Below are 57,671 nucleotides of genomic sequence, written 5' to 3' on the forward strand. Positions count from 1 at the left end.
GAAGAAAACTACGCCATATTTGATGCCATGGGTGTTCCCAGAACAACGGATGGCAAATTTGCAGAGGACTCCGAAGCCCCCTTCTCTTCTGAAGGTATGGTTACCTTTGGACAAGCTATTCGCTTAGGAAAAATGGATATATTTACGGACGACTTTAAGAAGCTGACGGGCCAAGATCCCGTAACAGTGAAATATATGTTTGAACATGCGAATGAGTACCAAGTGGGTGAACGACACTCCAAAGATAATTAATCCAAGTCATAATCATGTTACGGAGAGATCGGAAGCTGATTTACATCCGATTTCTCCAATTGCGCTTTTGCCTACTTTAGTATTCTCCTTTAATTACAAAAAACGAACCCCGAATTGTTCCAGCTAGTTTTGACTTCTGCCTAGCAAACTTAAACTTCCCTTCTAGCTCCTTTGGTACCTCCATCCCCTCAGAAAGCTTAAAACCAACGGCCCGCTTCTTAGGGTCATCAACCGTATACATAACGTTGACCTCAAGACCATCCTCATAAAAGACATAAGCAAATTTAATATTTTCCACTTGAAAACGTGACGTTTCTAAAGGTTTGGCCGCAAACTCAATATCACGCTCTTTCAGAATTCGGTTCACATAATCAAGGGTCTCCTGACTTTCACTAGCTGACACAACCGTAAATTCATGCTTGTATTTGTTCATAAAGTAACGGGCTTCATTAGCACGCAAACCAGCAAGCGCTTCTACTACAGGTGAAGACTCTAAACCAACCGTAGACACATTATTAAAATCAACGATATAGGACATTTCCACATCTCCTTTTATCTCATTATTCCCCAAAAAACTTGCCGCTATTTATGTTACGGTTCTGGCGCTCACAACTTACTGGTACACATAAATCGTCACCAATCCAAAGGAATATTCTCTCCAACTTCCTTCTGTCTGAGGGAACATGGGCGTTGGAAAGCATGTCAACTTGAACTCAGTTAGGGTATAATCGGCAGCAACAAATAAGAATCAAATTCATCCCCTGTATATAGGGTAATGTCTGCATCCCATACCCTGTCATCCCCCGTCTGAGTCAGCAGTGCGCAGCCACTTTGATTCTGACTTCCAATTTCCAGGAGCAATCGGTTCCCTTTAGCTACAACAATTGCACTATCCCATATCTCAATATCCAAGCAATAGACTTCTCCTGGAACCAGCTTTTGAAACTCATCGAAGGTGTAATAAGGCTTATACTCCGTAGATAATTCATCATCAGTTTTACGTAAGGAAGCGCGCAGCCAGCCCTGGCTAATTGGGAATTTCTCTGTTAGTGCTCCTGAGTTAACGACCTCATTGCCTAGTGAGTCAATATTTCGCAAAGATACGAAAATGTCCATATCATCTGTAGTTGACGATGCCCACAAACGGAGTTTGATAGGCCCGAGAATTTCTGTTTCGTTATCAAACGGATCGGTTTCAAACAGAACACGCTTTGAATTGTTTTCCTCTCTCGAGAATTCTTTCACCATAAAAGGCTTCGCCCAGTGCTTTGACTCGCACTCCTTATCGCCTTCATAGCAAAGCTGGGCCTTGGCTTGCGGAGGCTCTTGCGAAAGCAAATTCGAGCTTGCATCAAGGTAAAAGCGGGTCCATTGGGTGCGCTTAAGCGGATACTCGTTCTCGTAGCGCCATGTGTAGTTATTGCCTCCGCGAGGAATGGCAAGCTTCACTTTCGGTTCTCTCATTATGCCAGTATCGATTCCTTTAAGCCAATAATCCAGAAATTTTTTCTGCAGTTCCCGACCCTGAGCGGTGTAAAATGCACCAACATGGCTCCCGATATGTACTTCAAGCCACTTGTGCTCTGATACCGCATTCTGAAAACCCAGAAAATTTCCACGGGTATGCATTCCGGCGCTAAACCAGTTGCTTGCGGATAATAAAGGCACCTCTACTTTACTCAAATCAGAAAATCGATTCGTCCACGATTGATCACGTAATGGATTGTTTTTTACCATCTCCGGGAAATCAGTGCGATTGGCTTGCAATTGTTCTTCCGAGAATTTTCCATCGGGATTGTATTGATGCGCCAAAACTCCGTTCTTCCACCAGAATGAAAGAAAACCGTTCGCCTGGATTCCGCCCGGATAACAGAATTCTGCATAATAATCTACTGTACCTTCCCAAGGTATGATACAAGCTAAATGAGGAGGTTGTTCGGATGCCACGGCCCATTGACTCATAGCCAAATAGGAGATGCCCAGCAGTCCTATCTTTCCATTGCTCCATGGTTGCGTTCCAGCCCATTCGATTGCATCATAATAATCCTTCTTCAAAGAATTTGATAATATATCCAGCTTTCCTGGAGAATTACCGATACCACGTTCATCTACTCGCAAGACAGTATAGCCTTGCGGCACCCAAAATTCAGGATTTGGTGTTTCCCAACTAATTAAGGGCCCTTTATCCTGCGAGTGTGTATATTCTATTGCGATTGTTGGATTAGCAGGAGCAAATTGAGAGAAATGAAGATCCTTTCCATAAGGACACATCGTCATGATTACTGGAAAACTCCCATCCACATTAGGCTGATAAAGATTTGCGGCGAGATAATTCCCGTCTCTCATAGGAATCTGTACTTCTTTCCAAGTAAGTTCATAAAAGTGATTACTTCTTTCGTTAATGTCGATAGGTAATGGATTCATAGCTTGCCTCCATTTGATAGTTTTTCTTCAAACCAGTCAATCAATAAGCAGCGTGCTTCTGTATCCTGTTCAATCGCATTGTGAACTTTAGGTCTCTTTCTGATTTCTTGCAAGGGGTTCACTCCCTTCAATAATTATTCAGAAAAGTTTTAGTACACGTGTACTAAAATCAGTATATTCCTGCAAATACAGCAACTCAACTCTGGTCTTTATTGGGAATGGCACTCTTGGCTGAGGATTTTCGCAAATTATCTCTCGAATTCTTCCGTATTCTTAATCAAGCTACTTATTTCGGCTTGAAGGAACAATTTATGATATAATGCTTTTGATTTCAAGTGCATAGCACAAACGCTCTAAAGGAGATAGAAATGGATATTAATTTAAGGGATAAGATCCTTGAGACTGCAATTGAATTATTTAATAAAAAAGGATATGCATATGTAACATTGAGGGATATTTCCGATGCGTTAAATATAAGTCCTGGTAATTTGACATACTATTTCAAAAAAAAACATGATCTTATGATTGGTGTTATGGCAATGCAGTATGAAGAATACCAAAACTTAAATTTCTCAGCGGAGGTTTCTATCGAAGGGCTGAATCAGCAGTTTTTAATTCTTAATGCATTCCGTAAAAAATATTTCTTTTATTTCTCCAGTTTTACAGAATTGCCTAAGTTGTATCCGGAGATAGCTAAAATGCAAATTAAGGTTGTTAATGATTTCTATACGCTTTTTACCAACATATTTAAGGGGTTTGTTAATAAAGGAATTATGAAAGAAGAATTATATGCTGGGCAATATGAAGATTTGTCTATTTCTTTACTATCGATAAATATGTATGGTACACAGGAAATAATTCTTCTCCAAAAATTTCTTCCAAATCCAAAAAACATCTTGTCCATCCTATGGAGCCTTATACTGCCTCATCTAACCAAAGAAGGAATGGCCATGTATTGTCGGATAACGCAGGTTGATAAAACTATCCCCCCCAAGCTATGCTACAAGCCAGATCAATCGGATGGAAGCTTGGAAGGCTCAACATGAGGCCGCCAAGGCATCTACTTGTAGTGGCAAGTTTTTGAATAAGGACCATCCCGATAAAAGGATGGCCTTTAGGACCGCTAATCTACTATTTTAATTGCCTCGATATAAAGTTCGATTCTCACTTCATTCCCGACAACAATCCCGCCTTTTTCCAGATGCGAGTTGAATGTCAAGCCAAATTCATTGCGTTCGATACTGGCTGTTGAATGAAATCCTACACGTTCCCGGCCACGAGGGTCTTTATTTAGTCCTTCAAAAACGGTATGAAAAGTGATGGGTTTTGTTACTCCATGCAAAGTTAGATTGCCCGTAAGCTCATATTGCCTTTCGCCAGCAAGGACGCAGCTGGTGCTTTGAAACGTAATGGTTGGATACTTGGCTGCATGAAGGAAGTCGTCGCTCTTCAGGTGTTCATCTCGTTGCGATTGGCGAGTTGTGATACTATTTGCGTCTATGGAAGCTTGAATACCCATGGTTGTTAAATCATTGGGGTCAAAATTTAAGCTCGCTTGGAAATGCTCGAATACTCCTTTGATTCTATTAATCATTAAATGCGTTACCGAAAACTCAACGGAGCTGTGGTCCGCATCCACTTCCCAATTGATATTGCTCATAAATAAATTCCACCTCTATGATAAGATTTGAGAAAGGTCGCCCTATCTCCAAAACACTGCGCTATTCGCATGCTCCTAATATACAAAAACGCTACTGACAACGGGATGTCAGTAGCGTTTTAGCATTTTTTCGGCTTCCTCGTAAATCCGATTTCGGACTGTACAAGAAGCATGGGGCTGTCTCATAAGGGGCGGCCTTTTATTTCGTTGTATTTTAGAATCCCGACTATAACGAGAGCTGATTTCTGCCTAAAAGTTTATTTTCGAGAATCAAGAATAAACATAGATGCATCTTGTCCCATGAATATTTTACTTCCATTATAAAAAGTTTTGGATTGAATATCTCTATACCCTATTTTAGTCATAATGTCAGCCAGCTCTTCTTGATTAAATCCGTTATGAACTAAATCTGAAACTACTTTTTCATTTTTATTAAAGTCTACAATTAGTAAATGTCCTCCTTCATTTAGAACATCCAATAATCTGGATAAAACGAATTCAACATCATGAATATGGAGCAGAACCTGAGCCATAAAAATATAGTCAGCATGAAGATCCGATAGACCTTCCTTTTCAAAATCAAAGCATATTGTATCTGCATTATGAATATGAAGATCAGTAATTTTTTGTTTTATTTGATTAATCATGTTTTGTGAAGTATCCAGAAAAAGCATAGAATTAAAATCGTTTAACAAGTTCATTCCGACAAGACCCGTTCCACACCCAAAATCAATAGCATTCTTACTATTAGCGTCAACTACATATTCACGAATGGCATCAGATGATGCCTTTGCAATTTGAATTCTTTCCGAAGTGTCATATATATTCGCTATCATTTCAAACTTATCCGTATTTCCCATAATTACCTCCCCAATCCGCCTTAATAAAATCCTGAATACAACAATATAGAATGATATTCTATCAAGCATTAGCATTTAGTCCACATTCTTATTCATGCTTATGGAAAACAAAACCTCTGTATGAATGGAGGAGACAACCTTGGGGTGGTTCATGTACACCTTCTTCACGATTCGTCTTTGTCGAAATAATCATCTGGCAAATGCAGTTCTCGCAAACAACCGATAAATTTTTCTCTGAAATTCGGATTGCTTTTATATTGCGGCCATACCGCCTTATAGTAAGGCAGCAACTTCTCATGTGGGATAATGCCCCAGTATAAAATTAAGTTATTCAGAACCTGCGGGCCGCCCCCCATCAACATCTGTTCAATAATCTGCCAGCTTCCCTGCTTGTTTTCGCAGCTGCGCGCGGCATAGATGGCAGTGGTTTGCATTTTCGGGTCAGCGTGACACAAGAAAGGCGCAAAGTTCTGGAGAGTAATCGCACCGTAATCCTCCAAGATATACCCTGCATAACGCAACGTTTCCGGGTCGTGAATCCTGTCAAGCCTTTGCAAGATCACTGGAATAAACTCTGTTAAATTCACAGTTTTACTGGAAGCATGCAGAATCTGTAAAGCTTGCAGAAAATCCTCATGTTTATCCGATTGCAACAGCTCCAGAAGATATTTCCTACCCGTGTCAAAAGAAGTTTTGCAGATGAGCCAAATGGCTGTGGTCCGATTTTTTGGGCTTTGCTCCGCAATATTTTTCAAAAAAGCAAGGGTTGGCTGAGAGACTTTCTTAAACTTGAACATTCCATCAAGCGCTTTGGCTTGGATTTCTTCGTTTGGAGCGCTCTGATAAATCTGGATCAGCGCATTCTCATCACCCGGCATTCGACTACCAAACCACCCGATATCATAATCCAGAATAATTTCATCCAGCCAGCGCTCGTACCAGTCCAGAAAGCTGTCTTCATAGACAAAGAAAAAAGGATGATCGGGATGAAAATCGGAGGTGTACACAATTCTCCCCCTGTATTTCCCTTCAAGTACAAGATACATGTCGTATTCGCAGCCTTGGGTGCCTATGCACAACATGCCGCCCAGCACCTTATTACAGGCTTCGTCGTATTCCTCATCGGGAATGTCCTCATCCTTGGTCAGGGGCTCAATCAGATGGTTCCATTCCTCTTTCGTCATCCCGGGATGCAGAACGGATTTGGCAAGGAGTGCCTGGCGCTCGGTATAGGAAGCTGCCTTTTCAATTGAATAGATTCCATAGTAGGGGCCAGCGCCACCGTTGCCGATTTTCGTTAAAAATTGCGCGTAAGGCTCAGGAAGTGTGACCTGATTGTGGGCTTGCCAGTCCGCCAGCTCTTTTGCTGTAAGCTTCTCTTTAACCCTATATTGATGTGAGGATGCTCCAAACACCGAGAAATCGGCGTCTTTGCGCATGGCTTGACTCAGTTTGTTTTTTATCCGATCTAGTTGCGTTTCTTTCTTCCCAAACCACATATTTGAACCCTCCTGTTGACCATAGCCAGGTTTCCTTTGTTTGCTTATCCAGCAATTTTATTATTTTTTCTATGGGTCGTACCTCTTTAAAATGATATGTATCTTTAATTAATCTTTCATTGTAGCTTCTCTTAAGGTCCCCTGGACCACCTTAGATTACCATACAAAAAATGCATATGAAAGGAATCCATATGGGGCCAACACGAATTTTTTAGGATACGGAAACTTGGCAAATTTAATGACAAAGAACGTGATCATTTTTATTCTTGTTAGAAAGTGATGGTGTGGGCTAGCCCCCTTTGACCACTCAATGGGGGCTTAAAGTTCACAGGGACACGATTATTCGTTATCCGGCGTGGCCGGACTGGCCGGGGGCATCAAGCCTTTAACGGCGCCGAGAAACGGGCGAATGGATTTGATCATACCGTAGCCCATCTTCACGACCGGGACAAATTTCTGGATCATGCCGAACAGCCGCAGGCCGCCGCCGAGCATACTACCAAGCCCTCCTGCGCCTGCAGTGGAGCCGCCAAGGCCGCCTAACAGCGAGCCCATCATCGGCAGGAATGCCGACACCTTGGCGTCCGGCTTGCGGGATCGCGAACGGCCAGACGGCTTACGCGCGCCGCTTTTCCGGTTGCCGAGACGGACGCCCGGGGCATGCGCACCAGCTCTGCGTTTGAGAGATCGGGAGTCTTGCTTCCCGGAAGAAGCGCGTGGGGGGACTCCGGCGCTGGCAAGTACTAACCCGCCATAATTAGCGTCGGTGATGTAGCCGACGTAAGTCTCTCCGCTGTGCAGGGTGACACAGACCGGACGGCCCTGAAACTTCTTAGCCCGTGCACGCATCTCTTTCGATTGTGCCATGGAAGTTCACCTCGCTCACTGATTATAATTCAGTTTACGCCAGGGGCGGGCTGCGTGCTTGTGCGAATGGGACATACGCACGCCAAAAACCGCTTGATGATTAGGCATTTTACAACTCTCCCTCAAGAAACGCGAATGCCCTTACTCCGCCGCTTCTGCCAGCCATGCTTGCATAGCCGGAGACTCCACCCGATTCAAACGTAGGGCGATTTCCGTATTGATCTCATCCGGCGGCATAACCTCGACAAGGACACATACAGCCTCTCGCGGTTGATTCAAGGCAAACACGCCTTCATCATCGAGCATTTGCATCGCCAGCTCCATTGCCTTCAGCCTCGAATCAAACTCACGATTCCTTTCGTCAGCCTCAAGCTCCGCAATAGAAGGACGCTCCATAAACAATTGTTTAACCTCATCGAAGTTTTCATCCCTGAAACAACAATAGGGTGAATCGGCATAGGACCATTTGATGAGTTCCGCAATCGTTGATCCCGGCGTGTCGCTTTCGTCTCCTTGCCTGACCGCTTCCCTCTCCAAGGCCTCCCATGACCAGGCGGAGATGCTTGGCGCATGTCCCTCTCCAGTAGTAAATAGCGTGCAGTAATAGTAACGTTCACCATTTTCAAAAAGAGTACGAAAGGACGTCCTAGCCACATCGGCAATCTCTGCCGCCAGCGCCTCTATTCCTTGCGTGGGTTTCATGACATTCGCCCCTTAGTCCTATAAAATATACATCTTATTTCCATTATAAAGATTGTTCATCCTAAATTTACCTACTTTTCACCTAAATACTGGAAATATGGGCGATTAAGGTTCTAATTCAAGGTGCATCTTGGCTTCCGCCTCATCCCATGGCACCGAGTAACCCGCCCCCTTGGCGCAAAAGATGGAGGAGGATGTATACAGTGGGTCCGCCCCTTTGCGGTAGCCCCTCCGTTCTATGACCTGCTCCGTATTATGGCAGCGGTCGTAGCCGCTGAACACGCAGCGGATACTGCCTCGTCCATGCGTAAAGGATGCAAATTCGGCACTGTAGTTCATGAAAGTCGACACGGGCACCCTGCCCGTGACCACCGCTTGCGTTCCGGTTGTCTGCGGCGGATTAAAAATACCTGAAGCACGCTGAATATCGGACAGTACCCTGCCCATTTCATCGATAGCGACCTTGATTTTGAAATCGTAATAGGGCTCCAGCAGCACGTTGTCCGCCTTCTCCAGACCCTGCCGTAGTGCTCGAAAGGCAGCCTCACGAAAATCGCCGCCATGGGTATGTTCTTTATGCGCGCGGCCCCTCAGTAGCGTAATGTTCACGTCGGTGACCGGCATGCCGGTCAGCAGTCCGTGATGCTCCCGTTCATAGAGATGATTCCGAATCAGATTCTGATAGCTGACATTCAGATCATCGGCATGACATCTGCTATCGAACATGATGCCGTTGCCCCTTTCTCCCGGTTCAATCAGCAAATGCACTTCCGCATAATGCCTGAGCGGTTCAAAGTGGCCGTACCCTTTCACAGCCGATTGAATCGTTTCCTTATACAAGATTTCCGGTTGTCCAAAAGAGATAGCAAAGTTAAACCGTTCTCTAACAAGCTGCTCCAACACTTCCAGCTGAATCAATCCCATGACGCGGATAGAAATCTCCTGCAATTTCTCATCCCAAACGACGTTTAGAGACGGTTCCTCCGCCTCCAGCGTGCGAAAAGCACCGAGCACCTTCTGTACATGTATTGAATTGTCAAATAATACCTTCGACTGTAACGTCGGCTCCGAATCGTAAGTTAACTTGTCTGATATCGACCCAAGGCCTTGCCCAGCTTCGGCGGCGGACAAGCCGGCAACCGCAAACAAATCGCCGGCTTCCACTTGTTCCACCGGCTGCGATTTAAGGCCGTTAAACAAGAAGATCCGCGTAACTTTTTCGTCATATTGAACGCCGCCACTCTCGTAACTAAGCTGTTCCCTCACCTTCAGCCGACCACCCAGCGCCTTAATGAACGTGAGTCTCGCTCCGCCTGCATCGTGCCGAATTTTATAAACCCGCCCCTGGAACGAAGCATTCTCGTCATAAGTGGTTGTCGTCAGCAGATGCAGCTGATCCAGAAATTCAATGACGCCTGTATCCTGAAGCGCAGAGCCGTAAGCACAGGGGAAGAGGAGACCCGCCGCTATCATCCTCTGCAAGGCCTCCAGCCAGAAGCCGGAATCCTCTCTCCCCTCCAGGAATGCTTCCAGCAAAGCTTCGTCCCGCTCCGCCATGGCCTCCCGCAGCGGCTCACCGACTATGCCGTCAGCCAAGCTCTGTGTAATGCAGCATACTTCCCCCGTCAACTGCTGACGGATATCCGCCTCGGTTCTGCCTGCATCCGCACCGATTCGATCCGTCTTGTTGATAAAGAAGAACGTCGGAATTCGATGCTTGCGCAGCAGCTGCCAGACCGTCTCCGTATGACCCTGGACACCTTCAACTGCGCTTACAATCAGGATGGCATAATCAATGACCTGAATCGCCCGCTCCATCTCCGGGGAGAAATCGACGTGTCCGGGTGTGTCTATTAAATAATAGCTGTCTCCTTTATATTCTATTACCGCCTGATCTGCGAACACCGTAATACCCCTTGCCCGCTCGATGTCGTGGCTGTCCAGAAACGCATCCTGATGATCCACCCGCCCCCGCGACCGGATACTGTTCGTATGGTACAGCAGCTGTTCCGCAAAAGTTGTCTTACCTGCGTCCACATGGGCGAACAGGCCAATCGTTAGTCGCTTCATAGAATCCCACTTTCAACGCTTCTTGTTAATACTGCTCATTTTATTAAAGCATACAAATCGGGAGAGTGGGTAGGAGTTGGTTTTGAGAGAGGATCTTTTTTCATAGACAGAGGATAAAGGAAAAAACTTCCCTTTCGAATCCACACCATTTTAATCTGCATTAGTAATGTAAAAGAAAGACGGCAGTCCAACGAAAAAGTCGAAGACTGCCACTTTTTATAATCCTGATAAATTCGCAATTTCAAGTTTCGCCCTGCTTATGATACAGTCACCGTGCTAGAACATGTTTTCATCTCCTTAGTATTTGTAGATGAATACTTCCGAGTCTTCGCGCCTCGTTATTTCTTTTGAATAAAGGAAATAATATCAATATATAATGCGGTCATTTCTTGAGGGGTTTTATCTAAACCATTTTGAACCCATTGCTCTATTAATCCTAAAAAAGCAGACGTAATAAAGGATAAAAAGTATTCCATTGGCACCTTTAAATTTGCATTGAAGCTTTCATTTTTCTCTAAATTAAAACGCACTTTTTCTGAAAAGGCATCTCTAAATCGAAGGTGAAAACCAGTTCTGCCATGATCGCTTAAAAATATCTTTAATATTGGCGAATGCATTTTAATAGAGCTAAATAATGTAGCAGCTAATTGCTCTTGTCCTTTTTCAAACGTATGAGTAGATGAATAGCGAGATTGCAATTCATCAATATGATTTCCTAAATCCTCAAACAACTGCTGTTCTATTTGATCTAGCAAATCGAATTTATCTTTATAGTGCAAATAAAATGTGCCGCGATTAATTTGTGCTGTTTTCGTAATGTCCCCTACCGTAATCGATTCAAATGACTTATTTTCTAAAATTTGTATAAATGACGTTTGAATGAGCTGTTTTGTTTTTCGATTTTTCTCTGCATAAATGCTCACAACAAAATCACCCCCGCTTTAAAATTCAACGATCTGTTCAGTTTTGTTCATTGCTTATACACTCTTGAAAATTATAAGATAAATGCATGCCACTGAACAACATGTTGAAAATTGAGAAAGGGTGAAATCCATTGAGATTATTTAAAGAAAAATTAGCATGGGCTGCCCCCATCGCTGTTATATTAATTATTGCGCTATTCTCGTTGAACTTATTTGCTCAAGGAGATCCACAAGTAAAAAATCTACCAGTTGCACTTATTACGAGTGATGAGGGAGATCACGTTGACGCTGTAAAAGCAGCAATCGAACAAATGAGTAAAGGTATTGCCGGTGAAGAACCGATGTTAGCTTTTACAAATGAAAAAGAAGCAGATATTGAAAAATTATTTGCTGATAAAGAGTATTATGCAGCATTAGTTATTCCTGAGGGTTATAATGATGCCGTACAAAATGCCATGACGAGCAACACACCAGCAACCTTAAAAGTATATATTAACCAAGGCTTTAACATGACAGGTGCAAACTTTGCGAAAACTGCTTTAAATGGTTTAATTACGCAAATTAGCAACCAATATTCAACAAACTTTGTAGCACAAATGGGCGATCAACAAATCGATGCTAATCAAGCATCCGTGCTTGTACACCCAATTGTTTCTGAAGAAAAAGTATTCAATGCCATTACTACTGCTACAGCAAATGGTAGTGCACCAACATTAATGGCCGTACCTGCTTGGGTAGGTGCATTAATCGGTGGTTTCATTGTATTCCTAGCATCATCAAGCATTCTTAAAAAGGAAATGTTAACACGTAAACAAACATTACGCCTAATAGGTGGTCAAGTTTTATTCGGTCTTATTATTGCCCTATTCTCAGGCTTTACTGTTGCAACACTTGCACAGATGGCTGGTATTAACATGCCAAGCTACTTCTTAGTTGCTTTCTTTGTATCGTTTGCAGCATTCTGTTTCTTCTTATTAGTATCAGCTATTACTGCATGGATTGGCAAACCAGCCATTACATTATTCATGGTTGTTATGATGTTAGGTATGGGTGTTCTAATGACACCCCAAGAAATGCTTCCAAGTTTCTTCGTAAACTTCATTCGTCCATGGGTGCCGATTCGCTTTGCTTCTGAGGGTTTACGTGAAATTTTCTACTTCGGTAGTGGCTTTTACACTGGCCAGTCATTCAATACCATTTTAGGAATTGGTATTGCAGGTTTAGTCATTTTCCTACTGTCTATTTTTAAACCAGTACGTGCACAAAAAACTAAAGCTGAATAAAAGCATTGGTAATCACGTGCACCACCCACCCCCACCTAGAGGTGAGACGGTACGCACGCTTTTCATCAACGAGGGCAGAAAAGGAGCCATCCGTAGTCAGATAGCTCCTTTTCTTATTCTCAGCACTAATTATTCTTGTGCAATTCGAAACCTGCTGATCATTTCGCTCACTTGTTGGCTTGATTGTTTCAATTGTTCAGCTGCACTATGCACATGGGAATACGCTTGACTCTGATCGTTAGAAGCCGAACTTATCTCTTCTGTGGCAGAAGCTGCATCTCGAGCTACATCGGATATCTTGATAATGGATGAGATGACCTGTTCCCTGCTAACATTCATCTGCCCTATATCCCCATCCATCTCTTGAATCGAGCTGATGATTTCCTTTAGCATATCCATAATCGATTCAAATACCGTTCCCGACTCCTGAACAATAAGAGATTGTTCGGAGATAACCACCTCTGTCTGATTCATGACCTGCAACGTTTGAGAAACTTCTGCCTTGAGGCGTGCAATAGTTGTGTTAATTCTCTCTGTTGATTCATAAGTCATGGTCGACAGCTTGCGAATCTCTGTAGCGACGACTGCAAATCCTTTTCCGGAATCGCCGGCACGCGCCGCTTCTATGCTCGCATTTAATGCGAGGAGCTTCGTTTGCTCCGATACTTCATTAATCGTTTGTACGATTGTGGAAATCGTAAGCATCTGTTCTGCCAGGCCTTCAATATGTTGTACGACCAGTTGATTTGCTTCTGTCGTTTGGAGATTGTGATCCTGTAATTTCTTTACTTTATCCATGCCACCTCTTAAGACGATTTCCGCCTCCGAAGACAAGCTGGTCATTTTTTTGTTCCTTACATTTACCTTTTCAATCGTGTCCGATAGCGCCATCGTTTCACGGCTCGTTGCCTCTGTCAAGGACGCTTGCTCGGAAGCACCAACTGCAATTTCATTAATGCCTGACGTCATTTCCTCGCCTGTTGCCGTTGTTTGTTCCGCAATAAAGGTAAGTTCATGAACGGAAGTATTTATATGCCCAATCGATTGGCTTACTGTCGAAATGAGTTCTTTCATACGAGATACCATTATATTAAAATCAGCGGTTAATTCCCCAAGCTCATCCTGCGAGAAGGCACGTATATCAACGGCCAAATTGCCCTCCGCAATCTCTCGGACACGTCCGCGCAAATAACGGATCGGATGATTTATGGATCGGATGATCAAATAACCGAGCAACGATGAAGCGATCAAGCCTGCTAATGTTAAGAGGATACTGATCAATCGCAGGAAGCTGTATTGTTTTTGTGTACTGTCCAACATGATTTGATTATCATCGTAGTACAGATCTCCTATGTGATCCAAAGCGTCTTCCATCTGGTCAAACTTTTCGCTGCCCTCCTGATAAGAAAGAAGATTCGCCCTTTCACGGACAGTTGAATCCTTTGACGATAATCCGTCAATCACTTTCTTGGAGACCAATTCATACGCTGCAACCGTTGCTTCGTAGTCTTGAATTAACTTTTCCTCATTATCAAAAATTGTTCCAATTGACTTATACTTATTAAGTTTCTTCTTTGCTGACTCCTTTTGTTTTTCGTAATCCTCCAGTTGTTTCGAAAATTGTTCCGACCCTGGTTCATAACTGTACAGCGATCGTTCTGCCAACAGCATCTGATATAGGTCGATATCCGCTGTACGAATAAGATCAATGACTTCCGCCCTAATACTAAGGCTCTCCTCAAGCGAGGATTGTACCCGCTTCAGATTGTAAATCCCAACGCCTCCGATCACAAGGCTGGTGATTACAGTAACGACAATCGTTAGAATTACCTTGTTCCTGATCGTCATCATGAACTTCTTACCTCTCATTATGCCTCACTCCCATCTAGTCCTTCTTGAGGTAACATGAAATAATATTCGACATCATTTGTCAAACACCTTTCTATACAGCAGAGTTATGGCGAAATCGTGAAATTGTTAGAAACCAAGAGTCACGCACATGGGATTACGTTTCCAAATCCCATTCTCCCTAGGGAAGGAATGCTTAATTTTCAAATCACAATCGAAGTACTCTGCCCCTTAATCCTTCACTTCATTTTGACAGCAAAGGACCCTCTGCATGGATTGCAGAAGGGTCAGTGGTTAAAAAATGGTATACTGTATTAGATTCTCAACCCAATGAGGCTTATAGATTTAATAAGTTTAGCCAAAAATTTAGCCATCACTTATGGTACGGTTCCCCCCGATTAATCTTCACCGCCCGATAAATCTGTTCCACCAGCACCAAGCGCATCAGCTGGTGAGGCAGGGTCATTCTTCCGAAGCTCAGCTTCTGCTGGGCGCGACGAAGGACTTCGTCAGAGAGACCATGACTGCCGCCAATGACGAAGACAACATGGCTTGTGCCGTAAGTGCCGAGCTTGTCCAATTCCTCTGCGAGTTCTTCCGAGCTCCACAGTTTGCCGTCGATGGCGAGTACAATGATGTGTGCTTCGCTTTTCACATGAGCAAGGATGCGCTCTCCCTCTCGCTCCTTGACCTGTCGAACCTCCGCCTCGCTCAGTGTGTCTGGAGCCTTTTCGTCCGCTACCTCGATCATTTGGAACTTGATGTATGGCCCTAGCCGTTTAGCATATTCCTGAATGCCCATGACCAAATACTTCTCTTTTAACTTGCCAACACCTATAAGCTGAATAAACAAATTCCATACCCCTATCTATGTCGAATGATAATGTAAAATCGTATTTACGATCCCTAACTTAAAAACATACCTTTAACATAGTTATTTTAGCACCTGATGCGCCTCTTACCTATCTATTTCCTCTCCACTACGAGCCTATTCCCTGTTCAGATTATAGCGGATTATTCATTTACGCTCTCTACAATGAAATGCCTATCCGTTTCGTATTCATCAAGACTCTGCATTAGCATCTGTCGATATTCTCTGATTTGTTCCGCTGTCGCTGACTCCCGTAATGATTCAAACAATGCTGTACATTTCTTGAAATTACGATCGTTACCCGACTGATCGGCTAGTTGCATCGCCCGTACAGTAAGTCCCACTGCATCCTGTAATCTACTACACTTCCGATAGTACAAGGCCAAGTGATAGCAGTAGCTATAATAGTAAGATATGTTCTCTGCGTCTTCATAACTCTCAAATTCATCAATCTGCTCTGCAAACGTATGTAAAATATCTGTCACATCCAAATGATACATAAGCGCTGTCTGTAATATGGTATTCAGCCCCGGTAATATTTCCTCTAGATTATCCTGCAAAAAGGCTACATATTCCTCGATCAGCTCTATATTTCCAGACAAAATATCTACTGCATATAAATTAGTTTTGGCTAAAAACCTGAACTCCTCGACAACCTGAATGTCTTCTTCCTCTAAATCCTCCATCCACCCCAGCTCAGCATACTTATAGATGCACTCCCTTGCATGCTCATATGCACCCTGGTTCTGGTGAGCCATTCCACACATCAGGTGACTGAACCATCAAAATAATATACCAACGGACGTTCTAAATTGACATGCGGGATGGATAATTTCATCGCTTTATGATACTGCCGTTCTTCATAGATACGCTGTACACATTGGTACAAAATATCTGCTGTCTCCAGCACCTTCTTCCAATTTTCAAAAGCCACAGCCATCTCTAACATTTCAACAATGATGTCCGGTTTGAGTGATTTCAGGATAGAAGTTCGCAAAGAGGGTTCCTCCTTTAAAATGACTAGGATAAAAAGCACTCGCTCTTAATATATTCCTTTGTGAAACTCCAAATAAGTAGTACAATAAATTAACTATAGTACTTAATCGCAGCTTTTTCAATAAATTTTACCGCCTTTATGTCTCTGCTAATTACATCGATACTCTCCTAACCTTTAGGAGAGGTGGCTAATATGACAAAATTACGGAATTCGGTTGGAGAAAGAATTAGAACGATTCGGAAGGCTAAGGGATTAACACAGCAACAACTTGCGGAACTTTCAGGATTAGATGATGCATATATCGGATCGGTAGAGCGTGGCGAAAGAAACTTTTCGATTGATACCTTGGAGAAAGTGTTAACTGCCTTAAACGTGTCTATCAGTGAATTAATGTTTTCCAAAGAACATATGACTGAAGACGAAACTATTCGGCAAGAGGCGATAGATGAGTTTGTTGCGTTGACCAGCAGATTGAATGAGGAGCAAATCGGCATTCTCAGACGGGTTAGTAAAGAAGTTTCACGGGCGTTCAAGTAAGTCATGCCACCCTATAAAAGCCATAAATAAAACCAAAAAAGAGCACCGCACAGGTGCCCTCCAAACCTTTTATAAAAATACTCAAGCATACAACATAAAAAAGCTCACTTCATGTCCCAGTTGCTTCAGATAATTATAAATCTGCGAACGGTGATGGAACACATGGGTTACGGTCTCAATCTGCCATTGAACCTGTAGATGTCCGTGCTCCATATAAAAGGCCTTCGTCGAACGGTTCAGATAATCGTCTTCGCTAAGCGAAAGAATATAAGCCTTATAAGCCTCAAAATTCTGCCTGAAAGTCGCAGCCAAGCGCTCGGGATCTTCCACCCCGGACAGGCTGTTTTCAATGCTTCCCACTTCACCCTCAGACTTCTCCTGCATTATCGCAAGATCCGAAGCAGGAATAAGCACAAAGTGATGCACTAACTCCAGCAGCGAACGGAAATTACCCTGTGGGCGAAAGCTCCAATCCTCTGGACGTATTTTACGAATCAAGGCTTCCCCCGTTCGTACTCCGGTCTCTAGCTCATTCAGCAGATGATCGCGAACTTGCAGCGTTCCACTCATATTCACATCTCTCCTTTGCCATTCTTATTCATATTTTGAGTATAGCCGAAGCCTCTGGGCGTGTATTGTAAAAATCGGACAACTTCCGTAAATCCTTAACCGCAGTAAGTGGGGAATCTCCATAAAACCTGCGAAAGTCACGGATTAGATGCGCTTGATCGAAAAAGCTATGCTTCAATGCCAACTCCGTCCAATCCAGATCCCCGCCGCTTTGAATACTGTGTAGAACGCTCTGGAAGCGGACGACCTCACTGAACTTTTTGGGGCTGATTCCGATCCATTGCCCAAACTTGCGGTTAAGCTGTCTTTCACTGATCGCCTCACGCTCCGCAAGCTCCTTAACCCCCACACTCCCAGCGCTCACAAAGATGCGATGCAGCAAGTTTTTCATCAGGTCACAATCGTTCATGCGTTGGCGCAGCAGAAGCTGGTTAAGATACTCATCCATTATGCGCACCCGTTCATTGAAATTCTGCGCTTCCATAATGCGCTCACCTATGACGGCGATGCTTTCGGGCCAGAGATCTTCCAAGTGATAATTACCGCCTGTAAACAAGTGAGTCGGCATCCCGTGAAAATAATGCGCACCGCCCGGAAAAAATCGCACCGCAAAAATGCGTGTCTCGGACCCTGCTTGTCTGGCAGACACAAACGGTTGCGTAAATGTCCCACAGTACGAGAGTTCCTGACGCTTACTCACCGGGTCGTATTCAAATAGAATATCCGTACAGCCGTCAGGTAATACCCGCTCCATGGTTTCTTCATGCGGCAAGCTTAACAAAGCGGTGTCTTCGCACGAAGCTGCTAGATTCTCTTCTACCACCCTATTAGCCGGACCGGACTCCCAATAACAGGCCACGTAAGCTTTTAGCACAGCAGACGGCTTTTGTTCGATATAATACGTGGAGAGATCACTTCCATTGACTTGAAGCGGACGAAATAGTGAATGCAGCAAAGGGTCCATCCATCGTTCACTCCTGTCTCAGTACGTGGTGGGAATAAATATAGCTCTATGTATGGGGTATTTTTGCAATAAATCCTGGTATACAAAAAGGACGTTTCTGCCCGAAACGCCCGTGCTTGTTTTTTAGACGACCAAAAACTCTGCTTTCTTCTCACATTCCTTGCACTTCACTGGAGGGTCCCAATCCGAAAATTTCGTTTCCTTAAGATCGACGACATCCGGTGCATCCTCGTATTCATCGACGAACATATCAATTGCCAGTTCCACATGCTCTTTACATACCACGTACATTCCAGTTGCATCCCTTTCCGTTTGAAGCTCTTCCTGTTGTAGGTGTGTCAAAACTGCCTACTTTTGTTCTACCACACTTGACGGGGAAAGGAAAGGGCTTGCTTTTTACCCCAGGCGTCTGGTTGTAAAAATAAGAAAATTACTGACATTCAGGTCCTCGTGAAAATGGGGATATTTTTCCAACATTTCGGCAGAAGGCTTGGGTTCGATCATCCCTTCCAACAGCAAACCCACCTCAATAATGGTCTGTACATAGCTGCTCAGCGTACGGTGAAAGTACAAAATTTTTTCTTCCTGATCATAAGGGATCGCTTGCTCCAATGGGCCTTCGTTGAAATATTGATCCACTTTCCAATATAGTTTTTTCCCTGTCTCATCCTTCACCCAACCACTCTGTGGCGTCTGGAAGCACGGATGCAGAATAGAAAAAATAAAGCGGCCTCCTGGAACTAATAATCGCTGCATTTCGGCAATCGCCTGCTCATAATGAGCCAAGTCCTGTATGACCATATTGGACACGATCAGATCAAAGCTCTGGTCCCCGAACATCTCCAGCTTTTCCAGATTGCCGTGGTGATATGTAATTCCCAATGCTGACGGCGTTCGCTCTTTGGCTAGCCTCAGCATCTCTGTCGAGTAATCGACAGCCTCTACCAACGCACCCGCCCTGGCCATTTTACGGCTTAGATAGCCTTCGCCACAGCCGGCATCCAGCACTTTTTTGCCCCCGAGAGGTCCCATACAGGCTTGCAATGCCGGGTTTAGCAGTACTTCGCGAGATCGATCTCCTTCCTCCGTGTACTTGGCAGTAAAGTTTTCTGCATGCATATCCCAGCGTCGAATGGCCTCTTCCGTGTCCCACTTATTCATATTCATCTCCTTCTTTCTTTTGTATTTACAAATCCGATCCTATACTACAATCCACGTAGGGCCATAGATTCTACACTCATTTCTGTATTTTTTCAATAATAACGCTTACAAAATTAAAATATCTAATTAACACATGATTTTTACATGAATTATACAGGTATTCCATATTCAAATAGTATGGTAGTGTTTTATAGGAAAGCGCTTTCAAAAATAACTTTGTAAAGGGGCCTGTTATGTTAAAACGAAGACCCGTTTCATTGCTGTCGTTGACGCTTGCCATCACCTTATTGTTATCTACGTTCGCATCCGTTGCCGCTGCTGCCGAATCTGACGGACAAGCACCACAAGCTGCGGCTGCGAGCAGCATGCAATCGTATGTGGAAGCCATGCAGCCTGGATGGAATTTAGGAAATTCTCTGGATGCTGTGGGGGCGGATGAAACAGCCTGGGGCAATCCGCGCATTACCCAGGCGTTGATCCAGCAAATTGCTGCCCAAGGGTACAAAAGCATACGCATCCCGGTCACCTGGGATAAGCACATTGGAGCAGCACCAAACTATACCGTTGAGTCTGCCTACATGAACCGTGTGGAAGAGGTTGTTCGCTGGGCACTGGATGCTAATCTGTACGTCATGATCAATGTCCATCATGATTCATGGACGTGGGTAAGCAGTATGGAGCCCAAACATGATGAGGTGCTGGCTCGCTATAAGGCATTATGGACACAAATTGCCCAGCGCTTTAAAGATCAACCTAACAAGCTGATGTTCGAAAGTATTAACGAACCCCGTTTCTCCGAAGGAGGGACTACGGATGAAGCGAAAATGAATCAGATGCTCCAAGAACTGAATGTATCCTTCCACAAAATTGTCCGCGCCTCTGGCGGTAAGAATGCCACTCGTCCCCTTGTTCTGCCTGGCTTGGATACTTCACCTGCTCAGGCCAAAATCAACGAGCTGTATAACACGATAACCAAGCTGAATGATCCCAATCTGATTGCCACCGTCCACTATTATGGTTATTGGCCTTTCAGTGTAAATATTGCGGGCCATACTACTTTTGATAAAGATACTAAAAACGATATCATCCAAACCTTTGATAACGTCTATAACACCTTTGTAGTCAAAGGTATTCCGGTTATTGTAGGTGAATTCGGTCTACTCGGCTTCGATAAAAATACAGGCGTTATTGAACAAGGCGAAAAGCTGAAATTCTTCGAGTATTTAACCTATTACATGAAAGAGAAGAAAATAACAGGCATACTCTGGGATAACGGCCAGCATTTTAACCGCACAACGTACAAATGGTCTGATCCTGAGCTCATTAATGTTATTAAAGCCAGTCTAAAAGGTCGTTCCTCCAATGCAGACCGTGATCTCATTCACTTGAAGAAAGACACCTCTGCTCAGGACACCAAGGTCACCTTAAACCTGAATGGCAATCAGCTGAAAACACTCAGTGTGGGCAGTAAGCAACTAACACAGGGCACCGACTATACGCTGAGCGGAGATACATTAACCTTAAAAGCCAGCTTGCTCACCAGCCTGACCACTTCCGGTAAATATGGGGAGAATGCCGTCATTACCGCTAAGTTTAACAAGGGGGCAGACTGGAACTTCAAAGTAGTCGTGTATGATACCCCAAAATTAAGTGCTGTCGAAGGGACTACACAAACCTTTACCATTCCAACGGACTTCCGCGGTAGCCAGCTTGCCACGATGGAAGCCGTTTATACCAATGGTGGCAATGCCGGTCCACAGGATTGGACGCCTTATAAAGAGTTTGGCAATACTTTTGCCCCTGCCTATGATGCCAATGGCATCAAGCTGCTACCTGAATTTTTTAATAGTGTAAAAGATGGTGAAGTCACGCTGAAGTTCCATTTTTGGAGCGGCGATGTGGTGACATACAAAATCACCAAGAGCGGAACCCGTGTAACGGGAACGACATCCTAATCTAAGGCTCAGCAGAAGATCGAAAAAGGCGTTCCCGGAAATGAGCCGGTGAACGCCTTTTTTTATAGTTAAGCCTATAAGTTACCTTAGCCTTCCGGCTTATCTGTTAATTTTAACATCACCGTTTCTTCCTTGCCTGCCCGGTAAAAAGTAACTTTCAGCTCATCGCCAATCTTCTTGTTATCGTACAAGTAGCGACGTAAATCAAGGGTAGAGTTAATCGGTTCGCTATCAAACGCTGTAATGACATCGTTCAGCTTCAAGCCACCCTCCTTGGCAGGACCATGGGCCTCCAGAACGACTGCTCCATTTTTCACGCTGTCCGGCAGCTTGAGCTCCTTGCGCTGAGTTTCATCCAGCGGTGCATATTCATTGTTTAGGTCCACCGTGTATACCCCCAGATAAGGGCGGGTGATCTTGCCGTCCTCAACCAGTTCATTCACCGTCTTCATTACCTCATTGGCGGGAATGGCGAAACCAAGTCCCTCAACACCAGTATCAGCGATTTTCATCGTATTGATGCCAATCACACGTCCGTCCAGATCGACCAGCGCTCCGCCGCTGTTTCCCTCATTAATCGCCGCATCGGTCTGGATCACATGCTGCTCCCAGTCATATACGCCATCCTGGTTAATGGAAATCGGAATGATGCGATTCGTATAACTCACAATACCGGAGGTAAGCGTGTCTCCCAGGCCAAGCGGATTGCCAATAGCAATGACCGTCTCACCCAGACGAAGTTTACTGGAGTCGCCGATATCCGCTACCGTGCTAATGCCTTTATCGTCAACTGCGAGTACAGCGATATCACTAATGCGATCCTTTCCGATCAGCTTTGCCTCTTTTCTGACACCGTCTACCGTTACAATATCCAGATCATCTGATCCTTCGACCACATGGTTATTCGTCATAATGAAGGCTTTGCCCGAACTCACTCGGAAAATGACACCCGATCCAAGTGCGGATTGTTCCGTGCTTTTACCATCTTCCTCTTTCAGATTCACGATGCTGACGACGGCTGGGCGCACCTTGGCTGCCGCCTGCACAATCCGATCATACGGATCACCCGCTGCTTGCCGCAAGGGATAGTGACTGGCTCCGGTTACCGCCGTAGTGGAGGGCAGGCCTGTAATAAAGCTGAACAGAAGCACAGCAACCACTGCACTGACTGCACCGCTAATGACAGCAGCTTGCACCGGACTTACTCCACGCTTCCTGTGTGGCCAACGTCCACGTCCTCCACGGCGCGCCTTAAATGCCATTTTTTTAGCCGCACGTGTGGATACCTTTGTTGAATAAAAATCGTCCTCAAACAAGCCCATGCTAATCCTCTCCCCTTCGTTGTCATGCACCGACACTCACTAAAAAATTAGGGCTATTCGGGCTTGCGCCAACCTATGCTACAGAGAACCTGCTCCGTTGAACATCTCAAATGGATTGAATATCCCTTATCATCGGAATCCAGCAACCAATCGTTCCGGCCTACTTATTAATCACCACAAATGGTGCCTTCCTAAGCAACCGAATCTCATAAATTAGCATACACGCCGAATCTGACCCCGAATAGAGGAAAAAAGAGGAATGATTTCCAAACCAATGGACTACAATAGTAACAAGTCTTCTATTCTATTACAAAATGATCGTCTCATAGAGACGTTCTGGCCTGTTCCCGTCCGCTTAAAGCTGCCTATACTTTCGATGAGAGCCTTCCTTCAGAAGGCTTTCCGTTGTTAGCTTTATTGTATCACAGCACCCAACAAAACCACAGGCAGAACCAAGCTCATTGCACGCCATTTCTAAAATATTTTTACAGGAGGAATATATGATGAATTCACATCGTTCGGCTATGGATGAAGTTCGCATGGCTGCCAAGCTTGCGGATTTGAAAGACGAGCATTACCGCAATACACTGGCGCTAAGTACATTGATTGAACTACTGGTGGACAAAGGCGTAGTGACCCGTGAAGAGGTAGAACGCAAAGCCGCCGAGCTGGACAGCTTTATGACTCACTTACCTTATCCCAAGGTGTAGGACGATCATAGTACGTATCGCACAATCGAAATTCACTGTCCTTGTAAAAACAGCCGCGGTCTTCCATCGCCCCACGTACAGTCAACTTCGCAAGTTCCATCATATTGTGGTCGCGGCTCAAATGTGCCAAATACGTTCGCTTCGTACGTCCTGTCAATAGCTCGCTAAGAATCGCGCCCGCCATCTCATTGGATAAATGACCGATATCACTGAGAATACGGCGCTTGATGTTCCACGGATAACGACCCATACGCAGCATTTCCACATCATGATTAGACTCCAGCACCAATACATCCGCGTCTGATATCGCCTGTTTCACTTTGTCGCTGACATAGCCAAGATCGGTCGCTACACTGAGCTTCTCTGCCCCATCATAAAAGCTATATCCTACAGGCTCAGCCGCATCATGGGATATGCCAAAAGACTCCACGCGTAATGACTCAAATTCCCGCGTTGCGCCTGTCTCCAATATTCTGCGGTTATCGTCTGCAATTTGCCCAACAGCATTGCTGATGGCAAACCATGTCTTCTCGTTAGCATATATAGGTAAATTATATTTACGCGCCATGGCGCCTAGTCCTTTAACATGATCGGAATGCTCATGCGTGACCAAAATACCATCCAACTCTTCTCCGCTCAGATCGCGTTCTTTCAGCAATTCGTCAATACGCTTCGCGCTGAGACCTGCGTCGATGAGCAATGTCGTGTCTTCGTTCCGCACAACGGTAGCGTTGCCGGTCGAACCGCTCGACAGCACGGTAAATGAAATCCCCATATCTGTTCAAGACCCTTCTGTATGTTCTGTCTTTGGACTAATGACATCTCCGTTCATCTGCACATAGTACACACCTTTCCCGTTGTCCATCATAAACCGCCACACGGGGGCAGCCACCTGGCTATCGGAGTTAAAGGTCTGTCCGTAATAACCGAGCCGGATATCCTTCACAATCGAGTCGCGCGGCAAATAACCGTCAATCAGCCTTGCCAGTGCTTTGGACGCAGGCAGCATTTTCTTTGCCTCATCCGAAGGCTGGAGATCGACCTTAATTTTGCGATACCCTGTAATTTTCTGATTGCTGTAAAACAGAGCCAGCTTCACATTAAATAGCGGCCACTTGCCCTGAACCAACGGATGGAGCACAAAAGCATCTGCTTGTCCGGATGCCAACTCCTCCTGAACATCCAGCGGATCATACTGAAAGTTATCGATATCCTTGATTTGTGGCTCCAATGCCTCAACTAGCGCGTCATGGGTGAATACCAGTTTGCTGTCCACCGGCTTCACCAGCTGCACACGATCATCCTTTTCTCCACTATGAACGTATGTGTAAGAAAGTTTAGGCAGCTGCGGGGTATCACCGGGAATCGGAGCCAGCACCTGAATGCTTTTCTCTTCCATTAAACGCTGCGTATTTTCATCCAATGAAGTAAAATCCAAATTCGGCCCTGCCGTTTCCTGCGCATCATGCCACAATTGGTAACCCAATACCACATTGAGCAGCAAAAATGTACAAATCAATACGTTTTTGGCGCGGCTCCAATCCATTCCCGTTCCCCCTTCCTGTCACCTCTTTGTCTCCCGGTCTGGCTTCGTTTGTGTTGCGTTGGATGCTATCGTTACAGGAACAGCATGAATCTCAGCAACAGAACCGTCACTGAGCGTAACGCGCCACTCAGGAGAAAGCTTCAATCCATCATTAATCAGCTCCGGCTGATATACAGGAGTCAGTTCTCTAATCGTCTTCCCTTTGCCTACAGTCTCCAGTTGCTTTTTCAAGGGCTCGCCGCCCGGCAGCATAACCTTCTTTGAGGATTGTTCTCCTCCCTTGAGATACAGCAACGAACGTTCATAGACAGAAGCCGTTTCCTGCTGGATTTGCAGCGAAATCGTACCAAAGCGGAACGATGGTGTGTCCAGCACTGGATAAGCACCATAATACTGCTGAAACATCACAGTTGTACGATTTTCATCACTGCTCTTCAATTTCAGCTGATACGAAGCATCCCAACCACCATGCTGATTCACAAAATCAACCGCGGCCAGCACATCCCTAATCGGACTGCTTCCACCCGCCCCCGGCGCACTGGGATCGGTATAGCTCATCCATCGTTGCTCCTGCTTGATTTGCAGACTACGCTTGCTGTCCGTATAAATTTGGGAGCCGTCCTTTTCCTGAATATTGCGCGTAATCCCCGGATCGAAAAACAAATTCCGCTGCATTTGCTCCGTCGTAAACAACCCGGCATACACCACAGGCTGTGTAGTTTCCAGGTCATTCACGGGAATGTAGTACTGATTATCCACCAGCTCGTACAACGGGGCATTTTTACCGAAATTCACATGCTGCCGGATGTCCTCTACCGTCATATCGAACTGGTTCGCCTCATACACCACATCGCCTCTGGCACTGAAAAAGAGCGCGTGCGGCTTGGCATTCTTTTCATCTATATAGATCCAGATGCGGTTAATCGTCTCTCCCTGAAACACCGAATCCGGCGTCAGACGCATGACCCGCTCCAGTAATGAAACCGGGACCCCGCCTGAAAAAGATAATTCGATGCCTTCATTTTCGCTGCGAATCTGCGCCCAGTCTGCCGATTGAATACTTCGACGTTGAAAGTTGTTAAAGCTTCGGCTTTCCAGCCGTGTATAAATTAAATCGTAAAAAGTAACACCCGGATAAAAAACGGTATGCTTCTTCTCACCTTGGTGAATGAGCATTTTATCAGGAAACACGAGGTTCTCAATCTTTTTCTCCTGCCCCATGCTTTCGGTTTTGACATAGTTCGTCTCTGAAGTGAGTACAGAATCACTGCCCGGAAGGCGGTAAATCAAAAAATAAGTCTGTACCAGGCTGGAAGCAACCAGCAAAATAAGCGTCCACGACTTCAAACGTTCCTTCACTGTGCTTCCCTCCCTTCACTCGACATGGGTAGCGTAAAGGTCGTGCAGGTTCCCTGACCGTATTCCGACTCCAGAAAAATCTGGCCCCCATGCGCCTTTACAATTTCCCGGGCAATCGAAAGTCCCAACCCCGTGCCGCCCATATTGCGCGATCTCGCCTTGTCTACACGATAAAACCGTTCAAAAATCCGGTCCAGATCTTTTTTGGGAATACCAATCCCGGTGTCCTGTACCGAAATGGATAGCATCCCCTCACTATTGCGGCGAGCTTCAATCCGAATACTCCCGCCATCTGGCGTATATTTCAGCGCATTGGACATCAGGTTGTCCAACACCTGCTCAATTTGGTCCCGGTCGATCACGACTTTACCGATTCCCTGCTCTACGAACATCCCTGAGCGAATGTGCTTTTGCTTCATTTGAAAAGAAAACCGATCTGCGACCTCGTCCAGCATCTCCATCACATCTGCAGGCTGCATCCGCAAAGGTGCCTCATTGGAATCGAGCCGTGACAGATGCAGCAAATCCGTAACCAACCGGATCATACGCTCTGTCTCGTTGCGGATCACGCCCACGAAACGCTCCGCGAGCTGCGGTTCAGCCATCGCGCCGTCATCCAGCGCCTCAGCATAGCTGCGGATGGTCGTCAACGGAGTGCGCAGCTCATGTGATACATTCGCTACGAATTCCCGCCGTGTCGTCTCCATCTCCTCCTGCTCCGTCACGTCTTGGAGTACGGCAATCGTTCCCGTAATGCCAAATTCCCGCCGATGAATCGGCGTGAATGTCACACGGATAACAATGGGTTCATCCTGACCGGCTGGCTCCAGCTGCAAGAGCGTGGAGGCCGAAGAGCCGCTATACAGGGCCTCGGTTTCCTCCGGGTCGATCCCCAGCAGTACCGCGATATGCCTTCCAGTCATTTCGTTCTCGTTTACGCCCAGCATGGCGCTGGCCCGACGGTTGACTAGAATGACCCGGCCATTGTCATCAGTAGCGACCACACCGTCGCTCATATTGGTCAAGATGGAGGAGAGCTTCTCCTTCTCCTCTTCATTTTGGGACAGCGCCTCACGCAGACGGCCTGTCATATAGTTAAAGGCCACGCTGAGCCTGCCGATCTCGTCATCACCAAATACAGGCATCTGCTGGTCGAATTTGCCCTCGGCAACCTCCGTTGCATGACGTGTCATCACCTTAATCGGGTGCGTAATCGTGTGGGCCAATACCACGCCCAGCACAGCCGTCAACGCGAGCGCAATGAGCATACCTGAAAGAAACACATTGTTAATGCGTTTCATCGTATCGTAGAGCTCGGTCATCGAAGCGGCGATGTACACCGCGCCGACAATCTTGCCTTGGCTGATAACAGGCTTGGCGACGACCTTCTTGCGGACATTATCCTCGTCCACCATGTATTCCTCGTTATCACGGATACCTTGGAGTGCGCGGCTGACCACTGTCTGCGTATTTTTGCGTCCGACATAATCGGCGTGTGAACCCTGAGAAGTAATTAATACTTTGCCGCTGGCATCCAGCACCTGAATTTCCGCGCCGCTGAAATCAAACAAATTATTCACGCGTGCACGCAGGCTTTCCACGCTGTCTTCTTCCATTTTGCCGTCACTGCCACTCAGATCCTGCTCCGCCAGCACGGACAGCATCTCCGCCCGTGCTTGCAAATCCTGCGTAAAATTACTCGTGAGAGAGTTTTTCATCGAGCTGACAAAGTAGACCCCAATCAGCTGCATAGCCACCAAGATAAGCAGCACATAGATAATAATCAGCTTTGCATGAATGGTACGAAAGAAAGACAGCCATCTCATGCCCGCAGGCCACCTTTGCCCCCGCTCACGATATATCCAAGGCCACGGCGTGTCAGGATGGTCTCCGGCTTGCTCGGGTTCTCCTCAATCTTCTCGCGCAACCTCCGAATGGTCACATCCACTGTCCGCACATCCCCGTAGTATTCGAAGCCCCACACCGCCTGGAGTAAATGCTCCCGCGTCATGACTTTTCCGGCATTCTTCGCCATGTAGTGCAATAGCTCATACTCACGGTGCGTCAGGTCAAGCGGTGTTCCGTTTTTGTAAGCTGTATACATATCCGTATCAAAAAAGAGGTCGCCCACGCGCAGCCCCTGCTTATCCTCCTGCGGTCGGCTTTCCGAAGCGCTTGCCCCGCCGCGTTGCTGTCTGCGCATCTGTGCCTTCACCCGTGCCAGCAATTCCCGTGTGCTGAACGGTTTTGTCACATAATCGTCCGCGCCCAGCTCCAGCCCCAGCACTTTGTCGATTTCGCCGTCCTTGGCGGTCAACATAATAATCGGCGTCTGGAGCTGATGCCCACGTACCTCGCGGCATACGTCCATGCCATCCATGCCCGGTAGCATCAGATCCAGCAGAATCAGGTCTGGCTGCTGCTTGACCGCGATATCCACCGCGCTGATTCCATCGAAGGCGCAAATCACCTGGTAGCCCTCTTTTTCCAAATTAAATTTTAAAATATCAGCGATTGGCTGTTCATCATCCACTACCAGAATCGTTCCCTGCATATAGCGTTCACCTCTCTTCACGGATCATAATTTATAATTAACTTACGTTTGTCAGTACCTATAAGATGTTTATTCTATTCTATCATACCCGTGAGCCATTCCATTACTTCTCTAGACCCTTTTCTTTAAGCAGAAAAAAACCATGCCTGCACCTAATGTTAAGCATGCAGAAAAACATGGCCTTTCCCTTTGATTCTCATAAATCATGTAACTCTCGATATAAACATCCAATCTATCTTAAATACGTCATTGGATTGCGTGGCGTATTATCTTTACGAATTTCAAAATGCAGATGCGTTCCGGTTGAGCGTCCTGTGTTCCCCATGACCCCAATCGATTCGCCTTGCTGAACCACCTGTCCTACATGAACGCCAATGCTGCTCAAATGCCCGTACACGGTTTGGTAGCCGTTGCCATGATCAATCATAATGACATTGCCGTATCCATTCTGCTGACCTGCAAATGATACCACGCCTTCATCTGATGCGTGAATGTCAGCACTACCGACCAAGTCCACACCCTCATGCATACGTCCCCAACGTGCGCCAAAGCTACTCGACATCGATGCGCCGGACACCGGCCAAGCGAACTGTCCTGAGCCTTCTCCCACGACCTTCGTCCCTCTAAGAACCACCTCAGTAACAGACGGCTGCAGCACCTTTTGACCGAGCCATTCCTCTTGCACGACCTCGCCGTTCTCCTTGGTCAAACGATAGTCCATCTCTTTAAGACCTGCTTGTCCCGGTCTGACCACTTTGGTAACTCCTGCCTTCAGTTCATCGCTCTGGCGAATCTCAACCTCAGGCTCGATGGCAATCTGTTCGACGACCTTCTCTACTGTTCGGACCGTAACCGGAACCTTTGGAGCAGTAAGCTTCAATTCGTCCCCAATTTGCAAATACAGCTCACGCGAACCGGGATTGTTCTGCTTAATCTCCCAAGCGGTCATATTAAATTTAGTTGCAATCGAAGACAAAGAATCGCCTTCTTGCACTGTATACGTGATAGGAGCCTCGCGCCCCTCAGTCAACACTTTGACTGCTTCAGCCTCCGTCAGCACCTTGTTCGGGTCTGCTTTCACAGGCTCGTACGCGATTTTCTCACGGATACCGGCAGACTCCAGCCATGCTTTAGGGGTTTTAGTACTAGCACTCGCATGGCTGCTGCCCACGGATGTTTTGCGAACCAGCCCCTTGATGCCTGTAGATGTACCCTCACCCACAGGTGTGTACTTCTTCTGTACTTGTTTTAAAGCCGCTTGTGCAGTCGCTTTGTCCTTTACAATGCCAACCGTCTGACCGTTGACCTTCACTTCTACCCCTTTGGCATACGCTGTCAGCATACCGTCCAGCTTCTTCAGCGTGGCCGCGCTGTCGATATCCGCTTTATATGCCTTCTCAATGCCTGTCGTTACCGCGCTCGTATTGAGCACCATATCGACGCCGGGATACTTGTCCTTATATTGTTTGCTCTTCGTTGCGTACAGCTGTTTAAGTTGTTGCTCATTCAAGATATTCCCGACCTCGACGCCTTTTACATACACTTTATAATAAGGAACTGTGTTAGCCCCGACATACTGATTACTCGCAAAAATAAGACTGCCTGCAATCACCACACCGCCTGCCGTCCAGCTCAACCACTTTCTCCGACCGCTCCACCACTTTGCTATTTTCCCCGCTTCCACAGCAGGCTTGTCTGCAACGTTTGAGTCTGCATTCCTGCTGTCTGGTGAATCCTGCTCCCTCAAAACCTTCATGACTCTCTCCTTTTCAGCATATCTTATCTCTATATAAATGCGTTCGTTATTGGTCTTTCACACTATGAATCTAGCCTGTATTCACAAGCATCTATGATATTAGTCGCTATCTACCATTGCATAGTTGCGTAAAAGGTTTCAAAAATTTAACCTTTTCACAACACTGTTTACTTTAACATAGCCTTTACAAAGAATTCAACTACACTCCAATTCCTTCCTGACACGCAAAAAAATCCGCGCATGGCGCGGATTCTATAGTCCTATTTTGAGCATAAACATTTCCCATGAATTCATCGTTTATTATTCAAGATTTTGCAAAATACTCATTTAAGCAAATCCATCAACTTGTTATATTCCTCTTTGGTCAAATACTTCGCAAGCACCTGCTGAATATCCTGAAGCTCCTGCTCGGTGAGACCGCCTTCCATCGCAGCTGATATTTTCTGCATCTCCTCCGGCGGCAGCTTATTCATCAGAATCGCAAAAATTTCCTGCTTCTGTGCCGCTGGTAAGTTGTTCTTCTTCTCCGTCAAATGGTCGGGCGTAATCACTAAATCATGGCCTTCAATACTCGTTTCGGGTGTAGCTGTACCTTCTGCCTGCTTCCGTGACTCGTTGCCTGATGTTCCGGCCGACGTGGCCCCCTCCTGAGATACCTTGCCATTGGCTACGCCACCAGCCTCACTCCCGCTTTCTTCTAAGCCCTGTCCCATGACAGGCAACGCATCATCAGGCGGTGTTACACTTCCCGAGCCACTTCCCGTCGTCTTGTTCTTCCCCGTGTTTGTGCTTTGGTCCGTACCCGCACTGCCTTTTAGCCAACCCAATCCCCATATGGGCTGATGATCAAGCTGAATGTTAAACTGCCGTAGCAGCGATTGAACATAAGCATTAACGACTACACCTGTCACTGCCAGCGTTAGTGCGCTAACCAACACCACCGTCATTCCTTTTTTGAGCAGCCACCCAAGCCACCTCATATCCCGTTACCTCCTTATACGCATCCTGCCATGTGTGTATCATCATGAAGTGCATATAGATCAGTATTGACGAGATATGACGATTTTTAACCCATGGAATATGTAAAACTAGCACAATTCAATAGAAGATGCCACATTCTGATTGAATCAGCGCGTACGACGCACCCAGAAACGGAAAATGTCACTGCGGACATAATCCAGAGAATACAGCACCTGCCTGTTCATTTCATCATAGTGAAGCTGCTTCAATAGTAATACCGTAGCCTGCGGATCCTTCAGCAGACGTGTCATATGTGCGTCGTCATAGTTGGGAACGGTAAGCTCGGAATACGCTCCGACGATTCGCACCCCCGCCTTGAACTCAAGACTCTGAAAAAGCGAGCCTGAAAAAGAGTCACCTTCCAGAATGGGACCGGCTAATTTCTCTGGCATCCAGTTTATAGAGTGGGCTACAGCCTCTCCGTTGGCAGTTCGTGTACGCTCTAGGGCAATCATGGGCTCATTTTCGGAAAATCTCATCTGTTCGGCAATATCAGGAGGGCAAACCGAAATTCTCTGAATGGATTCCAGCTGCTCGTCTTCCCGTAACCCTGCCGAACGAATCATGTCCCCGATGCTGTACAGGCGGTCCAGCGAGCTTGGAATACTCGGCAGCGGACAAGTAGCAAACGTGCCACTCCCGTGTTTTACTAGTAGCTTACCTTCCGATTCCAGTTGGCGGATAGCTCCCCGTAGCGTCGTACGTGAGACACGAAACGATTGGGAAAGTGCAGTTTCCGACGGCAGCCGATCCCCCGGACCCATTTGATTAACCTTCATATATTCTTCTATAAGCTGCTTTATGTTCTCTTGTTTTGTTGACACCGTCCGAAGCCCAGCCTTTCTATTGTGTTAAGCCATATAAATCGGATTCGTAAAAGCAATCATCATCACGCAGTCTTCCATGCAGCCGTAAAGCTCCGCTCGTATCCAGCCCTTTCCTAGCGGATCTTGCAATGACAGCGTATATTCTCCTGTGTGAGCAGGGATCTGGATCTCGGAACATATTCCATGACTACTTGTCAGCAGAAGACGAAGATTCTGAGGCTTGAGGTTATAATGGGATGCTCTTGCTTCCACATCCAATTGAACCGTCACCGATAGTGAATCCTCTACAGTCAGCTCTATACATTCGCCGATGTGATAACGATTTTCTTTGCCCTTAATCTGTGCCCACATCGTCAGTAACGGTCCCATTGTAACTGACACTGAACCGTGGCGAATCGCCTCAACTGCCCGGCCTGCTAAGCCTTCTCGCTCTTCTGCTTCATCATGAACCCCCAGATACGTAACAGCCGGAAGCGCATCATCCGGTTTAGATACATGCCAGTCCCGACCGCTTACCGCAGTGATGCGATACCCCTGATTCAACAAATCGGTCCACATGGCAAACGCCCGCTGGCTATCCCGCTTAATAGATGGCATAAGCGTTGACCAGACCTCTATATAATCCACCTCATGCCAATCCTGAATCGTGTATTCCCAAAAGCACCCCGTGCAGATCGGACTTCCGATCCTGAACGGATGGGCAATCCCTGCAATGCCTCCCTGCTCATGCACCTGCCGAATCCCCTCATGGATGTCATCTGGTCCCAGCACACGCCAGTCGATAAAGCGGTCAACCCCAAGCGTCAGCATGTGCCCGTAAAAGGTCGTCCACTCCATCCCTGAAATGATCGGGAGACCGAACTGCCGCTGAACCCGTTCCTGATCCGCAAGTGCCGATTGCGTGTTGTGATCCGTCATAGCGATACATTCAAGCCCGAGATTGGCTGCACTTTGGGCCAGCTCCTCCAGTGTTTGCTTGCCGTCGCTGTGAAGCGTATGGGTGTGAAGCTCAGCCGGAATCCATTTAAGCATATGCTGCTTCCTCCCCCAATACATGAATTTGGTAGGCAAGCGTCTCGGTCACAACGGCATGCAGACTGACCGTAATCCGCCACATGCCTGGCGGATGATCTCCTGCAAGGAATCCCGGGGAAGCCGCAGACGAACCGAGCCAATGCTCCTGCTGCATCTCGGGACGGTGCGCATTTCCGCGGTGACGGAGAGGATCATCGACAGACAGCGTTAATAAATTTTGCAGCGGTATATACTTCTTCCATAGATCGGATGAATGCCCCGGCTCTTCGTATCCGTATTTGCTCATGCTTTCCTCAATGATTTCTCGTGCTTGCTCTTGATCCTCCAATAACTTGGGCGTGTAAGAGAAGTGAATACGGATCGTTTCAGTCGGCTGTGGAATATGAAAAGAGTACGTAATATGGCTCTGGGTGCAGGTTCTGTCGACCGTTCCTTCCACATACAGTAGTCTGCTCATGACTCCCCATCCTGGCTAGACGGTTCATCCACAACATGTTTCACCATATCATTCACAGTATGTTCTTCATCACCCGACATGTCTTTGTCTGCCGCCCACAAAACACCCACGGGTTGAAGCCGCGTCAGCTCAATCACCCGGTCTGTACGAATACCTGGAAACTGCGGGAGATTATCTTCGTTTAACGTAAAAGCACACAGTCCGACCACTTCCATGCTGTCCGCACCGCCTTCCAGCAATACGGCTCTGATTTCAGCTATATCCTCAAGCACAGCTTCTCCAGACAGCTTGACCGTGGTAGAAAAATGTGACTCTGCCCCCTCATAAGCGGCTCTAAATTCCCCGAGTCTCAGATCATAATGGCACGATGAATACCACTGCTCCGAGCCGTGAAGGCGAAGCTGGACATCGACACAGGCATCCTCCTCACGCCGATTGAAGCCAGGTCTGGACGCTGGAACCGATTCTCTGCCTGAATCCCGCAAGGGGCGTTTGGAAGTCTGTATAAACACATAGCTACGCTGGTGTGCAAGTGTAATGGAAGACGCTTGTGATGGCATTTCCAGCTCCTGCTGACGTTCCATCTCCCACCCAGTGACCTGATAGGCAAAAGGAAAACGGCTCATGACAGCCTCACGCGGCTCTTCCTCTGGTTTCCAATGGAAAGCAGGCGGCAGCATAAAACGATAGTCCGATGAAATGTCATCCTTAAAGTTTCCGTTGGTTGTTGCGGATTGGAGAACAGGATGCCCGCCCAGATCATAATTCCCATTAAACGCAGTCGTAATATGATGTGCCCCCTGGAAAACAGCTTCCAGAACATTGTCCTCTGCATCTAGCTCTACGCGGTACATCCATTCGATATCGGTGGTTCTTCCCCATTTGCTCATAAGCAGCGGCGCGGGCGTTCCCTCATCTTCATGGCTGAACATCATCTGGTATTCGATGACCGTCTTCCCCTCGTTCACTTCTATGGAATAGAACAAAACAAGCGGTGTATCCGTAAAGCGATTCTCATAAGGATGTGACAGATTACGGCCATATAAAAGCGGGGTATGGCGATAAATCAGCGATCTTGGAGAGGAATCAGCCACGCAGCGCAGTTCAACCCCGTCGATCCATGCTCGAGATACAAGCGGAGCCGATTCCAGTTCGCGGAATTCGGCATAGACCTCATAATCGCCTTCTTTTAGATATCCCAACAAACGGGTGTACACTCCCTGACTGCTACCATAGTACAAAATGACATCTTGATTATAGGCTTCATTCAGGTAGAGACGTACGAAGGCAGATTCTCGATCTGTCGCAGCCCAGTCACTGTCTGATCTGGCGAACAGATCAAGCTCCGCGTATCCGTCTTCTGGCATGGAAAATGTAAACCGGAATCCGTTTCCCGGACTGAGCTCAACCTCCGCCTTGTGTAAGGCAATCCGATAACCGCAATCCAGCAGATCCTTTTCCCACACTCGCCCACTAAACCCGGTAATTTGCACCTCTGCTTGGCTGTTCATCCCTGTAACCTCCTTAGTGTATAACGGCGGTCTAGCTGGCATCCGCATCCTTCACCATTGTCCGAATATAAAAGTAGCCCATAAAAGAACACAGTAGAAACATAAACACTGCCATTGCGCTGGCCGTATGCGTCTCCTGATAGCTGGAAAACACCTGCTGCATCGCAACACCCAGCACTTGTGGTGAGTTGGCACCGATCAGGAAGGGAGCCGTAAAGCTTCCCATGATTCCCATGAAAATGAAGGTCACCGCAACCCACATCGTTTTGTAGGAAAGGGGTAAAATAAAGCGCCCAAACAGCTGCATCGTGCTGGCTCCGGCATCTCTGGCACTTTCGACGACAGCGTTTGGAATGCTGGCAAGTGCCGAGCTGAGCAGCATGGTTGCGAACGGAATGTTGAACCACAAATTAGCCAGCACCAGCCCTTTGTAGTCATAAATAATCCTCGGAATCGTCTCAATGCCAAGCGGCAGCAAAAGACGTGTAGCCCAACCGTGATTACCATACATAGTAATGATCGCATACGTTGCAATTACACCGGGAACAAACATCGGAATAAAATACAACCGACCTATCCACTTCACGACAACCCCTTTACCGAATCTCAGATAAACCGCCAAAGCATAGCTGATGACCAGAGTAAGGGCCGTCGAGACTAACGTGACATTAATGGTATACATGATATTTCTACGCATGGCAGGTTCCGTGAACAGCCGAATATAGTTGGCCAGACCGTAGCCCGTTCCATATTGATCAATCAAGCTTTCCTTTACGGCATAGAGAATCGGAATAATAACGACGACCAGCAAAATGAGAAAAGACGGGATGACCAGGGCAAGCCCCAGCATCCCCCTTTTGGACAATGAACTCATGATCAACCGCCCGCTACTTCACTTTGCCAGCGTTTGTAGATTTCCTGCTGAAGCTCTCCGCTGTTAAAGCTGCGGTATCCAGAAGATACACTGTTAAATTTCTCTTGCAGCTCCGTTGGCATCAGATTCCACTTAATCCCCGGATAGCCGTACATTTTATTAATAACCACCGTTTGCGCTTCGGGCGTCAGTATATAATTCAAGAATTCCTGAGTTGCTTCTTTTTTGGAGGAAAGCGAAGGAACCATCAGATAAGAGGGTCCACCTGTAAAGGCAGGGTCGATCTGTGTCAGCTTCACCGTGTCTGGAAGCAGCCCTTTAGCCAGTTGCTCGAGCGCCATATCAGACCAGGCTGGAACCATGTCAACCTCTCCACTTGCTAAAATATCAAGCGTGCCTTGGTTCTTCTTAGGATAGACTCCTTTTTGGTACATTGAAGGGCCCAGTTCCTTGAGCAGTGAGAAGCCTTGATCCCATTTCTTCATATTTGCCGGATCATCACTGTTCATCGCCTCTGGTGGAAGGAAATTATAGATAACCGTGTTCACAAACGAGCTGCCTGACCCACCAGTGGACGGATCATTATAGGCAAACTTACCCGGATGCTGACGAATCCACGTGTACAGCTCGTCGGCTGTTTTCGGAGGTGTTGCTACTTTTGCACTGTTATAGGCAAGGACAACCGAAGAGGCACGGTATGGAATGGCCTGATTGTTGACTTGCTTGAGATACGTTTCATCAACATTCTTCAAATTTGGAACCTTGGCAGCATCCACCGTTTCCCACAGTTTCTCGCCTACCCCTTTGGTGATGTCATCCAGACTGCCTTCGTACAGGTCGATATCTGTATCGGTTTGTCCGCTTTTCTTGGCTGCGATCAGACGATCCAGTGTAGATGCGCCTCCGGTCCCTGCTGGCAAATACACCAGTTTGACCTTAACGTGATCATTTTTAGCTTCAAAGTCCTTGATTAACGTTTCCCACAGCTCTTTGACGTTCAGGGACCCTCCAGTGTACAAGGAAATTTCCGTCGTTCCCGTAGCCGCTCCCGCTTTTGTAGACTTGGCTTCCCCTGTAGCCGTGGCGGCATTACCGCCGTTTCCACAGCCAGCCAACAACGATAAACTAAGTACCCCTGCCAAAACCAGACCCATATTCTTTTTCCCAAACACGTTGTTGCCTCCTTTAGATAGTTGCACAAGTTCGCAGCATCACCAGATGATGCGTTCGTGATGGACATTGATGCGATATAGAGGTTGATCGTGAATCTTCACTGTGCTGATGGAAAAGTAACAATTTTACTGAAGCTGAAGCTGATGTGCTCTCCACTGCGCAGCTCGGCCGCTCGTTCACGCGGCACAAACATTTTCAGATGATGGGTACCGCTATCCAGCGAAACTTCCGCATAATGCCCGAGAATCATCACTTGTCTGATCGTTCCGGCTAGAGAACCATTTTCTTCCGTCGTCAGAACAATATCCTCTGGTCTTACACCAACCATGGATTCACCTGTGTATTCATGCTCTTGTGCAAACGGTATTCCGCTCACAGAGACACTGCGACCTGTGCTCACCCCCTTTAATAAATTAATACGGCCAATAAAACCCGCTACAAAAAGTGACTGTGGCTTGTCATAAATCTCCTGCGGTGAAGAGAGCTGCTCAATTCGGCCCGCATTCATAACGACGATTCGGTCAGAAATAGACAGCGCCTCCTCCTGATCATGGGTGACGAACACCATCGTCATCCCTGTCTGGGTCTGGATATCGCGCAGCTCCTCTCTCATCTCCATGCGCAATTTGGCATCAAGCGCGGAAAAAGGCTCGTCCAGCAGCAATACATCAGGCTTTAGCAGCAAAGCCCGAGCGAGTGCTACCCGCTGCTGCTGACCGCCCGAGAGCTGTCCCGGCGTTTTACGCTCTGCGCTCTCTAGCCGAACCAGCGCTAGCGCTTCCTTCACCTGACGGTCAATTTCTGTCTTCTTCACCTTTCGAATCTTCAACCCGAAAGCCAGGTTGTCATACACGGTCATATGCGGCCACAAATTATAACTTTGGAACACCATAGCCGTCGGACGCTTTTCGGGCGGCAGTTTGAGTACGCTTTTACCCTGAATCTGAATGTCGCCACTGTCCGGGTCCAAAAAGCCGCCAATGGAGCGAAGCACGGTTGTTTTACCACAGCCGGAAGGTCCCAGCAGTGTCACCAGCTCTCCCTTCATCACGTCAAGTGAAATGCCTTTGACTCCGTCTCCTGTCTTGAAGCGCTTAGTTAACTCTTGAATGGATAATTGAATGGGCATTAGCTTAGGCTCCTTTTTCAGGATTTTGCAAACTCCTCTTTTGACCAATTACGTTATTTCACCTGAAATCCGCCTGCCAGTACATCCGCACTTACAAAACGCTTGGCTGCCAATAGCAGAATGATCGTTGGCAGGGTAAGAATGACAGAGAAAACAGCGCCCGTTGTGCTCGGATAATCAGCAATGATGGAATACATGATGACTGGCATTGTTTTATAGTCCGGTGTTCCGACAAGGAGTGTCCCCTGTGCTTCATCTAGTGAAGCAAGAAAGGTAAAGATGGAGGCGACCACAATGCCGGGCAGCGCCATAGGAAAGGTGATTTTCCAAAACACCCGAAATGGTCCGGCTCCGGCATCCCGCGCTGACTCCTCCTGTGCACGATGTACGCTGCGGAAGGCAGAGGAAGGAATCCAGGTCATATACATGAGCGTGTTTACCATATGGATAAGCACAATGCCTGCAAAGGTGTTCATCAACCCGAATTGGTAGAATAGTACGGCAATGGACACATACAAACCCATTTTCGGAAAAGCATGCGTAAGCAGGAATGAGAAAAGAAACCACTTACTGAGCGGGAAAGAAATTCGTGCAAAGGCATAAGCAGCAGGAATACATACGATAATGGAGCAGACCGTAACGGTAATCGCAATCAGGAAGGATAGGGAAATCGAGCTGAGTACATCATCCTGGGTAAGTACAAACTTCCACCATTCCAGTGACAAGCTCTGCGGGAGCGGTGCAGGATACTGCCATTTTCCCGAAACCGCCAAAAGGAGAAGATTGGTCAGAGGCCCTAGGAAAAAAATGACGAAAATGACAAGCACGATGAATTCCACAATTTTGCGTGTGCCGAGTGAGCGAAGATACCAGTTCATAATTCATCCCTCTCAAGACGTCTAGACGTCCGAATCTCTTTTCTATTTGGATTATAGAGAGGGTTTGTTATCACAAATCGACAAGGAAGATAAGATTATGTAAAGGGGAAGATACCATTTAACACTTCACAGAATAAAAAAAGAGAGAGGCTGCTAACAGCCTCTCTCTTTGAACGTGTATCAATAGCTATATCATTCTTGTCCTACAAATAAATCGGAAGCACCTGATTTGTTTGATCGCGATTACGCCCAACCGAGAAAATAGCAATTGGGATACCTGTCAGATCAGACACGCGTTGTACGTAATTGCGTGTAGTCTCAGGCAGTTCCTCCAGCGTTTTCACACCAGTGATGTCTTCGCTCCAACCTGGCATTTCTTCATATACCGCTTCGCATTCCGCCAGCATTTTTAGGCTAGCCGGATAATGCGTAATCACCTCACCGCGGTACTTGTAACCTGTACAAATTTTCACTGTTTTCAGGCCAGTCAATACATCCAGCGAGTTCAGGGAAAGACCCGTTAACCCACTGACACGACGGGCATGACGCACAACAACGCTGTCAAACCAGCCAACACGACGAGCACGACCTGTAACCGTACCGTACTCATGACCTGTTTCACGAATGTAATCGCCGACTTCATCGTTCAGCTCAGTTGGGAAGGGTCCATCACCTACACGAGTGGTGTACGATTTAGCCACACCGATGACTTGTTGAATCTTGGACGGGCCTACACCGGAACCAATACATACGCCGCCAGCCGACGGGTTGGAGGACGTAACGTACGGATACGTACCTTGGTCGATATCGAGCATAACGCCTTGCGCACCCTCGAACAGTACCTTTTGATTTGCGTCAATCGCATCATTCAACACGACAGACGTATCTCCTACATAAGGACGGATAAATTCAGCATACTCCAGATACTGTTTCAGTATTTCTTCTACGTCCAATGGCTCGCCGCCGTATACTTGTTCAATCACTTGATTTTTTTCTTTCGTTTGGTGGCGCAGCTTCTTTTCGAATTCCTCTGCATCCAGCAAATCAGCAATACGAATACCGTTACGTGCAGCTTTATCCATATAAGCAGGGCCGATCCCTTTACGGGTAGTACCAATTTTGTTAGGACCTTTGCGGTCTTCTTCCAGCACATCCAGCGTCATATGGTACGGCATAATCACATGTGCACGGTCACTAATGACCAGATTTTTTGTGGAAAAGCCATTATCATGAATGTAAGTAATTTCTTCAATAAGAGCGGCTGGATTTACTACCATGCCGTTGCCAATAACACACTTTTTATCTTCATAAAAAACGCCGGATGGAATCAGGCTCAGCTTGTACTTTTTACCGTCAATGAGAATCGTATGACCAGCATTGTTTCCGCCTTGGTAACGGGCCACCACTTCAGCGCTTTCCGCCAGATAGTCCGTGATTTTACCTTTGCCTTCGTCTCCCCATTGTGTTCCCACAACGACTACAGTTGACATGTTTCATTCCTCCGTGGAGTGCCCACAGACACTCTGATTTTGAGCTGACACACTACGCATATCCGACTTCAATCGCCTGAGCGAGCAGATATGGAGCGTTCTCGGACAGCAGGAAAAAACGTCCGTCGCAGACATTCCGTAGGTTCGGAAAGCCCCGGGCGTATTGTTCTCCCCACTGCGTTGAAGCAGCACTATAAGTGTAACAGCACCATTTTTTAAAGTCAAATAAAAAGCGAACATTATATTACATGAAAATAGTATTGTTCGTAATTGAGAGTTTCATTCCTTATATGAAAATACGTGAACCCTATAAAAAAGGACCCTTTCGAGATCGCGAAATCCGCGTCGAAAGAGCCTTTTCTTATGATACTAATATGTTATCCGGCGAACGCATCCGAATGGGCACGCTCGTAATTAGCGAATTTATTATAATTTTTGAGAAAGACCAATTCTACCGTACCGACCGGGCCGTTACGCTGCTTGGCAATGATAATCTCAATAATATTCTTCTTTTCTGTTTCCTGATTATAGTAATCATCCCGGTACAGAAACGCCACGATATCAGCATCCTGCTCGATAGAACCCGATTCCCGCAAGTCACTCATCATCGGCCGCTTGTCTTGACGCTGCTCCACACCCCGACTCAGCTGGGAGAGGGCAATTACAGGCACTTCAAGCTCACGGGCGATTTGCTTCAATGTCCGTGAAATTTCGGATACCTCCTGTTGCCGGTTCTCGCCTGCTTTGCCTCGTCCGTGAATAAGCTGCAAGTAGTCGATTACGATCATGCCAAGTCCCTTTTCCGTCTTGAGACGGCGGCACTTGGCACGGATATCAGCCACAGTGATGCCGGGCGTATCATCGATATAGATTTCCGCCTCTGACAAGGCTGCAATGCCCATCGTCAGCTTCGCCCAATCGTCGTCGCCTTTAAATTCACCTGTCCGCATGACGTTCGCGTCCAGATTGGCCTCGGCGCAAATCATCCGCTGCACGAGCTGAGCGGCCGACATCTCCAGACTGAAGATGGCTACTGTCTCTTTTGCCCGAACTGCAACGTTTTGCGCAATATTCAGAGCGAACGCTGTTTTACCTACGGATGGACGGGCGGCCACAATGATCAAGTCATTGCGCTGGAAACCCGCCGTCATCTTGTCCAAATCAACAAACCCGGACGGAATCCCGGTCGTATTGCCCTTGTTCTGATGCAGCAATTCAACGCGGTCAAACACTTCCATCACGACATCGCGGATGGCAATAAAGCCACTACCTGAGCGCCCGTTGGATATCTCCATAATCTTGCGCTCAGCATCGCTCAGCATACCAGCGACATCTTCGCCACTGCTATAGCCTTCGCTCACAATCTGTGTAGCTGCACGAATCAAGCGACGAAGCATCGCTTTTTCTTCAATGATCTGGGCATAGTAATCCACGTTAGCCGCTGTTGGCACCCCGTGAGCCAGCTTCGCCAGATAACTGACACCGCCGATATCCTCTAGCTGTCCCTTGTCCTGAATTTTCGAGGTCAGCGTAACCAAGTCAATCGGCTGTCCGGATTCACCCAGCTCAATCATTGCTTCGTAAATCATCTGATGAGCCTTATCATAAAAGTCCTCGGTCTGCACCCGCTCCATTGCGGTAATCAGTGCTTCAGACTGGAGCAAAATAGACCCGATAACCGCCTGTTCAGCCTCCAGATTTTGCGGAGGAATCCGATCAAAAAATTCGCCGCCCATAATTATTCTTCAGTCACCTGTACTTTCAGCGTAGCTTTGACCTCAGGATGAAGCTTAACGGTCATTTGAGTCACGCCCAACGTACGAATCGGTTCTTCCAGCTCAATTTTGCGTTTGTCCAGCTTGATGCCAGTTTTAGCTACTGCCTCCGCGATTTGCTTGCTTGTAATCGCGCCGAACAGCCGTCCACCTTCACCAGCCTTCGCCTTGAGCTGAATCGTTGTCTCTTCCAGCTTTTTGCCGAGCGCTTGAGCCTCTTCCTTTTCCTCTTGCTTGCGCTTTTCCTCAGCAGCATTCTGATTTTCCAGCGTCTTCATATTTCCTTCTGTCGCTGGACGGGCAACACCACGCGGCAACAGGAAATTCGCTGCATAACCGTCCGACACTTCCTTAATTTGCCCCTTCTTGCCTTGGCCCTTCATATCTTTAATGAATATCACTTTCATTCAAATAACCCCTCTTCCCCATCAATTTCGGCCAGCACGTCGACCACTCTGCGCTTAGCTTCCTCCAGCGGGCAATCCAGCTGAACCGCCGCATTCGTCAGATGTCCTCCGCCGCCTAGCCGTTCCATGACGACCTGTACGTTCATGCGTCCGAGTGAACGGGCGCTGATCCCCACCAGGCCGTCAGGACGTTCACTGACCACAAAGGAGGCCAGTACATCCGTCATATTGAGTAATGAATCCGCCACCTGAGCAATCAGGAGCTGCGGTATTTTCTGTCCGGGCTCAGTTACCGCAATTGCGATATGCCCATATATCATTTTAGCATGCTTAATAATTTCCGCCTTAGCAATATATTCATCCAGGTCCTCTTTTAACATGCGCTGGATCATTACTGTATCTGCCCCACTACGCCGTAAAAAGCCGGCTGCCTCGAATGTACGCGAGCCTGTATGCAGGGAAAAATGCTTGGTATCCACCGTAATCCCCGCCAGCAGTGATGTTGCCTCCAGCGGTGTCAGTTGGACCTTCTCATGGATATATTGCAGCAGCTCGGTCACCAGCTCACAGGCCGATGACGCATATGGCTCCAAGTAGATCAGAACCGAATCGTTAATAAATTCCTCGCCCCGACGATGATGGTCGACAACCACCACCCGGCTGGCCGTTTGCACCAGACGCGGCTCAATCGTCATTGAGGCCTTATGCGTGTCCACCACGACCAGCAGACTGTGCTCAGTCATCAGCTGGAGCGACTGCTCTGGCGTCATGAGCGCTTGCGATAACTTCTCATCCTTGTTTACCTGCTCCATCATTCGGTCGATAGACGGATTGGATTTATCCAGTACGATATGTGCCTCTACATTGTAAAGTGCTGCAGCCTTCCACACACCGATGGCCGCTCCCAATGCATCCATGTCCGGTATTTTGTGTCCCATGATCAGGACGCGGTCGCTCTCCTGCATCAGGTCACGCAGCGCATGTGCAATGACTCGGGCACGCACCCTGGTACGCTTCTCGACAGCATTGGACTTGCCTCCATAAAAGGACAGGCGCTGTCCCGCCTTCACTGCTGCCTGATCGCCCCCACGTCCAAGCGCCATATCTAGACTGGATTGGGCCAGCTCGCCTAGCTCCTTGATGCTCTCTGCACCGAAGGACAAGCCAATACTCAGTGTCATTGGTACTTTTAAATCCGCCGTCATTTCCCTTACGGTATCCAGAATGACGAATCGACTTTGCTCCAGCTCCTGAAGCGCTTTATGATTTAGCATAATGAGATAACGCTCAGAAGATAATCGACGCAAATAAATATTGTACTGATTAGCCCAAGATGTAATCTCGCTTGACACCTTTGCAATAAGCGCGGTGCGTTGCTGATCGTCCATTCCCTGAGCAGCCTCGTCCATATTATCGAGCATGACGATACCGAGCGCCAACCGCTCGTTTTCATACTGCTTGCGTAGCACCGCCAACTCCGTTACTTCATACAAATATATCAGACGCTCATCGGGCACGATCAGAAACTGATAATGACGCTCATCATGCTGTAGCTCCACCTTCAGCTCACGAGCAGGCTCCTTTGTTTCCTTCTTGGTGCTTAGAGCACCTGCGAGTTGAGGAAACAAATCTTGAAGAGACTCACCAATCAGCGATTGCTCCTCGAACATCTCCCCGGCAAACCGATTGTGCCATTCTACCGTTCGATTTTCACTGTATAAAATGATGCCGAACGGCAATGTACTAATCGCTTCCCCTTCCACCCGCTTGATCCGGAAGGAAAGACCGCTGATATATTGATTCAGTTCCCGACGAAAATCCAATTCCGTCTTCAGCATCAGTCCGCCGAGCAAGAATGACAGCAGCAGTCCTATCACACCCAGTTCCCAGTTGTACATGGAAATACATATGACAAGCACCAGCAGCAGTAAAAACGCCCAGACCGTCTGATAGCCGTGCCAGCGTTTTTGTAGAAATTTAGGCATGACTGTTCACCCTATTTCTTTGATCTTGTAATAGCTTCACGCAGCGGAAAGGCCAAATCAATAATACCTATAATGCGGAGCGGCTGGAACACCAGAACGACGAGCGACAGCAGCAACGCAATCACCGGGCTCATTTTACGGCTATGCGTCCAGAAGTATACAAAACCAATCGTCTGGATAATAAAACATGCATGAATCAGCGGTAGCATACTAATGGAAACCATTTGAATCCAGCTGCTATCGGAAGACCCTGCTATCCATTCAATTACAATTGCCAGCAGATAATACCAGATCAGCGCGCGCGGTAGCCTCCACTCGCGAGCAGGCTTCATTTTGCGTACCGGTACATCGAGACTGCTCAATGCCGGACGTGCCAAAGCATGCGTAATCACCGCCAATATGAACGAGGTCATGATCAGCACATACGGAATTTTTCCAATCAGCATTGTACCGAGTTTCTGCGTATCCTCCGCTGTCCAATTCATGTTCGAAAACATCGGATTAGCACTCAAAACCTGCTGTACTATACTTGCCGATATCGCGGCCTGATCACGAAGGTACTGCGAAAGATCAAACCCAAAAGAATACGTAGCGATAAACAGAACAACCAACAACTCGGCTAAAATAATGCCCATTCCGGTCATCAACGCCTGAAAAGCAGGTCCTCCCTTTTTATAAATCCGTCCCATCATTATTGAAGGAATCAGAAAATAAATCGCAGGGAGCAGCGAATACACATCGAGTAGCGCTATAATTAACAGCACCGGTATGACGTGGACCAGAAATCCTTTGAAAGGCAGCGATGAAAACAATACAGCGCCAGGCACAATCAGCAAAAATACGGTAATGATTCTTAATGGTGTCAATAGAGTCAGCAGCAGAAGCAAATAAATGACGCTCCATGCTACAGTTGCCAAGCGGAATTTCAACGTTTTCACCTCTTACGCATATGTTCTTCCAGTGCGGAAATGTCCTGATACCAATCCTCCAGCTGGTGTCCTTCTTTTCTGTGCTTTCTTAGCTTGTCGATGAGTAGATCATCCAATTCACGGTAAGACACTCCAAGGCGCCTCCCCAAAATATAACTGCTCATCACCAAACTCGCCAAACAATCACCAATGCGGGCTGTACTGCCTTCCCACATCGCCTTAAACAGACGGGAGACTTGGTCAAGCACCTCTGTTTTAAGCCATTCAATAACCTTGGCTCGTTTAACTACATCCATTTCTTTAGGCATATGATGAAGAGTCACACCCCTCTGAAAAAGCTTTATTCTCCATTATAGCATATCCTATTCTGAAAATAACTGTTACCCCATAAGGTAAATCGTTATTTTCGGACCAGCTTTGCTGCTTATTTTAGCTTGAAGTATTAAGCGATTCCCTGGACACAAATTTTTCACAATACTCAATAATCTGGCTGCGACGTACAATGCCAATAAACCGTTCCATATCATCTACGACGGGCACAAAATTCTGTACCTTCGCCAAATTAATTAAATCCTCCATGTTCGCGTCAATGGATACGGGCTTCATCGTAACCCGCAACGGAACGTCCTTAAGCATAAACTTAGAAGCGTTTTCAAAGGTGATTTTCCCCTCGGACTCTTTCATATGCCACAACAGATCACCTTCTGTAACTGTACCTGTATATCTACCTTCTTTATCCAAAATAGGAACCGCTGTAAAACGGTGATATTCCATCCGTTCCAACGTTTGCCGTAAAGTAGCATCCGCCGTTACACAAGCAACTTCCTGTTTGGGAAGCAAGAAAAAAGCGATGTTCATGAGAAACGAATCCCCCTCAAAATCAAATATAAATCAATTGATTATTCACTGAATGTCCTGCTTGTCGGGAAGCCTCAGCGTCTGCGGGGTTGTATCGGAATCTAGCCAGTTCGCAATCATAAGTCTGGCATATTCAAGTTCCTGTTCATTAGCCCGGTCATAATACAGGCCCTTCTTCTTGAACCCTTCCCCCGTAATCGTAAAACTTGAAATTTGTGGATTCCCCTGCGAAATAGCCTGCTTGCCAAGCCCAGTAATAAAAGTAGGTTCCATATCGGTTTTGAAATTGGCTCCCATAATATCGAGCAGCTCCGGGATTTTGGTAATTCCGTTGATATTCAGCAGCTTATCGGCCATAGCGTTCAAGAAAATTTGCTGCCGTTTTGTACGGTTGAAGTCGCTATCTTCCCGATATCTAACATAATACATGGCTTCCTCACCATTATAAAGCGGCTTGCCCGCCTCAATACGGAACTTGATATGCAGCGGATTCTTATTCTCAATGGGCTTGTCGATGGGAAGCACAACTCCACCCACTGCGTTCACCGCCTCCTGAATACCCTGGAAATTAATCGTAGCATAATAATCGGCCTTATGCTCCATCAACTTCTCTACTGTAGCTATGGACATATCTGCGCCTCCGAACGCATAAGCATGCCCCAACTTATCAAAATCATCCTCGCCATCGCGATTCGGATCATGTCCGACAATCTGTACGTACGTATCCCTTGGAATGGAAATCAAAAGCACACGCGATTCTGCGGGCCGTACTACTGCATACATAACCGTATCCGAACGACCACGCGCCTTTTCATTTGGCCTTTCATCTGTACCCAGTAACAGCACCGAAAAGGGCTCCTTACGGTAAGCTACTGTCTCTTGCTGCTGCTGTTCACCGGATTGTCGCGGCTGATAGGATTTCTCCAGCTTGCTCTCCAACGTCGGTGATACAAACCAATCAAAAGCCACCAGTGTCAGCTGTTTGCGGAATAGGTAGCCTCCCACTGCAATCAAAAATAAAACAATACATGAAATATATAGAGCGGTAAACCTCTTTTTCTTTTTGGGCTTTCCACTGGTCCTTCTCTTATGTCTTCTCTCCATAACAGGTACCTTCCTTCTTTCCGTCACAAATCCCATCTCTTCATTAAACCGAATTGGTCCCACATGAAGCGAAAACTTCCCCTCAAAGCATAAAAGGTCTGCTACCCTGTTGTCAAAAGTATCATGGCGTGGTCAGCTTCTCAAATTCATGCCAAAAAAGGCTTCGACCTCACGGTCAAAGCCCCAATTCATGTTTATATTCGTATCCTATGTAGCTTTCAAAATCATTTTCCCCCTTAATGCGGGGCCAGTTTCACCAAATTTTGCAGTCGCACCGGGAAAGAAGTCGACAGGGCAAAACCATAATCGAACAACCTCCGTGTCTGCTCAAAACGCTCCTCCTTGCTCGGTGCACCCAGCACCACAGCAACTAGCCGTCTTCCATGCTGCTCAGCTGTACCCGTGAAGCAGTATCCAGCATCGCTTGTGTATCCTGCTTTCAGTCCGTCCGTTCCCGCGTAAGAGTACGGTCCAGCCAAGGAAGGCAGCATCCAGTTCGTATTACTAATGTAGATGCCTTTATCCTTCAACTCCATCTGCGTACGGCTGGACGTTCTCAAAATCTCCGGGTGTGACGTAATCAAATAGGAGGCCAACTTCGCCGTGTCGCTTGCTGTCATTTTCGTTTCTCCCCGAATATCCTCAGGGTGATTCGGCCCCAATTCACTCTGCCCTGCTCCAGAGGCATTGCTGAAGCGACTATCGGATGACAACCCGATTTGGGCAGCTTTTCCATTCATACGCTTCACAAAAGCTGATTCATTCCCTGCTGAACGCTCCGCTAACGCGACAGCGGCATCATTCGCTGAATACACAACCATACTCTGGAACAATTCGGATACGGTCATCCTTTCACCATACCGGAGGGACAAATTCACACCGCCCACCGTACTCGCGTAACGGCTAATTCGCACTTCATCATTCCAGCCTAACCGTCCGGCCCGAATATCCTCCAGCACCAATAGCTCAGTCATGAGCTTGGACATATTTGCGGAAGGCATAGGCGTATCGCCGTTCACATCCATCAGTAATTCCCCAGTATGCATGTCCATCAGCACCGCAGCCTCTGCATCCACATTCGGCTTTCCGATCAACAGGCGGGGTCCAAGCGTAATAAAAATCAATATAATAAGTACCGGGACGACAATAGCCCAACGTAACCAATGTTTTTTCATCATCGTAATAACCTCCATACTTTATTAGACGATGAAAAATCCATTTTGTCTGCAATTTTTCGAAAAAAAGATACAATTTTTTTACCTTTTGTATTCCACGCCAAAATATCCGTCAATTCTGCTTTCAGGATGACGGATATTTTGCTTCCTAATTATATATTTTAGGCAAAGTGACAGGCTACAAAATGCTGATCGCCCGCATCGCGGTATACCGGAATCTCTGTTTTACAACGTGCTTCTGCCATAGGACAACGTGTATGAAACTTGCATCCTGAAGGCGGATTGGCCGGAGATGGGATGTCTCCTTTCAACACAATCCGTTGTCTCTTGATCGTGGGATCGGGAATCGGTACTGCCGATAGCAGCGCCTTTGTGTACGGATGAAGCGGATTACTGAACAGTTCCTCCTTGGAGGAAAGCTCTACCATTGAACCCAGATACATCACACCAATCCGGCTACACAGATGCTCGACTACACTTAGATCATGCGAGATGAACAGATAGGTCAATTGGCGTTCCTGCTGCAAATCACTTAACAAGTTAATGATCTGGGCCTGAATAGACACATCTAGAGCAGATACCGGCTCATCAGCCACAATAAAATCAGGATTCAAAATCAAAGCCCTTGCAATCCCGATCCGCTGACGCTGGCCGCCAGAGAACTCATGCGGATACCGATCATAATGATACGAGGATAGCCCACAAATATTCAGCGTTTCATTGACCTTCTTCCGCAGCTCACTACGATCAATCAACCCGTGATCCAGCAACGCCTCACCAATGGCTTCACCGACCTTAATTCTCGGATTCAGTGAGCTAAAAGGGTCCTGAAAGACGATTTGCAACTTCGGACGAAGCGCACGAATCTGCTCTTTGTTTAACGCGTGCAAGTCTTCACCTTTGTATCGTACCGATCCCTCTGTCTTATCCATCAATCTGAGAATCGTGCGTCCAATCGTACTTTTGCCACAACCCGATTCTCCTACCAGACCGAAGGATTCACCCTTATGAATGTTAAAGGATACATCATCGACTGCTTTCACATGTCCGACAGTACGCTGAAAAATCCCGCCTGTGATCGGGAAATACTTTTTAAGCCCTTCCACTTGAATCAAAGGCTCGCTCATATCCGTTGCCCTCCTTCTTTCTCATATAGCCAGCAGGCAACCTTATGACCATTCTCCTTTTCATTCAAAGGAGGAACCTGATCCTTGCAAATTTGCATACAGTGGGAGCACCGATCATGGAAATGACAATTTTCTCCCAACTCAATTGGGTTTGGAACCTGTCCTGGGATGGAATAGAGTCGATCCATTTTCTGATTAATGACGGGCTTCGCCTTTAATAAGCCTTGAGTATATGGATGCCGCGGATTTTTAAACAGCTCAATGACAGGCGCCTCTTCAATGACGTTTCCAGCATACATAACAACCACATAATCAGCCATTTCTGCCACGACGCCCAAGTCGTGCGTGATGAGCATAATGGACGTTTTAAGCTTATCCTTCAAATCCCGCATTAAATCCAGAATCTGTGCCTGAATCGTAACATCCAGTGCCGTTGTTGGTTCATCCGCAATCAATAACTTCGGATTACAGCTTAATGCGATGGCAATCATGATCCGCTGGCGCATACCGCCACTCAATTCATGAGGATAGGAATGAAATATTTCCTCTGAACGTGAAATCCCCACCAAATTAATCAGCTCAATTGCCCGAGCATGTGCTTCTTTTTTACTCATTAATGTATGCATCAGCAATGGCTCCGTGATCTGTTCCCCAATCGTAAGCACGGGATTCAGAGAAGACATCGGCTCCTGAAAAATGATCGAGATGTCATTGCCGCGAATCTGCTGCATTTGACCTTTATTGAGTTTTAGGAGGTCTTTGCCCTCAAACCAGATTTGTCCGTCTGAGGTGTGGGGAGAATCAATCAACCTCATCATCGTCATCGCAGTTACACTCTTACCGCAACCAGATTCTCCTACCACACAGAGCGTTTCACCCTCACGAATTTTAAAACTGACGTCATTGACCGCTTTGACAGTTCCGTTAGAGGTATGAAAGTGGGTTTTCAGGTTACGAAATTCAATCAAAGCATTTTCCATAAACGTTCGTCTCCTACTTCTTCATTTTAGGGTCCAGCGCATCACGCAAACCGTCGCCAATCAGGTTAATCGCTACAACTGTAATTAGAATACACATTCCCGGTGGGACCCATATCCAAGGCCGTTTGCGGAAGTCAATTAGGTTATTTGCAGCCGATATCATATTCCCCCACGAAGGTGTGGGCGGCACAACGCCGATTCCCAAGTAACTGAGCGCAGATTCTGTAATAATCGCACCCGCTACTCCAAGCGTAGCCGTAACAATAATGGTAGGAATGGTGTTCGGCAGCAAATGTCGGAATATTTTGCGACGGTCTCTCAAGCCTAGCGCTTCCGTCGCCTGCATGAACTCCTGTTCACGCAGCGTAAGAATCTGCCCCCTGACCAGACGAGACAAGCTAGTCCAGCTCAAGACCCCGATAATGAGCATCAGAAAATAAATGCGATTCGACGGATCGACCTTCAAATCCGACAGAACAGCACCTAAAATAATAAGCAGCGGTAATGTAGGGAGTGCCATGAAAATATCGGCAATCCGCATAATAACCGTATCCACGCCTTTACGATAAAACCCTGCCAGCGCACCCAACGTCGCTCCAATCATGACCGAAATAAACGTGGCGACCAGTCCCACCGTCAAGGAAATACGGCCGGCCAGCATTGTACGCAGCAAAATATCTCTACCAAACTTATCTGTACCAAGCCAGTACTTAGCATTAGGCGATAAATTTTTGTCAGCTAGCTTGTAATCATCTAAATGATAAGGTGAAATCATCGGTCCAAAACTACAAATGATAACCATCAGAATTAATATAACGAGACCAGCCAAAGCCAGACGGTTTTGGTTAAAACGGCGAACGGCGATTCTCCATGGAGACGCTTCAGGACGGATCGCCGCCTTTTGATTCGTTTCAATCGTGACTGTTTCTGCGGACAATAGTATCCCTCCTACTTCAAGCGAATTCTTGGATCTGCCATGCCATACAATACATCAGAGAGCAAATTACCGATAAGCGTAAGTAACGCTAAGAAAATCGTGAAGCCCAACATAAACGGATAATCCCGCATACTAATCGACTCCAGATAGACCTGACCCACACCCGGCCACACAAATACTTTCTCCAGAATCATCGCCCCACCAAATAAGGCCGGAAGCTCGAAGCCGAGTAGTGTGATGGCTGGAATCAGTGCATTGCGCAGTGCGTGCTTGAAAATAACCGTACGTTCCTTCAAGCCTTTGGCGCGTGCGGTACGAATATAATCCTGACGAATGACCTCCAACATGCCTGTACGGAAATACCGGGTCAGACTTCCTGTGCTCAGCATCGTAAGTACGAGTGTCGGCAGGAACATATGCTTGAGAACATCCACCATATAAGCCCACGAGCCTGGCTCCATCCCTGCTGTGGTCATGCCCCCAACCGGGAGAATCCCCCACTCTAGGGCAAATATTTTGATGACCAATAGACCAATAAAAAATGAAGGCAGCGACATACATAAGAAAATGAATAATGTGACAAACTTATCGAATAACGAATATTGAAACTTGGCTGAAAATACTCCTGCAATAACCGCAATCAGCCAGCTAAAAATAAGACTAAAAAAAGCGATAATAAATGAGTTCCATACATAATTGCCAATGACCTTCGTTACCGGCTGCTTATGCTGTAATGAATCCCCCATATTCCCCTTTAACATATTACCGGCCCATATAAAATAGCGTTGGTATTCCGGTTTATCCAGCCCGTAGATATGTCGTAGCTGCTGCGCCTTTTCGGCCGTCATATTCGGGTTCTGCTTGGCTGTAATATAATCACCCGGCACCATGGCTGAAATCGCAAATACGATAATGGATATGCCAATAAGTGTGGGGATGAGTTGCAGCAGTCTTCGAATAATGTACTGCTTCATATTCATTCCTCCAGACGAATAAAGTGATATGCCCAGCTCGTGAGAGCTGAGCATACGTTTGGCAACCCTTATTGAGCGATCTGAGCGTTATGCAGAGTGAACTCAAAATCTTTGTATGGCGTAATTTCCAAGCCAGATACACGTCCATTAACTGGCCACATATCTCTGCGTTGGTACATAAAAATAGTTGGTAGATCCTTATTCAGCTCTTGATAGAGCTGTTTGTAAATCAATTTGCGTTTCTCTTGATCCAGCTCATGCTTACCAGCAAGCGTTAGTTCATCGACCTTCTTATTGGAATAGCCGATATCATTTTGTGCACCATTCGAAATAAAAGTCGTTGTATCCGGGTCTGGAGTTAAGCCCCAAGCCGCGAAGAACATATCAAACTTGCCTGTATCCTTTTTATCCATAATGGCGTTAAAATCTAAAGTTTCGGAAGTCAGCTTGATGCCTAGCTCCTTATAGTTATTGGACATGATCGGTAGCAAGGCCTCTACTACTGGATTATCAGCAGTCGCAGAGAAGTTAATGGTCAGCTTTTCTCCGTCCTTTTCGCGAATTCCGTCAGCACCAACCTTCCAGCCTGCCTCATCCAGCAAAGCCTTCGCCTTAGCTGTATCAAATTCATATTTGTTGATACCTTCATCCGTATAAGACCAAGATTCTGTAGATTGTGGAATGTTAATAACATTCGCATATGGACCATACACGCCCTGCACAATCTCCTTACGGTTTAAGCCAATCGTTAGAGCCTGACGTACTTTAGGGTCCTTAAATTTCTTTTCCTTATGATTAAACGCAATATATCCATAGCCGTTTGTCGGCATAATATTCACGTCCAAGAAGCCCAACGCCTTTAATTCCTCTACATTGTCTTCAGTAACTGTGATGTTGTCCATGTCCGTTTCACCTGTTTGCAGCATAGACAGGTTTGTTTCTTCTGTTGTTGTTTTGAAAATAACTGACTTCACTTTTGGTGCGCCTTTGAAGTAGTTTGGATTCGCATCAAATACGACTTGTTGACCCGGGGAGAAGCTCTTCAGTACATACTGACCAGAGCCGATTGGCTTGTTATTAAGTGCCTTGATGCTGTCCAGGTTACCCTTTTTGAATCCTTTTCCATAATAAGCTTCTGGCATGAAGTATTGCTCACCCAGAAAATCCTTTGTATACGCTGTTGCTTCTGTAACGGTTACCTCTACTGTGTTATCATCAATGACTTTGATACCAGAGATATCATTCGCCTTGCCATCGTGATACTCTTTACCGCCTTTAATCTTAAAAGATAATACATCTGTTTCTCCGTCATAATTTGGATCATGCAGTACCTTGAGGACAAAAGCATAATCCTTCACTGTTACTGGGGTACCGTCACTATACTTCACGCCTGGTTTCAGATGGAATGTATATTTTAGACCATCCGGTGATACATCAACCTTGTCAGCCAAACTATTTTCATATGTACCATCCGCCTTCACCTGTAAGAAGGAATCAAATACTGTTCTGACTACATATAAATCGTAAGTCGTTTGCCAGAATAGCGGGTTAAATACCCCTTTAGGTGATGTCATACCTACTACAATGTTATCTTTCCGATTAGTGGCTCCCGGAGGATTTTGCGTCAGATCAGTCGCTTTAATAACACCCTCCGTAACAGGTGCACTTCCTTCATTTCCCTCTGTTTTATTGTCCGCATTGCCTTGCTGTGGCTGTGCCTCATTAGCACCTCCGCTACATCCTGCAAACAGAACACCAACGATCGTAAGCATCATAAGCAAAGAAACCCATTTCTTCGTCTGCATCATCCTGTTAATCCCCCTTAGTCGGTTCTTTATTTAACAGCCTGTCTCATTCCTGCGGTGATTCATTAAAGCTTGAGGTTTGAAAATGAAGTTGCACATCCTCCTTACTGTCTTAATAGCGTAAACACGTGTTTTAGACCTCTGGTCAATTTCGTGCGCTAACAACCATTACATTTTTATTAAGGTTTATCTTAAGTGTAAAATAATATCACGTCAATATCTTTTTTTATGTAATATAAAAATGCAAAATATCTATTTATGTAAAGTTTATGAATTTTACTTGTGGAAAATGACAAAAAAACAGGATTTCATGTAATATAAAATAACATTTCAGAAGGCCGAAATGTTTACTCTGGCGAGTTGGGGAGCTTGCAATTTCACAAGCCATTAAAAGGTATACTATGGTTTATGGGTAAACATGGATTGTATTATTAGTAAGTTACAATAGATGGCACTTGTTGTCAATATAAAAAATCACGAAAAAAGACGCTCCCGGGATCGGGAACGTCTCTTTTTTCCACCCACTACTATTCAGTAGTGTAAGGAAGCAATGCGATTTGACGGGAACGTTTAACAGCGATTGTCAACATACGTTGATATTTCGCACTTGTTCCAGTCACACGACGAGGAAGAATTTTTCCACGTTCGCTAATGAATTTTTTAAGCAGGTCTGTATCTTTATAGTCAATGTGAGTAATTTTGTTCACAGTGAAGAAACATACTTTACGACGTTTGTTGCGACCACCACGACGAGCTGGTCTTTTGTTATCGTCTCCGCCTTCTCTTTGTCTGAAGCCCATTCTTTGTCAGTCCTTTCCCAATTAAAATGGTAAATCATCATCCGAAATATCGATCGGTTTTCCGTCATCGGAAAAAGGATCCTGATTGTTTCGCGAGTTATTATTCCCGCGTCCACTATTGCTGTTACCGCCTCCGAAAGGAGACTCCTCACGCGCAGCTCCACCGCTATTGCCGCCACCGTTACCGCCATCGCGGTTAGATTCCAAGAAACGCACATTATCAGCTACAATTTCAGTCACGTATACACGTTTTCCTTCATTGTTCTCATAATTACGCACCTGAACACGGCCTTCAACAGCCGTTAAACGACCTTTGCGAAGATAGTTAGCGCATGTTTCAGCAAGCTGACGCCAGGTTACGATCGGCAAGAAATCCGCTTCCCGTTCGCCGCCTTGACTCGTAAACGGACGGTCTACAGCCAGGGTGAACTGGGTTACTGCTACACCAGACGGTGTATAGCGCAGCTCTGGATCTTTGGTCAAACGACCGATCAGAATGACACGGTTCAACAATCCAATCCCCTCCTTTGAGCGTTGTTCATTACATAATCACGTACAATAATTAAGCTACGTCGTTCGTAATGAGATAACGAATTACTTCGTCAGAAATTTTCATGATACGCTCAAGCTCAGTAACAACAGCAGGTTCTGCTGTGAAGTTTACCAGAACGAAAGAACCATCACGGAATTTCTTGATCTCATACGCAAGACGGCGTTTAGTTACATCGTGACTCGTAATTTCGCCACCGCCGTTAGAGATGATACCTTGGAATTTATCGACTGTCGCTTGAACAGCTTCTTGTTCAATGTCAGGACGAATAATATACATCGCTTCATATTTGCGCATTCTTTACACCTCCTTATGGACATAAGGCCCTCAATCTCAGTTGAGAGCAAGGAACGAGCCTAAGCTCGCACTAAAACAGTTTACCAAATCCAACAACTGAATGCAACCTACAAATTCAATACACAAGCCTAAAACGGCTAAAAACACTGCATATCATTAGCTATATACAATTTTATAGAACATCAAAAATTTTGCATATATAAAGGAAATCATTTGATTCACTCACTATCTGTATACACGGTTTCGCATGTTTCTGTTCAAGACAGCGCACAATAACCGTTGCAGTCCAAATTCATTTATCTAAGGAGGCACCACCGTATGGGTGAAAAGACTGAGTTCGAACCAGGAGATAAGGTCCCAAACGACGGCGTATACATGGAGGTCGGAGAAAAGAGCTTCCATACTGAAATCCAAAACCCACAGCAAGTAACGCTGGAAAGAGGCGATTCTTTTCCCAAAACCGCCAACCATAATCGCAAATGGAAGAAAAAAACGAAAGCTCGTGTCCACTAATGTATATTTCCTCGGAATCCTGGCCATATTATGATTAGGCGGTACAACAGAGAGGTGTGGTTCCGTTGGACGACGTAGCCGGACAAACTGTTAGGAGATCCATTCCGGGCATTAGAAGCGTTAGGTTTGTGTAAAAGGACACTGTCTTTTCAACACTGGTATTGCTGGTCAGTACACCGAGTTTCATGATGTGATTGGACAGATCGTATCCTGTTAAAAATGTATCGCCTACGATGGAGGACCTTTGTGGTCCTCCTTTGTTGCATTATCGGACTTTTTGCATATCCTGGTAAAATGCAGATTAATTCAGCTCCTTCTGCTAGAATATATCCAAGTACAAAGACCTACTATCTACGGAGGTTTAAAGATGA

General features: G+C 46.4%; 56 protein-coding genes and 1 pseudogene (2 of these 57 only partly in view). 8 read left to right on the forward strand and 49 right to left on the reverse strand.

Annotated features, from left to right (window positions below):
* Positions 1-252, forward strand: partial view of an NAD(P)H-binding protein gene (locus tag MKY24_RS26665; RefSeq protein WP_209940703.1) — the end only. It extends 690 nt beyond the left edge of the window; only the last 252 of its 942 coding nucleotides appear in the window; its start codon lies beyond the left edge, outside the window; it ends in the stop codon at positions 250-252.
* Positions 253-328: 76 nt separating this feature from the next.
* On the opposite strand, the gene MKY24_RS26670 is transcribed toward MKY24_RS26665, so the two are convergent.
* Both MKY24_RS26670 and MKY24_RS26675 read right to left on the reverse strand, forming a co-directional pair.
* Positions 329-790 (reverse strand): phage tail protein, encoded by a 462-nt coding sequence (locus MKY24_RS26670; RefSeq protein WP_192510928.1) that lies wholly within the window; start codon positions 788-790, stop codon positions 329-331.
* 179 nt (positions 791-969) lie between these two features.
* A complete protein-coding gene (locus MKY24_RS26675) occupies positions 970-2,676 on the reverse strand; it encodes a CocE/NonD family hydrolase (RefSeq protein WP_339201189.1) in 1,707 nt (568 codons plus the stop codon).
* Between the two features lie 368 nt (positions 2,677-3,044).
* Here MKY24_RS26675 and MKY24_RS26680 point away from each other — a divergent pair, with 368 nt between their 5' ends.
* Positions 3,045-3,722 (forward strand): TetR/AcrR family transcriptional regulator, encoded by a 678-nt coding sequence (locus tag MKY24_RS26680; RefSeq protein WP_028540952.1) that lies wholly within the window; start codon positions 3,045-3,047, stop codon positions 3,720-3,722.
* 77 nt (positions 3,723-3,799) lie between these two features.
* Here MKY24_RS26680 and MKY24_RS26685 read toward each other — a convergent pair whose 3' ends face one another.
* The 7 genes from MKY24_RS26685 to MKY24_RS26715 form a co-directional block, all read right to left on the reverse strand.
* Positions 3,800-4,336 carry a YceI family protein gene (locus MKY24_RS26685; RefSeq protein WP_023991091.1) on the reverse strand — a complete coding sequence of 179 codons (537 nt, stop codon included), beginning with the start codon at positions 4,334-4,336 and terminating at the stop codon, positions 3,800-3,802.
* Positions 4,337-4,593: 257 nt separating this feature from the next.
* Entirely contained in the window at positions 4,594-5,196 is a 603-nt protein-coding gene (locus MKY24_RS26690) for a class I SAM-dependent methyltransferase (RefSeq protein WP_023991092.1), read from the reverse strand.
* 164 nt (positions 5,197-5,360) lie between these two features.
* A complete protein-coding gene (locus MKY24_RS26695; RefSeq protein WP_339201190.1) occupies positions 5,361-6,695 on the reverse strand; it encodes an SMI1/KNR4 family protein in 1,335 nt (444 codons plus the stop codon).
* Positions 6,696-7,034: 339 nt separating this feature from the next.
* Positions 7,035-7,562 carry a hypothetical protein gene (locus MKY24_RS26700; protein ID WP_076264603.1) on the reverse strand — a complete coding sequence of 176 codons (528 nt, stop codon included), beginning with the start codon at positions 7,560-7,562 and terminating at the stop codon, positions 7,035-7,037.
* Positions 7,563-7,703: 141 nt separating this feature from the next.
* Positions 7,704-8,264: a DUF4303 domain-containing protein gene (locus tag MKY24_RS26705; RefSeq protein WP_339201191.1), complete on the reverse strand. Its 561-nt coding sequence runs from the start codon at positions 8,262-8,264 to the stop codon at positions 7,704-7,706.
* A 105-nt stretch (positions 8,265-8,369) separates the two neighbouring features.
* A complete protein-coding gene (locus MKY24_RS26710) occupies positions 8,370-10,334 on the reverse strand; it encodes a translation factor GTPase family protein (protein WP_339201192.1) in 1,965 nt (654 codons plus the stop codon).
* A 338-nt stretch (positions 10,335-10,672) separates the two neighbouring features.
* Complete coding sequence (locus MKY24_RS26715) at positions 10,673-11,257, reverse strand: TetR/AcrR family transcriptional regulator (protein WP_069081103.1); 585 nt, start codon at positions 11,255-11,257, stop codon at positions 10,673-10,675.
* Between the two features lie 131 nt (positions 11,258-11,388).
* On the opposite strand from MKY24_RS26715, the gene MKY24_RS26720 reads away from it, so the two are divergent.
* Complete coding sequence (locus MKY24_RS26720; RefSeq protein WP_339201193.1) at positions 11,389-12,540, forward strand: ABC transporter permease; 1,152 nt, start codon at positions 11,389-11,391, stop codon at positions 12,538-12,540.
* 129 nt (positions 12,541-12,669) lie between these two features.
* Here the strand turns inward: MKY24_RS26720 and MKY24_RS26725 are convergent, their stop codons facing one another.
* From MKY24_RS26725 to MKY24_RS26735, 3 genes and pseudogenes are all read right to left on the reverse strand, one after another.
* Positions 12,670-14,409 carry a methyl-accepting chemotaxis protein gene (locus MKY24_RS26725; RefSeq protein WP_339201194.1) on the reverse strand — a complete coding sequence of 580 codons (1,740 nt, stop codon included), beginning with the start codon at positions 14,407-14,409 and terminating at the stop codon, positions 12,670-12,672.
* A gap of 352 nt (positions 14,410-14,761) precedes the next feature.
* Positions 14,762-15,241, reverse strand: a complete 480-nt coding sequence (gene rlmH, locus MKY24_RS26730) for a 23S rRNA (pseudouridine(1915)-N(3))-methyltransferase RlmH (RefSeq protein WP_339201195.1) — start codon at positions 15,239-15,241, stop codon at positions 14,762-14,764.
* 161 nt (positions 15,242-15,402) lie between these two features.
* Positions 15,403-16,256, reverse strand: a pseudogene (locus MKY24_RS26735) (DNA-binding protein).
* A gap of 192 nt (positions 16,257-16,448) precedes the next feature.
* On the opposite strand from MKY24_RS26735, the gene MKY24_RS26740 reads away from it, so the two are divergent.
* Positions 16,449-16,793 carry a helix-turn-helix transcriptional regulator gene (locus MKY24_RS26740; protein WP_069080183.1) on the forward strand — a complete coding sequence of 115 codons (345 nt, stop codon included), beginning with the start codon at positions 16,449-16,451 and terminating at the stop codon, positions 16,791-16,793.
* A gap of 81 nt (positions 16,794-16,874) precedes the next feature.
* Here MKY24_RS26740 and MKY24_RS26745 read toward each other — a convergent pair whose 3' ends face one another.
* The 4 genes from MKY24_RS26745 to MKY24_RS26760 all read right to left on the reverse strand — a co-directional run bounded on the left by MKY24_RS26745 (position 16,875) and on the right by MKY24_RS26760 (position 19,488).
* Complete coding sequence (locus tag MKY24_RS26745; RefSeq protein ID WP_160788377.1) at positions 16,875-17,363, reverse strand: DinB family protein; 489 nt, start codon at positions 17,361-17,363, stop codon at positions 16,875-16,877.
* A gap of 28 nt (positions 17,364-17,391) precedes the next feature.
* Positions 17,392-18,327, reverse strand: a complete 936-nt coding sequence (locus MKY24_RS26750) for a helix-turn-helix domain-containing protein (RefSeq protein WP_339201196.1) — start codon at positions 18,325-18,327, stop codon at positions 17,392-17,394.
* A 123-nt stretch (positions 18,328-18,450) separates the two neighbouring features.
* Positions 18,451-18,618, reverse strand: coding sequence for a CxxH/CxxC protein (locus MKY24_RS26755; RefSeq protein ID WP_013373879.1), 168 nt, complete (start codon positions 18,616-18,618; stop codon positions 18,451-18,453).
* Between the two features lie 105 nt (positions 18,619-18,723).
* Positions 18,724-19,488 (reverse strand): class I SAM-dependent methyltransferase, encoded by a 765-nt coding sequence (locus MKY24_RS26760; protein WP_339201197.1) that lies wholly within the window; start codon positions 19,486-19,488, stop codon positions 18,724-18,726.
* A gap of 233 nt (positions 19,489-19,721) precedes the next feature.
* Between MKY24_RS26760 and MKY24_RS26765 the strand changes: the two genes are divergently transcribed.
* A complete protein-coding gene (locus tag MKY24_RS26765; RefSeq protein WP_339201198.1) occupies positions 19,722-21,443 on the forward strand; it encodes a cellulase family glycosylhydrolase in 1,722 nt (573 codons plus the stop codon).
* A gap of 86 nt (positions 21,444-21,529) precedes the next feature.
* Here the strand turns inward: MKY24_RS26765 and MKY24_RS26770 are convergent, their stop codons facing one another.
* Positions 21,530-22,765 (reverse strand): trypsin-like peptidase domain-containing protein, encoded by a 1,236-nt coding sequence (locus tag MKY24_RS26770; protein ID WP_023991119.1) that lies wholly within the window; start codon positions 22,763-22,765, stop codon positions 21,530-21,532.
* Positions 22,766-23,268: 503 nt separating this feature from the next.
* On the opposite strand from MKY24_RS26770, the gene MKY24_RS26775 reads away from it, so the two are divergent.
* Entirely contained in the window at positions 23,269-23,475 is a 207-nt protein-coding gene (locus MKY24_RS26775) for a hypothetical protein (RefSeq protein WP_007433188.1), read from the forward strand.
* Here the strand turns inward: MKY24_RS26775 and MKY24_RS26780 are convergent.
* From MKY24_RS26780 to rpsF, 32 genes are all read right to left on the reverse strand, one after another.
* Positions 23,444-24,250 carry an MBL fold metallo-hydrolase gene (locus MKY24_RS26780; RefSeq protein ID WP_053326502.1) on the reverse strand — a complete coding sequence of 269 codons (807 nt, stop codon included), beginning with the start codon at positions 24,248-24,250 and terminating at the stop codon, positions 23,444-23,446. The two genes, MKY24_RS26775 and MKY24_RS26780, sit on opposite strands and share 32 nt — an antisense overlap.
* 6 nt (positions 24,251-24,256) lie before the next feature.
* Complete coding sequence (gene yycI, locus MKY24_RS26785) at positions 24,257-25,021, reverse strand: two-component system regulatory protein YycI (RefSeq protein ID WP_069080188.1); 765 nt, start codon at positions 25,019-25,021, stop codon at positions 24,257-24,259.
* Positions 25,022-25,039: 18 nt separating this feature from the next.
* Entirely contained in the window at positions 25,040-26,380 is a 1,341-nt protein-coding gene (gene yycH, locus MKY24_RS26790; protein WP_339201201.1) for a two-component system activity regulator YycH, read from the reverse strand.
* Positions 26,377-28,206 carry a cell wall metabolism sensor histidine kinase WalK gene (walK, locus tag MKY24_RS26795; RefSeq protein WP_160788382.1) on the reverse strand — a complete coding sequence of 610 codons (1,830 nt, stop codon included), beginning with the start codon at positions 28,204-28,206 and terminating at the stop codon, positions 26,377-26,379. Before walK ends, yycH begins: the two co-directional genes overlap by 4 nt.
* The gene (yycF, locus tag MKY24_RS26800) at positions 28,203-28,934 is read right to left on the reverse strand and encodes a response regulator YycF (protein WP_028540971.1); all 732 of its coding nucleotides are present in this window, start codon (positions 28,932-28,934) and stop codon (positions 28,203-28,205) included. Before yycF ends, walK begins: the two co-directional genes overlap by 4 nt.
* A gap of 232 nt (positions 28,935-29,166) precedes the next feature.
* Positions 29,167-30,690, reverse strand: coding sequence for a M23 family metallopeptidase (locus MKY24_RS26805; protein WP_339201202.1), 1,524 nt, complete (start codon positions 30,688-30,690; stop codon positions 29,167-29,169).
* A gap of 323 nt (positions 30,691-31,013) precedes the next feature.
* Complete coding sequence (locus MKY24_RS26810; RefSeq protein ID WP_023991126.1) at positions 31,014-31,670, reverse strand: hypothetical protein; 657 nt, start codon at positions 31,668-31,670, stop codon at positions 31,014-31,016.
* A 147-nt stretch (positions 31,671-31,817) separates the two neighbouring features.
* Complete coding sequence (locus MKY24_RS26815) at positions 31,818-32,534, reverse strand: GntR family transcriptional regulator (protein ID WP_075155007.1); 717 nt, start codon at positions 32,532-32,534, stop codon at positions 31,818-31,820.
* Positions 32,535-32,561: 27 nt separating this feature from the next.
* The gene (locus MKY24_RS26820; protein WP_023991128.1) at positions 32,562-33,569 is read right to left on the reverse strand and encodes a CehA/McbA family metallohydrolase; all 1,008 of its coding nucleotides are present in this window, start codon (positions 33,567-33,569) and stop codon (positions 32,562-32,564) included.
* Positions 33,562-34,029: a hypothetical protein gene (locus tag MKY24_RS26825; RefSeq protein ID WP_023991129.1), complete on the reverse strand. Its 468-nt coding sequence runs from the start codon at positions 34,027-34,029 to the stop codon at positions 33,562-33,564. The genes MKY24_RS26820 and MKY24_RS26825 overlap by 8 nt, the downstream gene beginning before the upstream one ends.
* Complete coding sequence (locus MKY24_RS26830) at positions 34,026-35,540, reverse strand: hypothetical protein (RefSeq protein ID WP_339201204.1); 1,515 nt, start codon at positions 35,538-35,540, stop codon at positions 34,026-34,028. The genes MKY24_RS26825 and MKY24_RS26830 overlap by 4 nt, the downstream gene beginning before the upstream one ends.
* Before the next feature lie 31 nt (positions 35,541-35,571).
* Positions 35,572-36,414: an ABC transporter permease subunit gene (locus MKY24_RS26835; protein WP_076295142.1), complete on the reverse strand. Its 843-nt coding sequence runs from the start codon at positions 36,412-36,414 to the stop codon at positions 35,572-35,574.
* Between the two features lie 2 nt (positions 36,415-36,416).
* Complete coding sequence (locus MKY24_RS26840) at positions 36,417-37,586, reverse strand: extracellular solute-binding protein (RefSeq protein ID WP_025723151.1); 1,170 nt, start codon at positions 37,584-37,586, stop codon at positions 36,417-36,419.
* Positions 37,587-37,684: 98 nt separating this feature from the next.
* Positions 37,685-38,716, reverse strand: a complete 1,032-nt coding sequence (locus MKY24_RS26845; protein WP_034095133.1) for an ABC transporter ATP-binding protein — start codon at positions 38,714-38,716, stop codon at positions 37,685-37,687.
* A gap of 53 nt (positions 38,717-38,769) precedes the next feature.
* Positions 38,770-39,594 (reverse strand): ABC transporter permease subunit, encoded by an 825-nt coding sequence (locus MKY24_RS26850; RefSeq protein WP_023991134.1) that lies wholly within the window; start codon positions 39,592-39,594, stop codon positions 38,770-38,772.
* A gap of 203 nt (positions 39,595-39,797) precedes the next feature.
* Positions 39,798-41,084 carry an adenylosuccinate synthase gene (locus MKY24_RS26855; protein ID WP_025723148.1) on the reverse strand — a complete coding sequence of 429 codons (1,287 nt, stop codon included), beginning with the start codon at positions 41,082-41,084 and terminating at the stop codon, positions 39,798-39,800.
* Positions 41,085-41,461: 377 nt separating this feature from the next.
* Positions 41,462-42,820, reverse strand: coding sequence for a replicative DNA helicase (gene dnaB, locus MKY24_RS26860; RefSeq protein WP_023991136.1), 1,359 nt, complete (start codon positions 42,818-42,820; stop codon positions 41,462-41,464).
* 2 nt (positions 42,821-42,822) lie between these two features.
* Positions 42,823-43,266 (reverse strand): 50S ribosomal protein L9, encoded by a 444-nt coding sequence (gene rplI / locus MKY24_RS26865; RefSeq protein ID WP_023991137.1) that lies wholly within the window; start codon positions 43,264-43,266, stop codon positions 42,823-42,825.
* Positions 43,263-45,251, reverse strand: a complete 1,989-nt coding sequence (locus MKY24_RS26870) for a DHH family phosphoesterase (RefSeq protein ID WP_023991138.1) — start codon at positions 45,249-45,251, stop codon at positions 43,263-43,265. Before MKY24_RS26870 ends, rplI begins: the two co-directional genes overlap by 4 nt.
* An 11-nt stretch (positions 45,252-45,262) precedes the next feature.
* Entirely contained in the window at positions 45,263-46,180 is a 918-nt protein-coding gene (locus tag MKY24_RS26875) for a DUF2232 domain-containing protein (RefSeq protein WP_023991139.1), read from the reverse strand.
* 5 nt (positions 46,181-46,185) lie between these two features.
* The gene (locus tag MKY24_RS26880) at positions 46,186-46,488 is read right to left on the reverse strand and encodes a MazG-like family protein (protein ID WP_013312791.1); all 303 of its coding nucleotides are present in this window, start codon (positions 46,486-46,488) and stop codon (positions 46,186-46,188) included.
* 121 nt (positions 46,489-46,609) lie between these two features.
* Positions 46,610-47,038, reverse strand: coding sequence for a CBS domain-containing protein (locus tag MKY24_RS26885; protein ID WP_013312792.1), 429 nt, complete (start codon positions 47,036-47,038; stop codon positions 46,610-46,612).
* 45 nt (positions 47,039-47,083) lie between these two features.
* A complete protein-coding gene (locus MKY24_RS26890) occupies positions 47,084-48,142 on the reverse strand; it encodes an LCP family protein (RefSeq protein WP_339201206.1) in 1,059 nt (352 codons plus the stop codon).
* Positions 48,143-48,378: 236 nt separating this feature from the next.
* Positions 48,379-49,320 (reverse strand): D-alanyl-D-alanine carboxypeptidase family protein, encoded by a 942-nt coding sequence (locus MKY24_RS26895; RefSeq protein WP_023991141.1) that lies wholly within the window; start codon positions 49,318-49,320, stop codon positions 48,379-48,381.
* Between the two features lie 158 nt (positions 49,321-49,478).
* Positions 49,479-50,444, reverse strand: a complete 966-nt coding sequence (locus MKY24_RS26900; protein WP_013312795.1) for a dipeptide ABC transporter ATP-binding protein — start codon at positions 50,442-50,444, stop codon at positions 49,479-49,481.
* Positions 50,441-51,424 (reverse strand): ABC transporter ATP-binding protein, encoded by a 984-nt coding sequence (locus MKY24_RS26905; RefSeq protein ID WP_339201208.1) that lies wholly within the window; start codon positions 51,422-51,424, stop codon positions 50,441-50,443. The genes MKY24_RS26900 and MKY24_RS26905 overlap by 4 nt, the downstream gene beginning before the upstream one ends.
* A 13-nt stretch (positions 51,425-51,437) precedes the next feature.
* Entirely contained in the window at positions 51,438-52,361 is a 924-nt protein-coding gene (gene opp4C, locus MKY24_RS26910) for an oligopeptide ABC transporter permease (RefSeq protein ID WP_013312797.1), read from the reverse strand.
* An 11-nt stretch (positions 52,362-52,372) separates the two neighbouring features.
* On the reverse strand, positions 52,373-53,335 hold the full coding sequence (locus MKY24_RS26915; RefSeq protein WP_023991143.1) for an ABC transporter permease: 963 nt from the start codon (positions 53,333-53,335) through the stop codon (positions 52,373-52,375).
* A 68-nt stretch (positions 53,336-53,403) separates the two neighbouring features.
* Positions 53,404-55,143, reverse strand: a complete 1,740-nt coding sequence (locus tag MKY24_RS26920) for an ABC transporter substrate-binding protein (RefSeq protein ID WP_071557987.1) — start codon at positions 55,141-55,143, stop codon at positions 53,404-53,406.
* 524 nt (positions 55,144-55,667) lie between these two features.
* A complete protein-coding gene (gene rpsR, locus MKY24_RS26925; protein WP_013312800.1) occupies positions 55,668-55,940 on the reverse strand; it encodes a 30S ribosomal protein S18 in 273 nt (90 codons plus the stop codon).
* Positions 55,941-55,961: 21 nt separating this feature from the next.
* Entirely contained in the window at positions 55,962-56,453 is a 492-nt protein-coding gene (ssb, locus tag MKY24_RS26930) for a single-stranded DNA-binding protein (RefSeq protein WP_013312801.1), read from the reverse strand.
* A 49-nt stretch (positions 56,454-56,502) separates the two neighbouring features.
* Positions 56,503-56,787: a 30S ribosomal protein S6 gene (gene rpsF / locus MKY24_RS26935; protein WP_013312802.1), complete on the reverse strand. Its 285-nt coding sequence runs from the start codon at positions 56,785-56,787 to the stop codon at positions 56,503-56,505.
* Positions 56,788-57,105: 318 nt separating this feature from the next.
* Between rpsF and MKY24_RS26940 the strand changes: the two genes are divergently transcribed.
* Together MKY24_RS26940 and MKY24_RS26945 are read left to right on the forward strand one after the other, a co-directional pair.
* Entirely contained in the window at positions 57,106-57,300 is a 195-nt protein-coding gene (locus MKY24_RS26940) for a YjzC family protein (protein ID WP_028540980.1), read from the forward strand.
* A gap of 367 nt (positions 57,301-57,667) precedes the next feature.
* A protein-coding gene (locus MKY24_RS26945; RefSeq protein WP_013312804.1) for a hypothetical protein crosses the window boundary here: on the forward strand, positions 57,668-57,671 show its 5' portion. It continues 314 nt past the right edge of the window; 4 of the gene's 318 nt are visible here — the first part of the coding sequence; it begins with the start codon at positions 57,668-57,670; its stop codon lies off the right edge, out of view.

Source organism: Paenibacillus sp. FSL P2-0322 (assembly GCF_037975315.1).
Lineage (GTDB): Bacteria > Bacillota > Bacilli > Paenibacillales > Paenibacillaceae > Paenibacillus > Paenibacillus polymyxa_B.

Coding starts and splice junctions, on each gene's coding strand:
- MKY24_RS26670 (WP_192510928.1), bottom strand. CDS start 790: ATGTCCTATATCGTTGATTTTAATAATGTGTCTACGGTTGGTTTAGAG.
- MKY24_RS26675 (WP_339201189.1), bottom strand. CDS start 2,676: ATGAATCCATTACCTATCGACATTAACGAAAGAAGTAATCACTTTTAT.
- MKY24_RS26680 (WP_028540952.1), top strand. CDS start 3,045: ATGGATATTAATTTAAGGGATAAGATCCTTGAGACTGCAATTGAATTA.
- MKY24_RS26685 (WP_023991091.1), bottom strand. CDS start 4,336: ATGAGCAATATCAATTGGGAAGTGGATGCGGACCACAGCTCCGTTGAG.
- MKY24_RS26690 (WP_023991092.1), bottom strand. CDS start 5,196: ATGGGAAATACGGATAAGTTTGAAATGATAGCGAATATATATGACACT.
- MKY24_RS26695 (WP_339201190.1), bottom strand. CDS start 6,695: ATGTGGTTTGGGAAGAAAGAAACGCAACTAGATCGGATAAAAAACAAA.
- MKY24_RS26700 (WP_076264603.1), bottom strand. CDS start 7,562: ATGGCACAATCGAAAGAGATGCGTGCACGGGCTAAGAAGTTTCAGGGC.
- MKY24_RS26705 (WP_339201191.1), bottom strand. CDS start 8,264: ATGAAACCCACGCAAGGAATAGAGGCGCTGGCGGCAGAGATTGCCGAT.
- MKY24_RS26710 (WP_339201192.1), bottom strand. CDS start 10,334: ATGAAGCGACTAACGATTGGCCTGTTCGCCCATGTGGACGCAGGTAAG.
- MKY24_RS26725 (WP_339201194.1), bottom strand. CDS start 14,409: ATGAGAGGTAAGAAGTTCATGATGACGATCAGGAACAAGGTAATTCTA.
- MKY24_RS26740 (WP_069080183.1), top strand. CDS start 16,449: ATGACAAAATTACGGAATTCGGTTGGAGAAAGAATTAGAACGATTCGG.
- MKY24_RS26745 (WP_160788377.1), bottom strand. CDS start 17,363: ATGAGTGGAACGCTGCAAGTTCGCGATCATCTGCTGAATGAGCTAGAG.
- MKY24_RS26750 (WP_339201196.1), bottom strand. CDS start 18,327: ATGGACCCTTTGCTGCATTCACTATTTCGTCCGCTTCAAGTCAATGGA.
- MKY24_RS26755 (WP_013373879.1), bottom strand. CDS start 18,618: ATGTACGTGGTATGTAAAGAGCATGTGGAACTGGCAATTGATATGTTC.
- MKY24_RS26760 (WP_339201197.1), bottom strand. CDS start 19,488: ATGAATAAGTGGGACACGGAAGAGGCCATTCGACGCTGGGATATGCAT.
- MKY24_RS26765 (WP_339201198.1), top strand. CDS start 19,722: ATGTTAAAACGAAGACCCGTTTCATTGCTGTCGTTGACGCTTGCCATC.
- MKY24_RS26770 (WP_023991119.1), bottom strand. CDS start 22,765: ATGGGCTTGTTTGAGGACGATTTTTATTCAACAAAGGTATCCACACGT.
- MKY24_RS26775 (WP_007433188.1), top strand. CDS start 23,269: ATGAATTCACATCGTTCGGCTATGGATGAAGTTCGCATGGCTGCCAAG.
- MKY24_RS26780 (WP_053326502.1), bottom strand. CDS start 24,250: ATGGGGATTTCATTTACCGTGCTGTCGAGCGGTTCGACCGGCAACGCT.
- yycI (WP_069080188.1), bottom strand. CDS start 25,021: ATGGATTGGAGCCGCGCCAAAAACGTATTGATTTGTACATTTTTGCTG.
- walK (WP_160788382.1), bottom strand. CDS start 28,206: ATGAGATGGCTGTCTTTCTTTCGTACCATTCATGCAAAGCTGATTATT.
- yycF (WP_028540971.1), bottom strand. CDS start 28,934: ATGCAGGGAACGATTCTGGTAGTGGATGATGAACAGCCAATCGCTGAT.
- MKY24_RS26805 (WP_339201202.1), bottom strand. CDS start 30,690: ATGAAGGTTTTGAGGGAGCAGGATTCACCAGACAGCAGGAATGCAGAC.
- MKY24_RS26810 (WP_023991126.1), bottom strand. CDS start 31,670: ATGAGGTGGCTTGGGTGGCTGCTCAAAAAAGGAATGACGGTGGTGTTG.
- MKY24_RS26820 (WP_023991128.1), bottom strand. CDS start 33,569: ATGCTTAAATGGATTCCGGCTGAGCTTCACACCCATACGCTTCACAGC.
- MKY24_RS26825 (WP_023991129.1), bottom strand. CDS start 34,029: ATGAGCAGACTACTGTATGTGGAAGGAACGGTCGACAGAACCTGCACC.
- MKY24_RS26830 (WP_339201204.1), bottom strand. CDS start 35,540: ATGAACAGCCAAGCAGAGGTGCAAATTACCGGGTTTAGTGGGCGAGTG.
- MKY24_RS26835 (WP_076295142.1), bottom strand. CDS start 36,414: ATGAGTTCATTGTCCAAAAGGGGGATGCTGGGGCTTGCCCTGGTCATC.
- MKY24_RS26845 (WP_034095133.1), bottom strand. CDS start 38,716: ATGCCCATTCAATTATCCATTCAAGAGTTAACTAAGCGCTTCAAGACA.
- MKY24_RS26850 (WP_023991134.1), bottom strand. CDS start 39,594: ATGAACTGGTATCTTCGCTCACTCGGCACACGCAAAATTGTGGAATTC.
- MKY24_RS26855 (WP_025723148.1), bottom strand. CDS start 41,084: ATGTCAACTGTAGTCGTTGTGGGAACACAATGGGGAGACGAAGGCAAA.
- dnaB (WP_023991136.1), bottom strand. CDS start 42,820: ATGGGCGGCGAATTTTTTGATCGGATTCCTCCGCAAAATCTGGAGGCT.
- rplI (WP_023991137.1), bottom strand. CDS start 43,266: ATGAAAGTGATATTCATTAAAGATATGAAGGGCCAAGGCAAGAAGGGG.
- MKY24_RS26870 (WP_023991138.1), bottom strand. CDS start 45,251: ATGCCTAAATTTCTACAAAAACGCTGGCACGGCTATCAGACGGTCTGG.
- MKY24_RS26880 (WP_013312791.1), bottom strand. CDS start 46,488: ATGCCTAAAGAAATGGATGTAGTTAAACGAGCCAAGGTTATTGAATGG.
- MKY24_RS26885 (WP_013312792.1), bottom strand. CDS start 47,038: ATGAACATCGCTTTTTTCTTGCTTCCCAAACAGGAAGTTGCTTGTGTA.
- MKY24_RS26890 (WP_339201206.1), bottom strand. CDS start 48,142: ATGGAGAGAAGACATAAGAGAAGGACCAGTGGAAAGCCCAAAAAGAAA.
- MKY24_RS26895 (WP_023991141.1), bottom strand. CDS start 49,320: ATGATGAAAAAACATTGGTTACGTTGGGCTATTGTCGTCCCGGTACTT.
- MKY24_RS26900 (WP_013312795.1), bottom strand. CDS start 50,444: ATGAGCGAGCCTTTGATTCAAGTGGAAGGGCTTAAAAAGTATTTCCCG.
- MKY24_RS26905 (WP_339201208.1), bottom strand. CDS start 51,424: ATGGAAAATGCTTTGATTGAATTTCGTAACCTGAAAACCCACTTTCAT.
- MKY24_RS26915 (WP_023991143.1), bottom strand. CDS start 53,335: ATGAAGCAGTACATTATTCGAAGACTGCTGCAACTCATCCCCACACTT.
- MKY24_RS26920 (WP_071557987.1), bottom strand. CDS start 55,143: ATGATGCAGACGAAGAAATGGGTTTCTTTGCTTATGATGCTTACGATC.
- rpsR (WP_013312800.1), bottom strand. CDS start 55,940: ATGGGCTTCAGACAAAGAGAAGGCGGAGACGATAACAAAAGACCAGCT.
- rpsF (WP_013312802.1), bottom strand. CDS start 56,787: ATGCGCAAATATGAAGCGATGTATATTATTCGTCCTGACATTGAACAA.
- MKY24_RS26940 (WP_028540980.1), top strand. CDS start 57,106: ATGGGTGAAAAGACTGAGTTCGAACCAGGAGATAAGGTCCCAAACGAC.